The 54,986-nt window shown below is 63.9% G+C and carries 62 protein-coding genes and 2 tRNA genes (1 of these 64 only partly in view); 39 read left to right on the top strand and 25 right to left on the bottom strand.

Annotation, left to right across the window (positions count from 1 at the left end):
* Positions 1–160: 160 nt before the first annotated feature.
* A complete protein-coding gene (locus G9465_RS12670; protein WP_166970526.1) occupies positions 161–973 on the bottom strand; it encodes a winged helix-turn-helix domain-containing protein in 813 nt (270 codons plus the stop codon).
* A gap of 159 nt (positions 974–1,132) precedes the next feature.
* Between G9465_RS12670 and G9465_RS12665 the strand changes: the two genes are divergently transcribed.
* Together G9465_RS12665 and G9465_RS12660 are read left to right on the top strand one after the other, a co-directional pair.
* Positions 1,133–3,880, top strand: a complete 2,748-nt coding sequence (locus G9465_RS12665) for an ATP-dependent helicase (protein WP_166970524.1) — start codon at positions 1,133–1,135, stop codon at positions 3,878–3,880.
* Between the two features lie 70 nt (positions 3,881–3,950).
* Complete coding sequence (locus G9465_RS12660) at positions 3,951–4,577, top strand: carbonic anhydrase (RefSeq protein ID WP_166970522.1); 627 nt, start codon at positions 3,951–3,953, stop codon at positions 4,575–4,577.
* A gap of 52 nt (positions 4,578–4,629) precedes the next feature.
* On the opposite strand, the gene G9465_RS12655 is transcribed toward G9465_RS12660, so the two are convergent.
* Positions 4,630–5,508, bottom strand: a complete 879-nt coding sequence (locus G9465_RS12655; protein ID WP_166970520.1) for a hypothetical protein — start codon at positions 5,506–5,508, stop codon at positions 4,630–4,632.
* A 320-nt stretch (positions 5,509–5,828) separates the two neighbouring features.
* Here G9465_RS12655 and G9465_RS12650 point away from each other — a divergent pair, with 320 nt between their 5' ends.
* Together G9465_RS12650 and G9465_RS12645 are read left to right on the top strand one after the other, a co-directional pair.
* Positions 5,829–6,290, top strand: a complete 462-nt coding sequence (locus G9465_RS12650; protein ID WP_166970518.1) for a PH domain-containing protein — start codon at positions 5,829–5,831, stop codon at positions 6,288–6,290.
* Positions 6,287–7,855 (top strand): PH domain-containing protein, encoded by a 1,569-nt coding sequence (locus G9465_RS12645; protein ID WP_166970516.1) that lies wholly within the window; start codon positions 6,287–6,289, stop codon positions 7,853–7,855. The genes G9465_RS12650 and G9465_RS12645 overlap by 4 nt, the downstream gene beginning before the upstream one ends.
* Before the next feature lie 237 nt (positions 7,856–8,092).
* On the opposite strand, the gene G9465_RS12640 is transcribed toward G9465_RS12645, so the two are convergent.
* Positions 8,093–10,915, bottom strand: coding sequence for an AAA domain-containing protein (locus G9465_RS12640; RefSeq protein WP_166970514.1), 2,823 nt, complete (start codon positions 10,913–10,915; stop codon positions 8,093–8,095).
* A gap of 264 nt (positions 10,916–11,179) precedes the next feature.
* On the opposite strand from G9465_RS12640, the gene G9465_RS12635 reads away from it, so the two are divergent.
* Positions 11,180–11,353 (top strand): hypothetical protein, encoded by a 174-nt coding sequence (locus tag G9465_RS12635; protein WP_166970512.1) that lies wholly within the window; start codon positions 11,180–11,182, stop codon positions 11,351–11,353.
* Between the two features lie 8 nt (positions 11,354–11,361).
* Here G9465_RS12635 and G9465_RS12630 read toward each other — a convergent pair whose 3' ends face one another.
* Positions 11,362–11,742, bottom strand: coding sequence for a DUF2237 family protein (locus G9465_RS12630; RefSeq protein ID WP_166970509.1), 381 nt, complete (start codon positions 11,740–11,742; stop codon positions 11,362–11,364).
* Between the two features lie 117 nt (positions 11,743–11,859).
* On the opposite strand from G9465_RS12630, the gene G9465_RS12625 reads away from it, so the two are divergent.
* Both G9465_RS12625 and G9465_RS12620 read left to right on the top strand, forming a co-directional pair.
* A complete protein-coding gene (locus tag G9465_RS12625; RefSeq protein WP_166970507.1) occupies positions 11,860–12,405 on the top strand; it encodes a hypothetical protein in 546 nt (181 codons plus the stop codon).
* 40 nt (positions 12,406–12,445) lie between these two features.
* Entirely contained in the window at positions 12,446–12,784 is a 339-nt protein-coding gene (locus tag G9465_RS12620) for a hypothetical protein (protein ID WP_166970505.1), read from the top strand.
* Positions 12,785–12,789: 5 nt separating this feature from the next.
* Here G9465_RS12620 and G9465_RS12615 read toward each other — a convergent pair whose 3' ends face one another.
* The 3 genes from G9465_RS12615 to G9465_RS12605 form a co-directional block, all read right to left on the bottom strand.
* The gene (locus G9465_RS12615; protein ID WP_166970503.1) at positions 12,790–13,884 is read right to left on the bottom strand and encodes a GNAT family N-acetyltransferase; all 1,095 of its coding nucleotides are present in this window, start codon (positions 13,882–13,884) and stop codon (positions 12,790–12,792) included.
* A gap of 102 nt (positions 13,885–13,986) precedes the next feature.
* Positions 13,987–14,937, bottom strand: coding sequence for a zinc-dependent metalloprotease (locus G9465_RS12610; protein ID WP_166970496.1), 951 nt, complete (start codon positions 14,935–14,937; stop codon positions 13,987–13,989).
* 61 nt (positions 14,938–14,998) lie between these two features.
* Positions 14,999–15,250 (bottom strand): hypothetical protein, encoded by a 252-nt coding sequence (locus G9465_RS12605; RefSeq protein WP_166970494.1) that lies wholly within the window; start codon positions 15,248–15,250, stop codon positions 14,999–15,001.
* 77 nt (positions 15,251–15,327) lie between these two features.
* On the opposite strand from G9465_RS12605, the gene G9465_RS12600 reads away from it, so the two are divergent.
* From G9465_RS12600 to purF, 5 genes are all read left to right on the top strand, one after another.
* Complete coding sequence (locus tag G9465_RS12600) at positions 15,328–16,386, top strand: M42 family metallopeptidase (protein ID WP_166970492.1); 1,059 nt, start codon at positions 15,328–15,330, stop codon at positions 16,384–16,386.
* A gap of 229 nt (positions 16,387–16,615) precedes the next feature.
* Positions 16,616–17,767 carry an AI-2E family transporter gene (locus tag G9465_RS12595; RefSeq protein ID WP_166970490.1) on the top strand — a complete coding sequence of 384 codons (1,152 nt, stop codon included), beginning with the start codon at positions 16,616–16,618 and terminating at the stop codon, positions 17,765–17,767.
* Positions 17,768–17,865: 98 nt separating this feature from the next.
* Positions 17,866–18,048: an LSM domain-containing protein gene (locus G9465_RS12590; protein WP_166970488.1), complete on the top strand. Its 183-nt coding sequence runs from the start codon at positions 17,866–17,868 to the stop codon at positions 18,046–18,048.
* Entirely contained in the window at positions 18,045–18,218 is a 174-nt protein-coding gene (locus G9465_RS12585; protein WP_004517916.1) for a 50S ribosomal protein L37e, read from the top strand. Before G9465_RS12590 ends, G9465_RS12585 begins: the two co-directional genes overlap by 4 nt.
* A 12-nt stretch (positions 18,219–18,230) precedes the next feature.
* Positions 18,231–19,673, top strand: coding sequence for an amidophosphoribosyltransferase (purF, locus tag G9465_RS12580; RefSeq protein ID WP_166970486.1), 1,443 nt, complete (start codon positions 18,231–18,233; stop codon positions 19,671–19,673).
* A gap of 114 nt (positions 19,674–19,787) precedes the next feature.
* Here the strand turns inward: purF and G9465_RS12575 are convergent, their stop codons facing one another.
* Positions 19,788–20,345: a DUF420 domain-containing protein gene (locus tag G9465_RS12575; RefSeq protein WP_166970484.1), complete on the bottom strand. Its 558-nt coding sequence runs from the start codon at positions 20,343–20,345 to the stop codon at positions 19,788–19,790.
* A 222-nt stretch (positions 20,346–20,567) separates the two neighbouring features.
* Here G9465_RS12575 and G9465_RS12570 point away from each other — a divergent pair, with 222 nt between their 5' ends.
* Positions 20,568–21,488: an LTA synthase family protein gene (locus tag G9465_RS12570; RefSeq protein ID WP_166970482.1), complete on the top strand. Its 921-nt coding sequence runs from the start codon at positions 20,568–20,570 to the stop codon at positions 21,486–21,488.
* A 1-nt stretch (position 21,489) separates the two neighbouring features.
* Here G9465_RS12570 and coxB read toward each other — a convergent pair whose 3' ends face one another.
* Positions 21,490–22,263: a cytochrome c oxidase subunit II gene (gene coxB / locus G9465_RS12565; RefSeq protein WP_166970479.1), complete on the bottom strand. Its 774-nt coding sequence runs from the start codon at positions 22,261–22,263 to the stop codon at positions 21,490–21,492.
* A 168-nt stretch (positions 22,264–22,431) separates the two neighbouring features.
* Between coxB and G9465_RS12560 the strand changes: the two genes are divergently transcribed.
* Entirely contained in the window at positions 22,432–24,705 is a 2,274-nt protein-coding gene (locus G9465_RS12560) for a DUF6789 family protein (RefSeq protein ID WP_166970477.1), read from the top strand.
* Between the two features lie 3 nt (positions 24,706–24,708).
* Positions 24,709–25,221, top strand: a complete 513-nt coding sequence (locus tag G9465_RS12555) for a hypothetical protein (RefSeq protein ID WP_166970475.1) — start codon at positions 24,709–24,711, stop codon at positions 25,219–25,221.
* Here G9465_RS12555 and G9465_RS12550 read toward each other — a convergent pair.
* The 3 genes from G9465_RS12550 to G9465_RS12540 all read right to left on the bottom strand — a co-directional run bounded on the left by G9465_RS12550 (position 25,218) and on the right by G9465_RS12540 (position 28,663).
* Positions 25,218–26,051, bottom strand: coding sequence for a heme-copper oxidase subunit III (locus tag G9465_RS12550; protein ID WP_166970473.1), 834 nt, complete (start codon positions 26,049–26,051; stop codon positions 25,218–25,220). The genes G9465_RS12555 and G9465_RS12550 overlap by 4 nt on opposite strands.
* Before the next feature lie 96 nt (positions 26,052–26,147).
* Positions 26,148–28,415 (bottom strand): CDC48 family AAA ATPase, encoded by a 2,268-nt coding sequence (locus tag G9465_RS12545; protein WP_166970471.1) that lies wholly within the window; start codon positions 28,413–28,415, stop codon positions 26,148–26,150.
* On the bottom strand, positions 28,415–28,663 hold the full coding sequence (locus G9465_RS12540) for a hypothetical protein (protein ID WP_166970469.1): 249 nt from the start codon (positions 28,661–28,663) through the stop codon (positions 28,415–28,417). Before G9465_RS12540 ends, G9465_RS12545 begins: the two co-directional genes overlap by 1 nt.
* Before the next feature lie 149 nt (positions 28,664–28,812).
* Here G9465_RS12540 and G9465_RS12535 point away from each other — a divergent pair, with 149 nt between their 5' ends.
* A complete protein-coding gene (locus G9465_RS12535; RefSeq protein WP_166970467.1) occupies positions 28,813–29,601 on the top strand; it encodes an alpha/beta fold hydrolase in 789 nt (262 codons plus the stop codon).
* A gap of 2 nt (positions 29,602–29,603) precedes the next feature.
* Here G9465_RS12535 and G9465_RS12530 read toward each other — a convergent pair whose 3' ends face one another.
* A complete protein-coding gene (locus G9465_RS12530; protein WP_166970465.1) occupies positions 29,604–30,290 on the bottom strand; it encodes a protein sorting system archaetidylserine synthase in 687 nt (228 codons plus the stop codon).
* A gap of 46 nt (positions 30,291–30,336) precedes the next feature.
* Positions 30,337–31,011: a hypothetical protein gene (locus G9465_RS12525; RefSeq protein ID WP_166970463.1), complete on the bottom strand. Its 675-nt coding sequence runs from the start codon at positions 31,009–31,011 to the stop codon at positions 30,337–30,339.
* 155 nt (positions 31,012–31,166) lie between these two features.
* On the opposite strand from G9465_RS12525, the gene G9465_RS12520 reads away from it, so the two are divergent.
* Together G9465_RS12520 and G9465_RS12515 are read left to right on the top strand one after the other, a co-directional pair.
* On the top strand, positions 31,167–31,706 hold the full coding sequence (locus tag G9465_RS12520; RefSeq protein ID WP_166970461.1) for a hypothetical protein: 540 nt from the start codon (positions 31,167–31,169) through the stop codon (positions 31,704–31,706).
* 163 nt (positions 31,707–31,869) lie between these two features.
* Positions 31,870–32,019 (top strand): hypothetical protein, encoded by a 150-nt coding sequence (locus G9465_RS12515; protein ID WP_166970459.1) that lies wholly within the window; start codon positions 31,870–31,872, stop codon positions 32,017–32,019.
* A gap of 45 nt (positions 32,020–32,064) precedes the next feature.
* Here G9465_RS12515 and G9465_RS12510 read toward each other — a convergent pair whose 3' ends face one another.
* Positions 32,065–32,412 (bottom strand): co-chaperone YbbN, encoded by a 348-nt coding sequence (locus tag G9465_RS12510; RefSeq protein ID WP_166970457.1) that lies wholly within the window; start codon positions 32,410–32,412, stop codon positions 32,065–32,067.
* A 67-nt stretch (positions 32,413–32,479) separates the two neighbouring features.
* A complete protein-coding gene (locus G9465_RS12505; protein ID WP_166970455.1) occupies positions 32,480–32,911 on the bottom strand; it encodes an SRPBCC domain-containing protein in 432 nt (143 codons plus the stop codon).
* Positions 32,912–33,126: 215 nt separating this feature from the next.
* Here G9465_RS12505 and G9465_RS12500 point away from each other — a divergent pair, with 215 nt between their 5' ends.
* On the top strand, positions 33,127–33,438 hold the full coding sequence (locus G9465_RS12500) for a PRC-barrel domain-containing protein (RefSeq protein ID WP_166970453.1): 312 nt from the start codon (positions 33,127–33,129) through the stop codon (positions 33,436–33,438).
* On the opposite strand, the gene G9465_RS12495 is transcribed toward G9465_RS12500, so the two are convergent.
* Positions 33,435–34,895, bottom strand: coding sequence for a DHH family phosphoesterase (locus tag G9465_RS12495; RefSeq protein WP_166970451.1), 1,461 nt, complete (start codon positions 34,893–34,895; stop codon positions 33,435–33,437). The genes G9465_RS12500 and G9465_RS12495 overlap by 4 nt on opposite strands.
* A 172-nt stretch (positions 34,896–35,067) precedes the next feature.
* Between G9465_RS12495 and G9465_RS12490 the strand changes: the two genes are divergently transcribed.
* Positions 35,068–35,141, top strand: a tRNA-Lys gene (locus tag G9465_RS12490).
* Between the two features lie 113 nt (positions 35,142–35,254).
* Positions 35,255–35,491 (top strand): hypothetical protein, encoded by a 237-nt coding sequence (locus tag G9465_RS12485; protein WP_166970449.1) that lies wholly within the window; start codon positions 35,255–35,257, stop codon positions 35,489–35,491.
* A gap of 17 nt (positions 35,492–35,508) precedes the next feature.
* Here G9465_RS12485 and G9465_RS12480 read toward each other — a convergent pair whose 3' ends face one another.
* Positions 35,509–35,946: a GNAT family N-acetyltransferase gene (locus G9465_RS12480; protein WP_166970447.1), complete on the bottom strand. Its 438-nt coding sequence runs from the start codon at positions 35,944–35,946 to the stop codon at positions 35,509–35,511.
* 101 nt (positions 35,947–36,047) lie between these two features.
* Between G9465_RS12480 and G9465_RS12475 the strand changes: the two genes are divergently transcribed.
* Positions 36,048–36,272 carry a hypothetical protein gene (locus G9465_RS12475; RefSeq protein WP_166970445.1) on the top strand — a complete coding sequence of 75 codons (225 nt, stop codon included), beginning with the start codon at positions 36,048–36,050 and terminating at the stop codon, positions 36,270–36,272.
* 87 nt (positions 36,273–36,359) lie between these two features.
* Here G9465_RS12475 and guaB read toward each other — a convergent pair whose 3' ends face one another.
* Positions 36,360–37,844 (bottom strand): IMP dehydrogenase, encoded by a 1,485-nt coding sequence (gene guaB, locus G9465_RS12470; RefSeq protein WP_166970443.1) that lies wholly within the window; start codon positions 37,842–37,844, stop codon positions 36,360–36,362.
* 197 nt (positions 37,845–38,041) lie between these two features.
* On the opposite strand from guaB, the gene G9465_RS12465 reads away from it, so the two are divergent.
* The 17 genes from G9465_RS12465 (at position 38,042) to G9465_RS12390 (ending at position 50,406) form a co-directional block, all read left to right on the top strand.
* Positions 38,042–38,209, top strand: coding sequence for a hypothetical protein (locus G9465_RS12465; protein WP_166970441.1), 168 nt, complete (start codon positions 38,042–38,044; stop codon positions 38,207–38,209).
* Between the two features lie 6 nt (positions 38,210–38,215).
* Positions 38,216–39,103 (top strand): DUF5794 domain-containing protein, encoded by an 888-nt coding sequence (locus tag G9465_RS12460; RefSeq protein WP_166970439.1) that lies wholly within the window; start codon positions 38,216–38,218, stop codon positions 39,101–39,103.
* Between the two features lie 38 nt (positions 39,104–39,141).
* On the top strand, positions 39,142–39,369 hold the full coding sequence (locus tag G9465_RS12455; RefSeq protein WP_166970437.1) for a DUF5795 family protein: 228 nt from the start codon (positions 39,142–39,144) through the stop codon (positions 39,367–39,369).
* 54 nt (positions 39,370–39,423) lie between these two features.
* Positions 39,424–39,604 (top strand) — tRNA-Trp (locus G9465_RS12450).
* Positions 39,605–39,789: 185 nt separating this feature from the next.
* A complete protein-coding gene (locus G9465_RS12445; RefSeq protein ID WP_166970435.1) occupies positions 39,790–40,119 on the top strand; it encodes a hypothetical protein in 330 nt (109 codons plus the stop codon).
* A 1-nt stretch (position 40,120) separates the two neighbouring features.
* Positions 40,121–41,203, top strand: coding sequence for a hypothetical protein (locus G9465_RS12440; protein WP_166970433.1), 1,083 nt, complete (start codon positions 40,121–40,123; stop codon positions 41,201–41,203).
* On the top strand, positions 41,200–41,565 hold the full coding sequence (locus G9465_RS12435; protein WP_166970431.1) for a hypothetical protein: 366 nt from the start codon (positions 41,200–41,202) through the stop codon (positions 41,563–41,565). Before G9465_RS12440 ends, G9465_RS12435 begins: the two co-directional genes overlap by 4 nt.
* Positions 41,558–41,683, top strand: a complete 126-nt coding sequence (locus tag G9465_RS26100; RefSeq protein ID WP_255491944.1) for a hypothetical protein — start codon at positions 41,558–41,560, stop codon at positions 41,681–41,683. Before G9465_RS12435 ends, G9465_RS26100 begins: the two co-directional genes overlap by 8 nt.
* Positions 41,680–42,201, top strand: a complete 522-nt coding sequence (locus G9465_RS12430) for a hypothetical protein (protein ID WP_166970429.1) — start codon at positions 41,680–41,682, stop codon at positions 42,199–42,201. Before G9465_RS26100 ends, G9465_RS12430 begins: the two co-directional genes overlap by 4 nt.
* A gap of 298 nt (positions 42,202–42,499) precedes the next feature.
* Positions 42,500–43,096, top strand: a complete 597-nt coding sequence (locus G9465_RS12425) for a hypothetical protein (protein ID WP_166970427.1) — start codon at positions 42,500–42,502, stop codon at positions 43,094–43,096.
* Positions 43,093–44,724 carry a DNA-binding protein gene (locus G9465_RS12420; protein ID WP_166970425.1) on the top strand — a complete coding sequence of 544 codons (1,632 nt, stop codon included), beginning with the start codon at positions 43,093–43,095 and terminating at the stop codon, positions 44,722–44,724. The genes G9465_RS12425 and G9465_RS12420 overlap by 4 nt, the downstream gene beginning before the upstream one ends.
* 459 nt (positions 44,725–45,183) lie before the next feature.
* Positions 45,184–45,453, top strand: a complete 270-nt coding sequence (locus G9465_RS12415) for a hypothetical protein (RefSeq protein ID WP_166970423.1) — start codon at positions 45,184–45,186, stop codon at positions 45,451–45,453.
* 122 nt (positions 45,454–45,575) lie between these two features.
* On the top strand, positions 45,576–46,448 hold the full coding sequence (locus tag G9465_RS12410) for a hypothetical protein (RefSeq protein WP_166970422.1): 873 nt from the start codon (positions 45,576–45,578) through the stop codon (positions 46,446–46,448).
* A 307-nt stretch (positions 46,449–46,755) separates the two neighbouring features.
* Positions 46,756–47,367 carry a DUF1326 domain-containing protein gene (locus tag G9465_RS12405; RefSeq protein ID WP_166970421.1) on the top strand — a complete coding sequence of 204 codons (612 nt, stop codon included), beginning with the start codon at positions 46,756–46,758 and terminating at the stop codon, positions 47,365–47,367.
* Between the two features lie 32 nt (positions 47,368–47,399).
* Positions 47,400–48,188: a DUF2182 domain-containing protein gene (locus tag G9465_RS12400; RefSeq protein WP_166970420.1), complete on the top strand. Its 789-nt coding sequence runs from the start codon at positions 47,400–47,402 to the stop codon at positions 48,186–48,188.
* 343 nt (positions 48,189–48,531) lie between these two features.
* Positions 48,532–49,665 (top strand): hypothetical protein, encoded by a 1,134-nt coding sequence (locus G9465_RS12395; RefSeq protein WP_166970419.1) that lies wholly within the window; start codon positions 48,532–48,534, stop codon positions 49,663–49,665.
* Positions 49,666–50,247: 582 nt separating this feature from the next.
* Positions 50,248–50,406: a DUF1682 domain-containing protein gene (locus tag G9465_RS12390; RefSeq protein ID WP_166970418.1), complete on the top strand. Its 159-nt coding sequence runs from the start codon at positions 50,248–50,250 to the stop codon at positions 50,404–50,406.
* A gap of 227 nt (positions 50,407–50,633) precedes the next feature.
* On the opposite strand, the gene G9465_RS12385 is transcribed toward G9465_RS12390, so the two are convergent.
* The 6 genes from G9465_RS12385 to G9465_RS12360 form a co-directional block, all read right to left on the bottom strand.
* Positions 50,634–50,849, bottom strand: coding sequence for a hypothetical protein (locus tag G9465_RS12385; RefSeq protein ID WP_166970412.1), 216 nt, complete (start codon positions 50,847–50,849; stop codon positions 50,634–50,636).
* Positions 50,846–51,145, bottom strand: coding sequence for a hypothetical protein (locus G9465_RS12380; protein ID WP_166970410.1), 300 nt, complete (start codon positions 51,143–51,145; stop codon positions 50,846–50,848). The genes G9465_RS12385 and G9465_RS12380 overlap by 4 nt, the downstream gene beginning before the upstream one ends.
* A complete protein-coding gene (locus G9465_RS12375) occupies positions 51,142–51,483 on the bottom strand; it encodes a hypothetical protein (protein WP_166970408.1) in 342 nt (113 codons plus the stop codon). The genes G9465_RS12380 and G9465_RS12375 overlap by 4 nt, the downstream gene beginning before the upstream one ends.
* Entirely contained in the window at positions 51,483–53,228 is a 1,746-nt protein-coding gene (locus G9465_RS12370; RefSeq protein ID WP_166970406.1) for a carboxypeptidase-like regulatory domain-containing protein, read from the bottom strand. The genes G9465_RS12375 and G9465_RS12370 overlap by 1 nt, the downstream gene beginning before the upstream one ends.
* Position 53,229: 1 nt before the next feature.
* Positions 53,230–53,526 carry a hypothetical protein gene (locus G9465_RS12365; protein WP_166970403.1) on the bottom strand — a complete coding sequence of 99 codons (297 nt, stop codon included), beginning with the start codon at positions 53,524–53,526 and terminating at the stop codon, positions 53,230–53,232.
* A 195-nt stretch (positions 53,527–53,721) separates the two neighbouring features.
* A protein-coding gene (locus G9465_RS12360; protein WP_166970401.1) for a hypothetical protein crosses the window boundary here: on the bottom strand, positions 53,722–54,986 show its 3' portion. Its footprint extends 133 nt past the window's final position; the window shows 1,265 of its 1,398 coding nt (coding positions 134–1,398); the start codon falls outside the window, past its right edge; it ends in the stop codon at positions 53,722–53,724.

The raw sequence follows: 54,986 nt of genomic DNA, 5'->3' as shown, positions 1-54,986 counted from the left end.
CCAACGGGGACCGGTGGGGCGGTGACAGGGGAGCGTGCCACCGGATCAGGGCGGAATCGGGTGAACCGGGTCGCCCCGCGACGGCGCAATTCAGGGTTGTACCGGGTATATAAAAAGTCCATCTGAGGCTCAAAACGAGTTTTGAGCGACCGGAACCCGGTCAGTAGTCGGCGTAGGCGAGCGTCACCGCGACGATAGCGACGACGAGGAGGCCGCCGAGAAAGAACGCCAGCCCCGGTTCGATCTCGAACCCACCGCCGGCCGCCGTCGTCGCCACCTCCGTCGCCATATCGAGGGCTCCAGATTCCTCTGTCGCCACCTCGGTGGGGGCCGGAGTCGGCGTCTGCGTCTCCGTCGCTTCGGCGATGCTGATACCGCCGCCGTCGCCGCCAGCGGTCGTCTCGACCTCCGTCTCTGTCGAGACAGCCGTTGGTGTCTCGGTCGCATTCCCTCCCTGTGAGGACACCGAGTAACCGCCGTCCGCCCCGCTTGACTCGGCACCGTCTCCCGAGGCGGCCGTCCCGAACGGGAACGGGACGTTGCCGAGCAGTATCTGGAGGACGAGACTGGCGGCGGTCAGGATACCGACGGCGGGCATCAGGCGCTTGACGAGCGACTTGAGCGACCGCTTCCGGTCCCGCGTGCCGACGAACAGCACGAGGGGGTCCTCGGGCGGTTCGTACACCTTCATCTCTTGGCCCTTCTCGGAGTACTGGGTCCCGGCGACGGCGATGAGTTCCTCGCGTTCGAGCTTTTCGAGGTGGTAGGAGACCTTCTGAATAGACATCCCCAGTCGGTCGGCGAGTTCGGAGGGCGTTCCCGGGTCGTCGTAGACGGCGTTGAGTATCTCGCGGGCCGTCTCAGAAGAGAGCGCGTCCAGGACAGCGGAGACGTCGTCGTCGACACCGACGATCTGGAGTTCCCCGTCCTGTGACGCGCTCGCGTCGGGACCACGCGAGGGCAGCAGGGACATGTACGACTCACTGAATCCCAGCGTAATGAATCTCGTGGAGACTCCGGTGTGGATTTGACTGTTCGGCCGGCGGGACTAATCCGATCTTAACCCCGGTGCCTAGCTATCGTGGCGGAACCCACTTCCCCCCGCAGTCCTACCGAATCACCAGAGCCGACAATGGGTGGACGAGAGCGCCTCGCAGCGACCGACCCCGACTTCGACCCGGATGCGGTCGCCATCGACGACGCGGACGTACTGGACTGTCTCGCGCCCGTCGTACAGGACTGGTGGGTCGAGCAGTTCGGCGAGTTCGTCCCCGGTAACGGCGGCTTCTTCACACCGCCACAGAAGGAGGCTATCCCGCTCATCCACGGTGGCGAGAACGCCCTCATCTGTGCGCCGACGGGGTCGGGTAAGACGCTCGCCTCCTTTACGGGCATCATCAACGAACTGTTCGCGAAGGCCCGCGAGGACGAACTGGACAACTCCGTCTACTGTCTGTACGTCTCACCGCTGAAGTCACTGGCCAACGACATCCACCGGAATCTGGAGGTGCCGCTAGCGGGCATCACCGAGAAACTCGACGAGAAGGGCGAGGACGTGGAGATTCGCCACGCCATCCGGCACGGCGATACGAGCGACAGCGAGCGACAGGCGATGCTTTCGACGACGCCCCACATCCTCAACACGACGCCGGAGACGCTCGCCATCCTGCTCAACTCCCCGAAGTTCAAGGCGAAACTGGAGACGGTCGAGTACGTCGTCGTCGACGAGATTCACAGCCTCGCCGAGAACAAGCGGGGGACCCACCTCTCCGTGTCGCTGGAACGGCTCGAAGCGATGGCCGAGGGGTCGCCGACCCGAATCGGCTGTTCGGCGACGGTCGAACCGCTCGACACGGTCGCGGAGTTCCTCGTCGGGCGCGAGGACCCCGGCGGCGAGTCCCGCCCGTACGAAATCGTCGACACCCGGTTCGCGCGGGACTTCGACGTGGAACTGACGACGCCGACGGACGACCTCATCGACACGCCCGGAGACGTCGTCACCGAGCGCTTCTACCGCGAACTCCACGAGCAGATTCAGGACCACACGAACACGCTCGTCTTTACGAACACGCGCTCCGGGGCCGAACGCGTCCTCCAGAACCTCCGCGAGAACTTCGGCGACTACGACGAGGACAACTCCGGGTGTCACCACGGGTCCCTGTCGAAGGAGAAACGACAGGGCATCGAGCAGGCGCTGAAAGACGGCGAACTGGACGTGGTGACCACCTCGACGAGTCTGGAACTGGGCATCGACATGCCGTACATCGACCTCGTCGTACAGGTAGGCTCACCCAAATCGGTGGCCTCGCTCCTCCAGCGAGTCGGCCGCGCGGGCCACCAACTCGGACAGACAGTCGAGGGCCGCGTGGTCGCGCTGGACCGGGACGAACTCATCGAGTGTGCGGTGATGCTACAGAAAGCCGAGGACGGCTTCGTCGACCGGGTGTTCATCCCCGAGAACGCACAGGACGTGGCGACACAGCACGTCTACGGGATGGCCATCAACCGGGTCCGGCCCGAGCAGGAGGTGAAAGGCATCCTCCGACGGGCCTACCCCTACCGGAACTACACGGACGAGTCGTGGGAACAGCTCTGTCGCTATCTCACTGCGGACTACCCCGGGATGGCGGACCGGAACGTCTATGCGAAGATTTGGCGGGACACGAACGACCCGCCGGACGGGGAGTACCACTACGAGGAATACGCCGTGGGCGAACCGCTCGTCGGCAAGCGCGGCCGTCTCGCCCGAGTCATCTACATGACCAACATCGGGACCATCCCCGATTCGTTCACCTGTGACGTCTTCGTCCGGGGCGGCGACGAGTGGGTGGGCCAGTTAGACGAGGCGTATCTGGACACACTGGAGCAAGGCGACGTGTTCGTCCTCGGCGGGTCGAACTACGAGTACCGCTATCGCCGCGGGTCGAAGGTGTACGTCGACCCGACGAGCGCGCGGCCGACGGTGCCCTCGTGGTTCTCCGAGCGCCTGCCGCTCTCGTATGACCTCGGCGGTGAGATACTCACCTTCCAGCGGGAGTTGCTCGGCAAACTCGAACGCGGCGGGATGTCCGAGGTGCGAAACTGGCTCCGGGACTTCCCCCTCGACGAGAACAGCGTCCGCGCCATCGCGCGGATGTTTCGCGAGCAGGTGGCCTACGCCGGGGCAGAGAGCGTCGCCACGGACGAGCGACTGGTGATAGAGGAGGCGATGGACCACGACGAGTACGAACGGCGCTACTACGTCCACTCGAACTACGGGCGGCGGTTCAACGACGGGCTCTCGCGCCTGCTCGCCTACCGCGTGGCACAAGCGGCCAACGCCAACGTGCAGGTGGCCGTCGCCGACAACGGCTTCACCCTCTCGATGCCGCTGAACCGCAAGGTCGACATCCAGCGCGTCCTCGAAGGCATCGACCCCGACGACGTGCGCGAGGACCTGCGAGCGAGTCTGGACGGCACCGACCTCCTCCAGCGGTACTTCCGCATCAACGCCACGCGCTCGCTGATGATTCTGAAGCGGTACAAGGGGTACGAGAAGTCCGCCAGCGAACAGCAGGTGTCCTCCGAGATGCTCCTCGGGTTCGCCGAAGACCTCGGCGACTTCGCCGTCGTCGAGGAGACGTATCGGGAGATTCTGGCGGACAAACTCAACGTCGCGGGCATCGAGGACGTGTTGACAGACGTCGAACGCGGTGCCGTCGACGTGGTCTCGACGCGGGTCGATTCGCCGTCGCCCCGCGCGTTCGGACTCGCGACGCTGATGGCCAGCGACGTCGTCCTCGCCGAAGACGAGTCAGCCGTCCTCGAAGAGTTCCACCGGCGCGTCCTCGAAGAGATAGAGGGCGACGACGCCGACCGGTCTGTCGCGACGGACGACTGAGCGTCGTAGATGCCGGTACTAGTTGCCCAAATGATAAGACGGGTGGCGTCAGCTACCGTAGTGCTGACTAATGCCACACCACACACACGGTGAGGACCGAGCGGAACCGGAACCCGGACACGTCCACGAGTCCGTCGACGCCGACGTCGACGCCCGCGACGACTGGGCGCGGCGTCGACGGAAAGGCATCCCGACGGACAAGCAACTGCTCGTCGTCGCCTGCATGGACGAGCGAATCCCAGTCGAGGAGGCCCTCGGACTCTCGCTCGGGGACGCACAGATATATCGGAACGCCGGCGGGAAGGTGACGGACGACGTCGTCCGGTCGGCGGCGCTGACGACGCAGTTCTTCGAGACGACCGAGATCATCGTCGTGAACCACACCGACTGCGGGATGATGAGCGCGAGCGACGAGGACGTGGTCGCGGGACTGGAAGCCGCCGCAGGCGGGGACCTAGACGACGTCGACGTGGACCCGTCGCTGCCGGACCTGAACCTCGGCGACCACTCGGTGGCGGAGTGGGTACGCATGACTGACGACATCGACGAAGCCTGTGCGGCACAGGTCGAGTACCTGCGGAACCACGAGTTGATTCCCGAGAACGTAACGGTGACGGGGTACGTCTACGAGGTGGAGAGCGGTCACCTGCGTCGCCCCGGCGAGCGGGTCGCCGAAGACGTCAACGAACGGGTGTGAGACGGGTCGGCCCCTCCGGTAGAGACGGAGTCGGTAGCCGACTGACTCCGACTCACTCGTCCGCGCCGTCGAACTCGGTGAACGCCTCGATAGAGACGTACAGGCCGTCGCGAGCTCCCGGTTGCATGACGTAGGTTGTCGGGTAGACATCCGCGACGGGGTACACCTCCGGCGTCTTCATCTGAACGACCTGTTCTTCGTCGAGACCGTCGATGAACTCTGTCGTCACCATCGGTTCGACGAAGGTCAACTGCCCGGTGCCGTCGCCGTCCGTGTCGTACGCGCCGTAGATGTTCGTGTGCGTGAACGACCCGTCGGGTTGGAACTCCGCCCCCGTCGTATCGATGAGGTGTTCGCCCATCTCTCCCTCGACGAGCGGCGTGTCGGGTTCGCCGTCGCCATCGGCATCTATCACCGGCAGGCGCTGGTAGTCCGTCGGAATCTGTGCGTCCGGAATGTCGAACGTCGCCGGACCGGTGACGATGGTCTCGACCATCTCTTCTGGAACCGTGTAGAAATGAAAGTCGTAGTGAGGGACGGTGTAGACGCCCGGCGGTGGATGACCTTCCGGATTGTAGTGGAACCCCACGAAAGTGAACTGATGCGTGTCCACCGACGCGGGGAGCGCAAGATGTGCGTCCAGTGCGTCCTCGTCGAACACCGCCAGTGCGTCGGCGTCCATGTAGACGCCGAGTGACGAGAGGTTCCCCTGTGGGTTCGTCGTCGCGTAGGACTGCACCATCCCGTCGAGGAAGTCGATATCGTCGCCCCACACCACCTCGTGGTTCTGTGGTTTCGGATGCGCTGCCGTCCGCGCTGAGAAGGCCCTCCCCCCGGCGATGACCCCTCCTGCGAGTACGGCACTCGTCGCTAGACCCCGCTTGAGCGCATCGCGCCGTGTCAATCCTGTCTCTGGCTGTTGGTCGGGCATCGGAATCTGGGCGACACGTGTCGCCCGAACGTGAAGACACGACGCTGTCACATAGTTATAGATATCGAAGATACCGGTAGCAAAGAGTACTCTCTGGCCCTGCAGGCGGTGTCGCGGTAATTGTCGAATACGTAGCATGGTCGTCACCGGTAGCGCTCCGGTGACTGGCGAGTGTTCTATCGCCCCGGTGAGACGTCGACGCCGTTCCGTAGCGAGGTGTCAGCCGCGGTACACCCCGGGCGTCGTCCTCTCCCAGACCTCAGCAGGTCGGTCCCTCCGTGGCCCCACACTTAATCCACGCCTCGCCCTACGGTGGCAGTATGGAGTCGTTGCACCCGCGAGTCAGACTGCTGTGGGCCGGCCGGACAGTCGTCTCCGCGTCCGTACTGCTGGGACTCGTGGTACTGATAGACCGGTTTTTCTTCTCGTTACCGCTGGAACTGGCGGCCGCCGGATGGGCGCTACTGGTCGTTCTCGGTACCGTGCACGCGGCGTTCGCACACCGAATCTGGCGCTTCGGGTTGCAGGACGACGCGCTGTTTCTCGTTCGCGGCGTGTTGACCCGCCGGGACACGTCGGTCCCCTACGTCAGGGTCCAGCACGTCGACACGACCCGCGGTCCGATAGAGCGGACGGCGGGCCTCGCCAGCGTCGTCGTCTACACCGCCGGGTCGCGCGGCGCGGACATCACCATCCCCGGTCTCCGCCCGGAACGAGCGACGGAACTACGAGAACGCCTCCGTGACCTCGCCAGCGAGAGCGAGGCCACCGACGCAGTATGAGACGACTGCATCCCCGAAGTGCGGTCCGGCGCGTCGGCCGTGCGGTGGTACAGGGCGCGGTCTTCGGCTTCTTCGTCGGGACGGCGCTGGCCGGGACGCTCGGCCTGCCGTCGTGGGTCGGCCCCGCGCTCGCTCCACTCGGCGCGACGGTCACGGGCGGGTTCGCGCTGGTTCGGTACTATCGGTTCCGCTATGCGATTACCGGCGGCACGCTGGCCGTCGAGTCTGGCGTGTTCGCCCGCCAGTCACGCGAGATACCGCTCGGGCGGATTCAGAACGTCGACCTCCGGCAGGGCGTCGTGAATCGATTGCTGGGGCTGACCGTCGTCGACTTCGAGACGGCCGGCGGGAGCACCACCGAGGCCTCGCTGGACGCCGTCGCCCCCGAGGAGGCCGACCGACTCCGCCGCCTCGTCCAGCGCTACGGCCGCGATAGCGACGAGCGAGACGCGGCGACGACCGAGACGTCGACGGACGAGCCCGTCGGTTCGGGGCCGACCGAGCAGGACGAGGTGACAGACCTGTTTGCCTTCTCGTGGCGCGACCTGCTGACCTACGCCGTCGTCTCTGTCCGACCGGCCGCGCCGGTGCTGACGCTCGCCGGCCTGCCGCTGGGTGGTGACCTCGTCGCCGCCGTTGTCCGGTTCAACCTCACGCTGGTCGGTGCCGAACCGGCGCTGACGCCGTCGGTGCTGGACGCGTTCGGACCGCCGAGACTGGTCGCCCTCGCCCTGCTGACGCTCGTCCAGTTCCTGCTGACGGCGCTGGTGGTCAGCGTCGTGCTCACCGTCGTCGAGTACTACGACTTCCGCCTGTTTCGGGAGGGCGACGACTTGCGGTATCAGCGTGGCCTGATTCGGCGGTACAGCGGCACCATCCCGCTGTCGAAGGTCCAGACAGTGACGGTCAAGGAGAACGTCCTGATGCGACGGTTCGGACTGGCCACCCTCGTCGTCGAGACAGCGGGCTACAGCGGCGGGAACCAGCAGTCCGCACAGGGCGTCGCGGTGCCGATGGCACCTCGCGAAGAGGTGTACGAACTCGCACGGGACATCGAACCGTTCGGGACCTTCGAGTTCGAGCGACCGCCGACCCGTGCACGTCGGCGGTACGCGTTCCGCTTCGCGTTCGTCACCGCCGTCCTCACCGGCGTCGGCTACGCCGTCGACACGTTCGGTCTGGGGACTGGCTTCTGGTGGGTCTTGCTCGGTCTGTTCGTCCTCGTCCCCCCGGCGGCCCACCTTCGGTGGCGCCATCGTGGGTTCGTGCTGGACGACGACGTTCTGGCCACGCGCTCGGGGTTCTGGTCACAGACGACGCGGATCGTGCCGTACTACCGTGTCCAGACGGTGTTCGTCGGTCGGTCGCCGTTCCAGCGTCGTCGTGACCTCGCGACGGTCACCGCGGATACCGCCAGCACGGCGAGCATCTTCGGCGGGTCCGCGACCGCCTACGACGTCGACGAGGCGACGGCAAGCGACCTCCGGGCCGAACTCCGGAGACGACTGTACACGGACTTGCTGGCCCGAAAGCACGCTCGTCTCACTGCCAGCGACAACGAGTAGGAGTCACGGAAACGGGCCGTCTCCGTGCCGCCGAACCGTACGGCTACGAACGGCCGAGCGCCTCGAACGCCGGCCTCACTCGATGTGTCGCGTGCCACACTGCTTGCAGGAGAACAGCGTCCCATCGGATAGGTCTTGTTCGGCCGCCAGCGGGAAGCCACAGTCGGGGCAGTCCGTCATACGTTATATTCGCGGCCGACGGGGTTTAAAACACGGCGCTACCTATGCAGGGTCGCACTAGTTCTCCGCCCACTCGACTAGCCGCCCGTACACCTCGTCCGTCCCGAGAGCGTCGGCGTCGCCCACGAGCACGAGGGCCTTTTTCGCCCGCGTCATCGCGACGTTGATGCGCCGGTAGTCCTCGAATATCGGCCCCTCCAGCGTCTCCGTCGCGACGAAGGAGACGACGATGACCTCTTTGCTCGACCCCTGGAAGCGGTCGACGGTGTCGACGGCCACGTCGGGCAGTCGGCGGTCGAGTTCGGCGACCTGCGCCCGGAACGGCGCGATGACGCCGACGTCCTCTGCAGGGACGCCGGCCTCGCGGTACGCCGCTACCACCTCGGCGACGGCGTCGGCCTCGACGGGGTTGGTGTTGCCCGTCTGGGTCCCTCCGGGGTCGACGAACGAGACTCTGTCTCGGAGGTGCTCGGGCAGGGCGTCCATCGAGACGCCCGGGAGGTCGTCGATTCGCTGGCCCGCGACCTCGCCGGTCGCCGGGCGCAACTGGCCGTCGTAGAACTCTCTAGAGGCGAAGGCCTGAATGTGCTGGGCCATCCGGTACTGCCGGTCCAGCATCACCCCGGCGTCGGGATGCGTCTCGATGAGACGCTGGAACAGCGACGTCGAGAGGGTGGCGTCCTCGGACTGGACGACGGGCGGGAGTTGCTGGTGGTCCCCGACGAGGGCGAACCGGTCGGCGAGCGTCGTCGCCGCCAGCGTCCCGGGTTCGGTCAACTGTCCGGCCTCGTCGACGACGGCCACGTCGAACGACTGGCTCTGCATGGCCGTCCCACCGCAGGTGGCCGTCGTCGCCGCGACCACCTGCGCGTTCTGGAGTGTCGCCGCACACTCGCCCGGGTCGCCGGACTGCTCTAGCCGGTAGTTCTGCATGTCCTCGCGCACGCCGCTCTCGGTACCGACGCGAACGATATCGGTGAATCCCTGTTCTTCGAGTGCCTCGATGGCGTTGTCGACGGCGCGGTTGGTAAAGGCCGACAGCAGGACCCGGTCGCCCCGGTCGACCAGTGCCCGGACCATCCGCGCGAGCGTGTAGGTCTTCCCGGTTCCCGGCGGGCCGTGGACCAGCGCGAAGTCCTCGGCACCGACCGCCAACTGGACGGCCTCGTTCTGGGCCTCGTTGTTGTCGATGAACGTCTCCTCGACCGTCTCGAACTCGGGGTCCCGTCGTCCGAACAGCACGTCCTTCTGCTCGGGGGGTTGCGTGAGCAGGGCGTCGTGGAGTGCGTTCTGGAGGCGGTCGGTGGTCAGTTCCGAGGGGTAGATGTCGAGACGGCGCAGGTCCAGCGGTTCGTCGGCGGTGACGACTATCTCCTCGCCGCTGCTCACGGTTTCACCGTTCGCGTCTTCCGAGGCGCTTCGCGCCTCGCCAATCCGTTCGACCCGCGCCAGTTCCGCGTCCCCGGTCACCGGGTCGCCGTCGCTGGCCATCACGAGGTCGCCTTCCCGAATCTTCGAGACGGCCCCGGTACCCCTCGCTCGGAGTTCCCAGCGACCGCTGTCGAGTTCCGTCCGTCCCACCGGTTCGAGGTCGACGAGCGCCCGGTCGTCAGCGGCGCGTTCCTCGGCGGTCTGCTCCCAGAGTTTCGCGTACTCGCGGTGGACCGCCCGCCGCTCGGCCTCGATGGCCGTATAGAACCGCTCGAAGTAGTCCCGCTCTGCTTCGGGGATGGCGACGCCGACCTGTCCGGCCTTCGACTCTTGGTCGAGACGGCCGGAGACGGCCATACAGGTGTCCTGCTCGAAGCAGTACTCGCACTTGGCGTTGGCCTCGTAGCCCGTCGGAACGCCGGTGTCGTGTTCCATCGCCGCGATGGCGTTTCGGGTCCGAATCACGTAGTTCAGCAGACCTGACCCGATGGAGAACTCCTTGGCCGGCGAGAGGTCGCCGCTCTCCTCGCTCCGGTCGACGGCGGCGTTTTTCGTATACAGGAGCGTCCCGGTGTCGGGGGCGGCTTCGATAGGCGTCGTCGTCCCGCCGTCACCGGCCATCACGGCGCTCGCGTCCAGCGAGTTCGCCGCCCGTTCGCCGAGCATCAGCGCGTACGCCGTCGCCTGAATCTTGTCCTGAAAGCGCGGCTCTCGCTTCGTGTTCTTCCCGGTCTTGAGTTCGACCGGCATCCCGCGGCGGACGGCGTCGGCCCGCCCTTTCATCCCGTAGCGCTCGGAGATGAGCGTCATCTCGGAGCGCCACTCGCTCTCCGCGGGACTGAAATCCCGCTCAGAGCTGTCAGCGGCTGTCGCCGCGCTGTCCTCGTCCGTGAGCGTCCCCTGCTGGAGCCACCCCTCGATGGCCTTCGCGTGGGCGCGCACGTCGCCGGCCACCTCGTCGGCCTCTCGGCCGAGCAAGCCGATGTCCAGCCCGGCGGCTTCGATTTGGTCCTCGATGGCCGCCTCGACGTCCCGGCTCCGGAGGAGGTCACCGAACACCTCGTGGACGACGGTCCCTTTCACGAGCGGATACGCGAGGTCGGCCCCGTCCAGTTTTCGGAGGTAGTACATCCGGGGGCACTGCACCCACGCTCGGATGTCCGTCACGTCGACGAGGAAGTCCGGTTCGACGACGACGGTGGCGTCGCTCCCGACGGAGTACTGCGTCTCACCCTGATACTGCCGTTCGTCGGGGTCGTAGACCGCCAGTTCCATCCCCGGTTCGAGGACGTCGGCCGTCTCGGTCCACTTCCCCCAGAGCGTGACCGTCGTCGGGTCGCCGGCCCCGCGGTCCGGACGGAGCGTCACCTCACAGAGGTCGCTCTCGCCGTACTGCGTGTTCACGGTCTTCGGGTCGCTCACCTCGACGACGGGGCCGCGAAGTTGCACGGCATGAGTCACGGCGGGGCACGGAAAAACGCTGTCGGTCACTCCGCTTTGCGACGACGGCGACCCGAGCGCTGACTCGTGAGTGTCGGGCGCGGTCCCCGCTGCCTCTCAGTCGAATCGGCGATACTGTCGTGCAGAGTGAACTTTTCATTTTGACGCAGATGACGGCAAGAAGTAGGCACTATCTGCGACAGCTCCACTCGAATGTCTTCTTATCAATTTAGTTTCGCCACATTCATTTATTCGGAGAGGGAACAACCAGATATGAGCGCGGAAACCGAGTCGGCCGAGAGTCGTCCCGTCGATACGCCACAGGTCGTCGCCGCCGTCGACGAGACGGACGGCCAGCGTCGCCTCGTCGTCGCCGACATCACGACCGACGAGGCGTGGCTGTCGGTTCCGACGAACGCCGCCGCGTCGCTCTCTGAGTGGCGATAGCTCGCGTTTCAGACCTCCGTCTCGTTCTCGTGACTGTAACTCCGAAGCGTCTCCAGTGAGACGTCTTCGAGGACGTCTTCGCTCGTGGCCGCCAGCACGACCGGCGGCGCGTAGCCGTCCTCGTGGGCCGCTATCCAGCGCGGGACGCAGATACACCATCGGTCGCCCGGTTCGAGGCCCGGGAAGTTCAGTTCGGGGCGCGGCGTGACGAGGTCGTTGCCGGCCGCCTTGCTGTACTCCAGAAACGCCTCGGTCATCACCGCACAGATTTCGTGCCGGCCGGGGTCACGTTGCAGCGGGTAGCAGTAACCGTCCCGCATGAACCCGGTCACCGGGTCCTGCGAACAGCCTTCGAGGTCGCCACCGAGGACGTTCGACTCGCTCTCCATACTGCTAGCTCCGGGTGTTTGCGTAAAGGGGTTCGGCTCTCCCGTCGGGCCGTGACCGACGGCGTATCGCGGAGACCGATGCCTTCATTCTGACGCGGGACCAACCACCGACCGACAATGCGCGTTCGTGACTGGCAGGACATCATCGAGGACGTGATGGACAGCAACGCCGACCCCGGCGGGTGGCGCGCCGTCGGCGGGGACCGCACGAACGGCATCGGCGAAGACCTGTACGTCGGCCACCCCTCCTCCGGGGTCTACCAGCTAAAGACGTACGCGAAGAACCCCTTCGAGGTGCAGGGCGTCGGGACGCGGGTCGCACGCCGCATCGACGAGGACATCGACCCCCTGTTCCCCGAGGACGGGACCGGGCTGTTCGGCGTCCAGCAAGCCCCCGAGGACGAGGACGACGCCGAGGAGAAGGCGAAGAACCTCGAAACCGTCCTCGAGACGCACGCCGACGCGCCGACGACGCCGCGCGCCATGCTCGAAGACGTCCTCGACGCCGTCGACTCGCCGGCCTACGGCCCGATGGAGTTCGACCAGTACGACCGCCCGGAGCGGATGGACTCGCTGACCGATACCTTCGAGGAAGCCGAGGAACTGCTCGACAAGGAGTTCGAGGACGTCATCGAGGAAGACGTCGAACGAGGATTCTACTGATGACACACCGAGACGAAAGCGACAGGAAACGGTGCCGCTGATGGTCGGTCCTTCGATTACCAGAACGGACCGCGAGAAGTTCCTCAAGCGACTGAAAATCGGCTTCGCGGTGCTGGTGGGCGGGTCGATGGCGCTGGTCACGCTCTGGGGTGGTGCGGAACTGCCGCTCGTCGTCGGCATCGCCGTCGGTACGACCGTCGTCGGACGTCTCCTTGCGGAGTTCACGTTCCCCGACAGCATCGCCGAGACTCCCTACGAGGACACGAACGACCGCGGGCCGAAACCCGGCGTCCGAACACAGCGACGGCGCTCCGAGTCGGACGAAGACGGCCTCACACGGGCGACGGACGGCAACGGACGGCGCTCGAACCGCGAGTAGCGACGTCATCCCACGTGTTTGAGGTACAGTGAACGACCGGCGGCGAAGACGTCCCAGACGGGACTGACACCGTGTTCCCAGACGAGCGTCGGAATCGCCTGTCCGCCGAACCCTTCCTTGTACCGGAACACGCCGTTCTCGTAGTCTGGTTTCGTCGTCCCGAGGTCGTAGGTGTCGTACCCGTTCGCGATGCCCCATCGGATGACGTAATCGTAGAGGCGCTCGGACGTGTGATGCTCGAAGTACCGCTCCGGAACGGCAGAGAGGTAGCCGTGGACCGACGACTGTTCCTCATCCAACATCTCCAGCAGTCCGCCCGCGTACTGCCCGTCGACGCGTGCGGTCACGAGGAGCAACCGGTCGTCCATGTCCAGCAACTCCTCGAAGAACCGGAACGGGAACGGGTCAGTGCCGATACGAGCCATCACCTGCTCGTAGGTCCGGTAGTATCGCTCGAGCGTGTCCCACGTCACCGGTTCTTCGACGACCTCCAGTCGGTCTGTTTCGCGTCCACGTTCGATCCCCCGGCGTCGTGACCGACTCATCCCCGCGAGGACGTCGTCGTACCCCCGTGTGAGGTGCAACAAGAAGCGACAGCGCCGCCGGTTCGGGACATAGTCGTGAGCCTGTAACACCGTGTTGTACCGGACGTAACTTGGGTCCAGCGCCCGTATCTCGTGGACGATGGTACGGGGCGACAGCATGTCGGGTACCGCGTCGAGCAGTTCCGAGAGTATGGCGTCCGTGTCGGTCGTCATGACGGGGCCGCCGAATCCGGGGTCGACCGAGGTCAGTCGGCGGAACGGTGGCCGGTCGGTCCCTTCCAGCGGGGCGACGAAGTTCGGAAAGAGGCCGACGAGGTTGCCGTCCTTCTCGACGACGAGGTGACGGGGCGTGCGGTCGAGGCCGGCCTCGACGGCGTCGAGCCACTCGTACCGGTGGAAGACGCTGCCGCGACTCGCGTGTTCGACGACGTGGTTCCACTCGTCGCGACACACTTCGCGAACCGAATCGACGATGTCGACGTCCAGTCGGGACCGGCCGCTCGTCAGCGAACCGTCTCTACCGATTCCGGACGCGAGACGACTGACGAGGCTCATCCGGGCCTCGCTTACTCGAAGTGGTGACTATGTAATGGTGGGATTTCGGGCGGTAAGCTGTGATATCGCGGTGGGACTCTCGCTCGTCGGCCTGTGGGACGCTTACGGGTCGACGCGCTCTATCCACAGCGACGGGGTCGCTATCTCGTCGTCGGTCGGGAGCGTCTCCGGGGAGTCCCACACCCGACCGGCGGCCGCGACGCCGCGTTCGTCGGCCACGGCCTCGAAGAACGCCTTCCCGCGTTCGTACTGCTGTCGTTTCATCCCGAGGCCGAGGACGCGACGGACGAGTTCGGCGACCGGGCCGCGCCCCTGTCGTCGCTCGTCGACCTTCCGCCGAAGGTCGTCGTACTCGTCATCGAAGGCGCGGTCCATCAGCAACTCCGCGTACCCCTCGACGGCGGTCATCGTCGTGTCGAGTTCGCCCAGCGAATCGCGGTCCAGATTGCCGTCCGTGAGGCGGTCGATGGCCTCCTCCATCGTCTCCTCCATGTGGTCGGAGAGCCACGGCGCGGCCCCGAACTCGGCGGCGTGTGTCACCTCGTGGAACGCAATCCAGCGGCGGAACCGGTCGTGGTCCACGTCGAGTTGGTCGGCGACCTTCCGGATGTTCGGCCGGACGAAGTACAGGGCGTGGTCGTCGCCGTCGGCGAGCAAGAGGGGGTCGTACTGCCCGAGGACGTTGTTTCCGAGGAAGGAGAGCGCGAACGCCATCGACCCGGTGTTGACCACGCGGGCGACGCCGGGGATGAACTCCGCTTGCTGTTCGATAGGCGCCATCACTCGCTCGAAGGTGGCGACGTTGGCGTCTATCCAGTGGTGTCGGTGCTGAATCTCGACCGTTTCGGGGAGGTCGAAGTCGAGTTGCCCGACTTCCCGGACGCGATCCCGGGCGTCCCGGACGTCCGTCGCGTACCCCTGTCGCTCCGTGGCGGATACGTCGAGGTCGCCGGGGTCCGTCGCCGACTTCGCGGCCTCGGCGACGGCGGTCCAGTCTATCGGACCGTCACCAGAAGCGCCGGCGACGGCGCGAACGCTATGATATAATCCCATACCCGAAGGAGGGGACGGGGCGGCATAGTCCTTCTCCCCACCTGCGGGGGTGTCCTCGACCCTATTCGTCGTCCATATCGACGGACGGCAGGTCCTCGTCGTCGCTCCCGCCGAGCAGTTTCTTGCCGGCCGCGACCACGCCGACGAGGGCGAGGAGGACGACCAGTGCGAGGAGGCCGCCCCGACCACCGGAGTCGCTCGCCTCGCTTTCGTCGGCGGCCGTCTCGGCAGTCTCGTCGCTTCCGACACCGGGTGCGTTCGCGGTGAACTCGGCGCCGTCCAGATGCAGTTCGAGGAGGGTGAATTTCGCCATGCTGATACTTCGCCGGCCCGGCTCTTATCGGTTGTGGCGGCCCCGTAATTCTTCACAGATGGCGGCATAGGCCGGGTATGGACGACCGACGACGGACCTTCCTCGAATCGCTACTGACCATACCGGCCCCATCCGGCTACGAAGCCGACAGTCAGCGGGTGTGGGTAGAGTACGTACGCGAGTTCGCCGACGAGGTACGCACCGACGACTACGGGAACGCCGTCGCCACACTCCACGGCAACGACACGTCGGTCGCGCTGGCGGGTCACGGCGACGAGATCGGGTTCATCGTCCGCGACGTGACCGACGACGGGTTCCTCCGCATCGAGCGCATCGGCGGCTCCGACAAGACGGTCTCTCGCGGGCAACACGTCACGGTCCACACCGCCGACGGGCCACTGTCCGGCGTCGTGGGGCAGACGGCTATCCACCTCCGAGACCCCGACGACGAGAGCGTTCCCGAGGTGGCAGAGCAGCACATCGACGTGGGTGCCGAGGACGGCGACGAACTCGAAGAACTGGTCGACCGCGGGGACCCGGTGACGTTTCAGCAGACCCTCAGCGAACTCGAAAACGGTCGGCTGGCCGCTCGCGGGATGGACAACCGAATCGGAATCTGGGCCGCCGCGGAGGGCCTGCGCCGGGCCGCGGAGCGCGGCGTCGACGCCACCGTGCACGCCGTCTCGACGGTACAGGAGGAGGTCGGGCTACAGGGAGCGAAGATGGTGGGCTTCGACCTCGACCCGGACGCCGTCCTCGCCGTCGACGTTACCCACGCGACGGACGCCCCGGACTCGCCCGGGAAGCGCTCGAACGGCATCGAACTCGGCGGCGGGCCGGTGGTCGCTCGCGGGAGCGCTAACCACCCCGTCGTCGTCGAGGCGCTTCGCGAGGCCGGTGCCGACGAGGAGTTAGCCGTCCAGTTGCAGGCCGCGGGCATCAGGACGGGCACGGACGCCGACGCGTTCTTCACCGCCCGGGGCGGTATCCCGGCGGCCAACGTCGGCCTGCCGAACCGATACATGCACACGCCCGTCGAAGTCATCGACCCCGAGGACTTAGACGGCGTCGCGGACCTGCTCGCTGGATTCGCGGTCCGCGCCGACGACCACGCACCGTTCAGCGTCGAGGTCTGATACTGCCGGCTGTACCAGTTCGAACGGATTCGCCACCCCGGATGACGACCATCGTCACGAACGTACGGCCGACAGTATAACTGGCCCCTACCCCGGTGAAAGACCAGTATCCGGGCTATAACGAACCGCTGGCCTCGGCGATATCGACGTATGACCGGCGCCGCTTCCTGTCGCCCCGTCCGTTCGCCAGCGACGCGTCTCCCGACGGCGAGGAGGTCCGAACCATAGCATGGACGTGCCGCTCTCGCGGAGCCGGGCGGCGTGGTGGGTCGCCGGGTTCGTCGCGGCCGCCGTCGTGGCGTGGGTGCTCGCAAGTTACGTCGGCACGTTCGTTCTCGGCGTGTTCCTCTACTACGTGGCACGGCCGGCCTACCGACGCTTGCAGCCACGACTCCGTTCCACGGTCGCCGCGGCGACGGCCCTCTGTGTGCTCGCCGTGCCAGTGGTTCTCCTCGTGGGCTACACTCTCGCCGTCGCCGCACAGGAACTTGGCCGTCTCGCACAGACGGTCGATTTGGGACCGCTAGCTGAACGTATCGACCCCTATCTTGACGTTTCGGCGGTCGTACAGGACCCGGAGATGTTGCTCCGGAACCCGGACGTGATCGACGCCGGACAGTTGCTCGCCGAGGGCGTACTGGAGTACCTCCCGCTGGTCGGGACGGCGCTCATCAACCTGTTTCTGGCGCTCGCCGTCGCGTTCTACCTCCTCCGTGACGGGCCGCGACTCGGCCGGTGGCTTCGGGGTACGTTCGGGAACGGCACAGGCACCTTCGACGCGTACGTCCGCGCCGTCGACGAAGACCTCGGGAGCGTCTACTTCGGGAACATCCTCAACGCGTTCATCGTCGCCATCGTCGCCGTCGTCGTCTACACGGTGCTGAACGCCTTCGCGCCGGCGACCGGTATCCCGTACCCGGCGCTCATAGGCGTCCTCGCCGGCGCTGCGAGTCTGATTCCGGTCGTCGGCATGAAACTCGTGTACGCCCCCGTCGCCGTCGGCCTGTTCGCGCGCGCCGTCGTCGCGGACGAACCGCTCTGGTTCCCGACGGCGTTCGTCGTCCTGACCGTCGTGCTCGTCGATATCATCCCGGACCTCCTCCTCCGACCGTACGTCTCGGGCCGGAACCTCCACGTCGGACTCGTGATGATCGCTTACATCCTCGGCCCACTGCTCTTTGGATGGTACGGTCTCTTCCTCGGTCCGTTGGTGCTCGTCTTGGTCTTTCACTTCGCCCGTCTGGTACTGCCGATCCTCGTCGCCGGCGAGCGGACGGCAACGACGACGGCGATCCCGGGCGACCGACCCGACCACGAACCCGTCGAGGCGGACACGGCCGGGGAACCCCCGAACGACTCGCCGGAAAGTGACCTCGCGTAGACAGGTCTGTCCGCTATCGCCCGCTTCTGTCTAGCGTGTGTCCCGTTTGGGGCCGCGCAAGCGGTACGTTTAAGCGGCAGTCACTATCCCAACCGAACATGAGTGGACGACCGCTTGACGTTCTCGAAGCCTCGCTCGGCGAGGAGGTCACTGTACAACTCAAGGGCGGCGAGATATTCGAGGGGACGCTGACTGGGTACGACCAGCACATGAACCTCGTCATCGAAGACGAAGACACAACGATTATACGCGGGGATAACGTCGTCTCGATTAACCCATGACTGGTGCAGGAACCCCGAGCCAGGGTAAGAAGAACACCACGACACACACGAAGTGTCGTCGGTGTGGCGAGAAGTCGTATCACACCAAAAAGAAGGTCTGTTCGTCGTGCGGATTCGGTAAATCCGCCAAGCGACGAGACTACGAGTGGCAGTCGAAAGCCGGCGAATAACCCTCAACTACAATGCACGAGAAGTGCGGCGTCGTCGGCATCTCTCTCGAGGACCGTGACGCCGCCCGCCCCCTCTACTACTCCCTGTACGCCCTCCAGCACCGCGGCCAGGAGTCGGCCGGCATCGTCACCCACGACGGCTTCCAGCAACACAGCCACGTCGAGATGGGACTCGTCGGCGACGCCTTCGGCCCCGGAGACCTCGAATCGCTCAACGGATCGAACGGTATCGGCCACGTTCGCTACCCGACGGCAGGCAGCGTCAACACCTGCTGTGCCCAACCGTTCTCCGTCTCGTTCAAGTCCGGGTCGCTGGGCCTCTCTCACAACGGGAACCTCGTCAACGCCGACGAGATAGGCGACGAACTGGCCGACCTCGGCCACGCCTTCACGAGCGACGGCGACACCGAGGTCATCGCCCACGACCTCGCGCGCAACCTCTTAGAGGAGGACCTCGTCCGCGCGGTCAAGCGGACGATGGAGCGCATCCACGGGTCGTACTCGCTGACCATCATGCACGACGAGACGGTGCTCGGCGTCCGTGACCCGCAGGGCAATCGACCGCTCTGTATCGGTAAACTGGACGATGGGTACGTCCTCACCTCGGAGTCGGCAGCTATCGACACGCTGGACGGCGAACTCATCCGGGACGTCAAACCGGGCGAACTGGTCGTCCTCCACCCCGACGGCACCGGCTACGACACGTACCAACTCGTCGAACAGGCGAACACGGCCCACTGCTTCTTCGAACACGTCTACTTCGCGCGCCCGGACTCGACCATCGACGGCAGTCTGGTGTACGAAGTCCGGCGTGAACTGGGCCGCAAACTCTGGGAAGAGTCCGGCGTCGAGTCCGACGTCGTCCTCCCGGTACCCGACTCCGGGCGCGCGTTCGCCTCCGGGTACGCCGAGGCCGCACAGGACGACGGCTCGGACATCGAGTTCGCCGAGGGCCTGATGAAGAACCGTTACGTCGGCCGCACGTTCATCATGCCGACACAGGACGAGCGAGAGCGGGCCGTCCGCCTGAAACTCAACCCCATCAAGTCGACCATCGAGGGCAAGAAGGTCACCATCATCGACGACTCCATCGTCCGTGGGACCACCTCGACCCAACTTATCCAGTTGCTGAAAGACGCCGGCGCCGAGGAGGTCAACGTCCGCATCGGCGCGCCGCCCATCGTCGCACCGTGTTACATGGGCATCGACATGGCCTCCCGCGAGGAACTCATCGCCGGCGACCAGTCCGTCGAGGAGATCTGCGACGAAATCGAAGCCGACTCGCTGTCGTATCTCTCTATCGACGCTATCGCCGAGACCCTGCAGACGAGCAAAGCCGACCTCTGTCTGGGCTGTGTGACCGGCGAGTACCCCTACGACATCGAGGGGGAAGAGACCGACCGAGAGGTCACTCGTCCCGACATCGGCGAAGAACCGACGGTCGCGGACGACTGACGAAGAAAGCGACCGGCGCCCCGGTCTCCGATTTTGCGAACGGTGAGTGCGATACTGCTAGGGCGGCGTCCCGAGCGGTAACGCGTCGTTCGCTAGATGTCGACGAGTGTTCACTCACCACACGAGATACAGCATCGCGTAGACGACGATACCGAGCGAGAAGGAGACCAGCCACAGGCCGGCGGCCAGTTTGCCGGCCCGCGGGTGATTCGTCCGGCCGAGTTCCGACACCGGATAGCTCGCGGCCAGCAAGAGGACGTAGTAGACGGCCGGGATAGCGACGATAGCGAGCAGGATGTGGATAGCCAGCACCGGGAAGTAGACGTACGACTCGACGACGGCCGGACCAGTGAAGTCCGTCGGCCCCTCCAGCGTAATCCGGTACAGATAGAGGACGAGGAACGTGACGAACAACCCGAACGTCGAGAGCATCAGCCGGCGGTGTTGACGGACCCGTCCGTTCCGAATCGCACTGATTCCCGCGAGGATGGTGACGATGGCCGTCGCACTGACGACCGCGTTGACGTGGGGGATGGCTGCGAGGATCGCGTCGGGCGCGCGCGGGAGGACCGTCTGCGGAATCGCGCCGAGGACCGCACCGAACACGAGGGCCAGCGAGACGACGGTCAACAGCCCGGTCAATGCAGGGACACGCTCACGAACAGCTATCATGTGACGACGTAGGTGACTCGCGATAATGTGGGTTGTGACACGTCTCGGGGATGGGTACGCGGATGGCTTGCTGGTGGTCTTATAGATACCTTACGACGCGAGAGCCCGGGGATACCGTTCACCACGGCACGGAATTGCCTTCGAGAGAATGTGAGTCGATAAGTTCAGCTTAGGTGAGAATTTCTGTGATTTACAATGCTCCGCCTGTGCGGAGTTCGCCGTGTGCCATCACCACTCAAATGGGCCTATTACCAGTACGTCGGGGCCGCCATGTCGGTCCTGTCCCGATACCCCGTCGGGACGAACATCTACGAACGGGACTGGGACGCGCTCGTCATCCTCGATACGTGTCGGGTAGACGCGCTCCGTGAGGTGGCCCCGGAGTACGACTTCGTCGAGGACGTCGACGCCATCTGGTCGGTGGGGTCGGCCTCTGCGGAGTGGATCGCCCAGACGTTCACCGAGCGCTACCGTTCGGACGTCGAGCAGACGGCGCTCGTCTCGGCGAACGCGTTCACCGAACGCGTCCTGCGGAACCGGGAGTTTCCCGAGACCGGCCGTGGCATCTCGTTTACGAACTGGCAGACGCTACGTCCGGAGGACTTCGACTACGTCGACCAGCCCTGGAAGTACGCCGACCCGCCGCCGGTCGGACTGACGCTCCCCCGACCGGTGACGGAACGCGCCATCAGTGTCGGACGAGAGCGAGACCCTGAACGCCTCGTCGTCCACTACGAACAGCCACACCACCCGTTCACCGCACGGGCTATCGAGGAGGGTCGCGAGACGCTCGAACCGTGGGAGGGCGAACCATTCGAGTACCTCAAGAACGGCGGCGACTACGAGAGGGTCTGGGACGCGTACCTCGACAACCTCCGCTGGGTGCTCGACGAGGTCGAACTGTTGCTAGAGAACCTAGACGCCAACCGGGTGGTGCTGAGCGCCGACCACGGCAACGCATACGGCGAGTGGGGGATGTACATGCACCGCTATGCCGTGCCCGTCCCGGAAGTCAGGCGCGTGCCGTGGGCGGAGACGACGGCCGTAGACGAGCGGACGTTCGAACCGACGCTTGTACCGCCGGAACGCGAAGCCGAGACGGACACCGACGAACACCTCCGACAACTGGGCTATCTGCAGTGACTCAGGGGCGGGCGGCGACGCGTGCGGTCTGGTTATCCGTGCCGCTCACCGATGCCGTGGCGTTGCCAGAGCGACGGTCGGCCACCCACTCGTCGTACTCGGACTGGTTCAACACGAGGACGGTGGCGTGCATCCGACTGTGGCCGGAGCCACACAGTTCTGCGCAGTAGAGCCGGTAGGCTCCGGTCCGTGTCGCGTTCGTCCGCGCGACCGTCGCCTGTCCGGGGAAGATGTCCTGTTTGATACCGAGGTCCGGGACGTAAAACGAGTGGATGACGTCGGCCGACCTGAGCGTGAACCGCACGTCCGTGTCCTTCGGGATGACGAGACGGGACTGCGTGGTGACGTTCGAGTCGGGGTAGTGAAACTCCCAGCCCCACTGGTAGGCGAGTACTTCTACTTCCATGTCGTTCTGGAGGTCGCCGCCCGGTTCGGTCGTATCGGCGGCCGCGGGCGTGATGTAGGGGTTCGACAGCACGAAGAACGCGGAGAGACCGACGAAGACGAGAATCGCACCCGTCGCCGCCGTCCACGTTATCTCCAGTGCGGGGTCGTCGATGGTCGGCTTCGGGGTGTCGTTGTTCCGGAACCGGTAGATAGCGTACACCAGCGTCAGTTCGACGAACAGCGTCAGCGGTAAGGCGACGTACAGCAGTTGCTCGTTCAAGTCGTCGATAGCCGCCCGGTTCAGCGACTGTGCGGCCGCGGGGGCCGTGAACAGGAGGGCGCCGGCGACGAGGACACAGAGCCACGTCGCCACGCGACTGAGACGCATTAGCAAGTCCTTCCGCCGGGCATCACAAATAGCTTGGCCAGTGGGGGTATCGGGTCCGTCGACTACCCCGTCGTCGGGTAGTTTTATCAGCGTGGGGCTGGCAGTGTGTCTCAATGTCGCGCTGGACTGTTCGCCCCCGACTGCCGGCGGCTTCTCGGACGGACGAGGATGAACCGGGCCGTCGTCGAGGGGTCTGCCCTCGCGGTTCTCGCACTGGGGATACTGACACTCTGGTTCAAGGCCCGCCACAGCGCACGCCCAGAGAGCGACGGCGGGTACACCACGCGCGAGGAGATACAGTTCGAGATCGGCCGTCTCCGGTCACAGGTGTACCGCTGGCTGACCACGACGAACCACCGAGACATCGGCCTCCTCTACATCGCCTTTGGCACCGTCGCGGGCCTGTGGGGCGGGGTCGACGCGATGATGCTGCGGACTGAACTGCTCACCCCGCCCGCGGACATCTGGACGCCCGAGACGTACAACGCGCTGTTTACGACGCACGGCCTGACGATGCTGATATTCTTCGTCCTGCCGGTGTTCTTCGGCATCGGGAACTACGTCCTCCCGCTGCTCATCGGCGCCGACGACATGGCGTTCCCGCGCGTAAACGCCATCGGGTTCTGGCTGTTACCGCCGGCTCTCTTGCTGGTGCGGATGGGGCTACTCGTACAGGTCGGCGGGCAGTTTCTCAGTCTGTTCCTCCCCGAGGACACTATCGCCTTCTTCCTCGCGGTCCGCGAGGTGAGCGTCGGGTGGACGCTGTATGCCCCGCTGTCGGTCCAGCAACCGAACCCGCAGATAGACATGCTGTTGCTCGGCCTCCACCTCTCGGGCATCGCGACGACGGTGGGCGCCATCAACTTCATCTCTACTATCGTCTACGAACGGGCCGACGACGTGACGTGGGCGAATCTGGACATCTTCTCGTGGAATATGCTCGTGACCAGTGGCCTCGCCCTGTTTGCGTTCCCGCTCCTCGGGAGCGCGCTGGTGATGCTCCTGCTGGACCGGAACCTCGGAACGGCGTTCTTCGCGACGGAAGGCGGCGGCCCCATCCTCTGGCAACACCTGTTCTGGTTCTGGGGCCACCCAGAGGTGTACATCCTCTTTCTCCCGGCCTCTGGGTTGATGAGTACGCTCCTCCCGAAGTTCGTCGGCCGAAAACTGTTCGGCTACAAGTTCGTCGTCTACTCGACGCTGGGACTCGGGGTCCTCTCCTTTGGCGTCTGGGCACACCACATGTTCGTCTCGGGCGTCGACCCCCGACTCAAGGCGTCGTTCATGGCCATCTCCATCGCTATCGCCGTTCCCAGCGCCATCAAGGTGTTCAACTGGATAACCACGATGTGGGACGGTGAGATAGCACTGACGGCCCCGTTCATCCTCTGTGCGGGCGGCATCTCGACGTTCATCGTCGGCGGGGTCACCGGCGTCTTCCTCGCAGTCGTCCCCATCGACGTCCTGTATCACGGCACCTACTACGTCGTCGGCCACTTCCATCTCATCGTCGTCGGCATCATCCCCTTCCTGATGATCGCGGCGAGTTACTACTGGTACCCCCTCATCACCGGCCGGTGGTACGACACGCGTCTCGCGAAGTTCCAGGCGATACTCCTCGTCTTTGGCGCGTTCGTGACGTTCATGACGCTGCTGGTCATCGGCGGAGTGGGTCTGCCCCGTCGGCAGGCAATCTATCCGCCGGAGTACCAACTCGCCCAGCAGATAGCGACCGTCGGTGCCTACGTCGTCGGCCTCAGCGCGCTCATGTGGCTCTACAACATGCTGGTGTCCTATTGGCAGGGGGACGTGGTCCAGACGACTGACCCGTGGGAACTGAAAGCCACCAACCAGTTCACGCGCGAGTGGCAGTGGTTCGAGGAGCGCATGGTCGAGAAGTACGACCTCGAACCGGCCCAACCGACGACCACGCGGCGCTCGTACGCGCCGGAGATGGAACCGCTCGGCCTCCTCGGCGGGGTCGGGACCGTCGCCGAGAACGTCTACCGGAACGCGTCGATGGCGGCCGCCGGTGGCTTCGTCGGCACCGTGCTGATGACCGGCGGTATCGGCACCGCCATCGTCATCGACGTCCTCGACCCCGTCTCCTTCGGTGAGATCGCCGAACTTGTCGGCCTGCCGGCGGACCCGGCGCTGGGGGCGGCGCTGTTCCTCGTCGGCGGCACCGTGACGTGGCCGCTACTGTTTCTCGCGTTTCAGGAGTACCTCCCCGGGCGACTGCTGTTCGAGACGGGGCTGGTGTTCGCGACGCTCATCTCGACCGGGTTCGCCATCGCCTTCTATACGGGCCAGCGGGGACTGGCGCTCGTCGGCTATCTGGGCTTCGTCCTCGTCGCACACTGGGCCTACGGGCTGGGACTGACCGTGACCTTCCAGTATCTCCGCTCGCGGCGACGTAAGTCACGGGAGATGGGGGGCTGACCGATGAGCGACCAACCGGAGTCGGTGCTGTTTACCTACCTCGCGCCGTTCGTCGGCGTCCTGCTGGTCGCCGTCGGCATCGGCGCCGCCGTGCCGGGTGGCTACGCACTCATCCAAGACGAGATCAGCACCTGCGGCGAACCCACGATAGCCGTCGAGGGGTCCGAGGCGACGGAGCGACGGTTCAACGAGACGACGCCGCAGGTGGCCCGGTTCGAGTTCGAGGAGCTCTCGACGGCCGAGCAGACGGCCTTTACCGAAGCCCTTTCGCACCCGCGGGGTGAGGCGCACGTCTCGGGTGACTTCCCGAACGCCGTCCAGTTCCGCAACGGGTCGATAGTCCGCTACGAGGGCCAGCGTCACTACGTCACCGTCGTCTCGGAGAACCCCTGTTTCGACGCCGCGCCGCTACAGTTCCCGCTCGGCGTGTTCGCCATCGCGTTCGGCGTCGTCGGGATACTGACGCCGCCGCTGTACCGAAAACTGGTCGCACTCGAAGAGTCCGCCGAGAGTTAGACCGTCGATCCGACGTAGAGGACGAGAACGAGCACTATCCAGACGGCGTCGACGAAGTGCCAGTACAGCGAGGTCGTCCGGATGGCCGTGTCTCGGTCCGGTGTGTAGTGGCCGCGGAGCGACCGCCCGAACGCGATACCGATGAGGAGGACACCGAGTGCCACGTGGAGGCCGTGGAGGCCCGTCAGACCGTAGAAGGCGCTCCCCAGAATCCCGCTGGAGAAGGTGAAGCTATCCTCGACGACGAGTTCGTAGTACTCGACGGCTTGCCCGACGAGGAAGACGACACCCAACAGCAGCGTCACGCCCAGCAACCCGAGGTAGCGCTGTCGGTTCCCTGCCTCGAGCGCCTCGTGTCCGTAGTGGAGCGTGACGCTACTGGCGACCAGCAACGCGGTGTTGACGAGGACGAGCGACCCCAGCAGCGGCGGGAGATGGTCGGGCGGCCACGCACCGACGCGGACGAACGCGTAGTAGACGAAGCCGGCCGAGAACGTCGCGACGTCGGAGGCGAGAAACAGCACCATCGTGGTGCTATAGAGGGCCGACTCGCCGCCGCGCGACTGCCGATAGTCCGCGATGAACGCCTCGTTGGCCCATCCGGCGAGGCCGACCACGAGCCCTACGGCACCCACGGGGGCGAGTACCGTCGGGAGAACCGACGGGACGAGGTCCCCGCCGACGAAGAAGAGACCGGCACCGAGATACAACGTCGCTGCGCCGACGGCCGCGACCAGCGGCCAGCGACTCCGGTGCTCGTGTTCGTGACCGTCCTCGTCCTCGTACCCGTCGGGAGCGTGCTCGGACGCGACGTCTGTCGACCCGGCCATTGCCAGAAGTGCGGCCGCGGTCGTTAAAAAACTGGTCCGGCGGCGCCACTCATCGTGGCGGCAGGTAAACGGAACGTACGAAAATCGGGGGTCGGACTACTGGAACGTCCGGCCGACCTTTTCCTCTTCGAGGTCGGGTTCGGCGGTGTCGAAGCGCTTCTCGATTTCGGCGTAGCGCTCGCGCGTCTCGTCGGTGACGCTCGGACCCACCTCGTCGAGCGCGTGCTCGAAGTGGTCCATCGTCACGCGGACGTTCCCGACCGAGTCGCCGATGTCTTCGGGGTCGACGCTGTTGATGAACTCCCGGGTCGCGGCCATCGACGCTTCGCGGCAGACGGCCTCGATGTCGGCGCCCACGTAACCCTCGGTCCGTCGGGCGAGACTGTCGAGGTCGACGCCGTCTGCGAGCGGTTTGTCGCGGGTGTGGACCGTGAAGATGGCCCGTCGGGCCTCTTCGTCGGGCACCGGCACGTGGACGTGTCGGTCCAGCCGACCGGGTCGCAACAGCGCGCTGTCGATGAGGTCCGGGCGGTTGGTCGTCGCGACGACCACGACGTCTTCCATGTCCTCGATGCCGTCGAGTTCGGTCAGCAGTTGCGAGACGACCCGTTCCCCGACGCCGGAGTCGGTCTGCCCGCCACCGCGTTCGGTCGCGATGGAGTCGATTTCGTCGAAGAACACCACGGTCGGGGCGTTCTCACGGGCCTTGCTGAACACTTCGCGGACGCCCTTCTCGGACTCCCCGACGAACTTGTTCAGCAGTTCGGGACCCTTCACCGAGATGAAGTTCGAGTCGGCCTCGTTGGCGACGGCCTTCGCCAGCAGCGTCTTCCCCGTGCCCGGCGGGCCGTAGAGCAGGACGCCCTTCGCGGCGTCCAGGTCCATCGACTCGAACACCTCGCCGTACTCCAGCGGCCACTGGATGGTCTCCCGGAGGCGTTCTTTAGTGTCTTCGAGGCCACCGACCGAGTCCCACGTGACTTCGGGCACCTCGACGAAGACTTCCCGTAGCGCCGAGGGCTCGATGCCCTTCATCGCGTCCTTGACGTCGTCGTCGCTGATCTCCAACTTCTCCAGGACCTCGGCGTCGATCTCCTCGGATTCGAGGTCGAGTTCCGGGCGGATGCGCCGGAGCGCGTTCATCGCGCTCTCTTTCGTCAGCGAGGCGAGGTCGGCGCCGACGAACCCGTGGGTGTTCTCGGCGTAGCTGTCGAGGTCGATCTCCTCGGAGAGGGGCATCCCGCGGGTGTGGACCTGCAGAATCTCCTTGCGGCCTTCCTTGTCCGGGACGCCGATTTCGATCTCGCGGTCGAAGCGGCCGCCACGGCGCAGGGCGGGGTCGATGGCGTCGACGCGGTTGGTCGCGCCGATGACGATGACCTGCCCGCGCTCTTCGAGGCCGTCCATCAGCGAGAGGAGCTGTGCGACGACGCGCCGTTCGACGTCGCCCTGAGTCTCGCCACGTTTGGGGGCGATGGAGTCGATTTCGTCGATGAAGACGATAGCAGGGGAGTTCTCCTCGGCCTCCTCGAAGACCTCACGGAGTTGCTCCTCGCTCTCGCCGTAGTACTTCGACATGATCTCCGGCCCGGAAATCGTCGTGAAGTACGCGTCTATCTCGTTGGCGACGGCCTTCGCCATCAGCGTCTTCCCGGTGCCGGGCGGACCGTGGAGGAGGACGCCTTTCGGCGGCTCGATGCCCAGCTGCTGGAACAGTTCGGGGTGGCGCATCGGGAGCTCTATCATCTCCCGGACCTGTTCGAGTTCGCTGTCGAGGCCGCCGATGTCCTCGTAGGTCACGTCGGGCGAGCCACGGTCGGCCGCTCCCTCTTCACCGCGAATCTGTTCGGCCGGCTTCTCGCTGACCTGAATCTCGGTGGAGTCGGTGACGACGACGGTCCCGGTGGGGTCGGTGTCGGCTATCTTCAGCGGAATCTTCTGGCCGGACATCGACGAGAGCGGCCCGAGGCCGAAGCTCACGGGTACTGTCTGGCCCTGCGTGACGGCCTGTCCGCTGAGGTTGTTCCGAATCATCGGGCCGACGTTGCCTCGGACCCGGAGGTTCTGGGGAAGCGCGACCGTGACGTTGGTAGCGGGCTTGACGTCGGCCTTTTCGACGGTGACGCCGTCGTCGATACCGACGCCGGCCTCCTGGCGCAACTGCCCGTCGATGCGGACGATGCCCTGTGCCTCGTCCTCGGGGTAGCCCGGCCAGACGCGCGCGACGGCGCGGTTGCCCTGCTTGCCTTCGAGGACGATGTAATCGCCGTTCTCGAGGTCCATCTCGTCCATCGCGGCCCTGTCGATGGCTGCGAGTCCACGGCCGGCGTCTTTCTGTTTGAGCGGTTTGACAGTAAGTTTCATCAGTAGTCTCCCTCTCCTTCTGACAGTTCGATAGTGAGGACCCCGTTGTTGATAAACGCTCGTCCGTCGGCGGCCTCCGGAACGTCTTGTTCGTACTGCTCGTCACCCGCGACGACAATGACCGTGCCGTCGACGACGTCCACGCTGGCATCGTCTAAGGCACCCACGTCCGCCGCGAGCACGACGCTGTCGTCGTACTCGAATCGGCGGAGCGGCGTCTCGTCGAACAACTGTTGTTCTGAACTCATCCTAACTACGAGTAAGTGAGACAAGTATTTATATATTTCGCCAAAATGCGCCATACGGCGGCTACATCGAGAAAGTTGACTGTTTGCGGTTCACACCGTTTCGGTCGTCGTCGGATGGCTTTATTCTCCCGCCGCTCGTCCGTGCACACATGGATACAGTCGCCCACCACGGGCGGACAACGGCGTACCGAGTGACCAGCGGCGACGGCGACGGGCCGGTCGCACTGTACGTTCACGGGAGCGGTGCGACCCATCGCGTGTGGGCGAACCAGTACGCGCCGAGTGGTCCCACACGGCCTGCGGTGGCCCTCGACTTGAGCGGCCACGGGGAATCCGACGATATCGACTCCCCGCCGGGACCCGAGACGCTCGCGGCCTACGCGGCCGACGTCGTCGCCGTCGCCCGCGCCGTCGACGCCGACGTCCTCGTCGGGAACTCACTCGGTGGCGCCGTCGCACAGTGGGTCACGCTGGAGACGGACTGGCGACCCGAGGCGCTCGTACTGGTGGGGACTGGCCCGACGCTCCCGGTGTTCGACGGGTTGAGGGACTGGTTGGAGACGGACTTCGACCGCGCGGTCGCGTTCCTGCACGGCCGTGACCGTCTCTTTCACGACGCCGACGGGGAACTGGCGGCCCGGTCCCGCGAGGAGATGCGCGAGACGGGACAGGCCGTCACCCGGCGGGACTTTCTGACCAGTCACCAGTTCGACGTCGCCAGCCGCCTCGGAGACGTCGACGTGCCGACCCTCGCGGTGTGCGGGGAACACGACACGCTCACGCCCCGGTCCTACCACGAGCGACTGGCCAGCGAGATACCCGACGGCGAGTTCGCCGTGATCCCCGACGCCGCACACCTCGCGATGCTCGAACAGCCTGCCGTCTTCAACGAGACGGTGCAGGACTTTCTCGCTGCACGGCTGTCCGAGGGGGAGTGAACTCAGTCGAGCCAGTAGTATCGCGGTCCCAGCGCGAAAAAGAGGAGCGCGATGGCGAGCATGAGTCTCGGAGCGGCCCGACCGAAGGCCGTCGGTGCGACGACGGAGCCAAACAGCACCACACCCATCGGTCCGACGGTCTTCACGCCCGGTTTGGGGTAGTCGAACGGCGCGACCTGTGCGACGGCGAGGAGGGCCACGCCGGCGGCGACGACGACGGGGTCCGTGACGTCGGCCAGATACGCCGTCGCGAGGACGATTGCACCGAGCGAGTTGGGCATCCCCGGCCGCTCGTCGGGCGCGTCGAAGTACGTCGAGTAGAACGCGGTCCGGACCACCGAGAGGACGGCGTACAGCGACGCCACGAGGACGAGGCCGACGAAGACGAGGGGCGTTCCGGCCTCGATACCGCCGAAGGCGTCGGTCAGCAGGACGTAGACGAACAGACTCGGCGTGACGCCGAAAGAGACCACGTCGGTTATCGAGTCGAGTAGCGGGCCGACCTCCGAACTGTCGCTACTGCGGGCGACGATGCCGTCGAGGGCGTCGACGATGACCGACAGGAGGAGAAGACGGGCGGCCAGATGGAGGTCGGCGAAGGCGACGGCCCCGGCGGCGAACCCGACGACGGCGTTGACCAGCGTGACGGCGTCGGCGACACTGAGTCGGCGATGCACCTCGAATCCCATGCCTGCCCGGTGGGCCACCGCCTACATGAAAGAGTCGAAACGGGCGTCACTCCTCGGGGAGGTCGTACCCGAAGACGAAGCGGGCCGCGGTCGCGAGCGTCCCCGTGACGAGGAGGTACAGTTGCCAGCCACCGCGAGCGACCGGGAAGATCCGGTCGACGTTCTCCGGTTCGCGCTGGCCCGGCGTCGGGTCGACGCCGGTGTCCATCTGGACGGTGCTCGTGTTACCGATAGACTGGAGTGACGGGCCGCCGCCCCCGTCGTTGGCGCCTCCACCGGTGTTCCAGTCGACGAACGTCTGGACGATGCCCCGCTGACTCGACAGTTCGAGTTTCCCCCTGAAGACGTAGAACTCGTCGTGGATGGGCCACAGGAGGTTGGCACCGCCGGTGACGGCGTCGAACAGCACGTGTCCGACCGCGTAGACGACGACGCAGAACCACGCGACCCGAACGCCGTAGGCGCCCCAGCGACTGCGGACGTACGACTCCTCGCGGACGTAGCAGTCGATAGCTAGCACGCCCGCCAGTATCGCCGGGATGACGAGGTTCGTCGTCGCGGTCCGGTGGCCGAACTGCGAGAACAGCGCGACGAACGCGTCGACGTCGGGAATCGTGACGACGACGAGCGAGAGCAACAGCGAGCGTCTGTCGAAGGCCGCACCGAGCACGGTCGCCGCGAGTAGCCCTACAAACGCGTAGTGGACGACCAGCGATGGCATACGTTCACTCACGACACGACCGAGATGAGTGTTGCGGTGAGCCGTGCAGAACGTATTTATACGACCATGGAGATTTAAGTTGCAAGGTGGGGTTGAATGTGTTCGAGCGTGGTGCTGGGGGACGTGCCAGTACCAGATGAAAGCGGGAGACATCAGTGAGCAGCAACAGGGACACCACCGGTGTCCGCGAGTTACGACTCGACCCGGGGGCACAGGCGCTCCTGTCGCTCGATACGATGCAGTCCCCATTCAGGGAACTGCCGCCGAGTGCCTACGCGAACCTCCTCGTGGTGTCTTCGACGGCACCGGACGACGTCGCCAGCGTCCTCGACGACGCCGGTGCGGACCTGAGTCGTGTCGGACAGATTCCGATAACGGGGTCGGAAGTGGACTACGACGGGCCGATGTGGACCAGTGACCCGGTAGTCCCGGACGACTTGACGGGACTCAGTATGCGACTCTCGCGCGTGGTGAACTCCCTCGGGGCTGGCCGCGGGTGGCTAGTGTTCGACAACCTGAACGTATTCCTGCTGTACGCGAGGGAGGAACGCGTGCTTCGGTTCTTCGACCACGTGGCTACACTCGCGCGCAACCACGAGATTTACGGCGTCTATACGCTCGTCAGGGACGCTATCGACGACCAGACGTACGAACGGATTCGCCGTTCGTTCGACGTCGAAGTCGACCGTCGGTGAACTCGTCGCCCGTCACGGGCGCTTCTGTCCCGGACTGGACAGAGGCGCTGCTCTGTCCGACCAGTAGCGCGGCAGGAACCGATGCGAGACCCCTCGGACGACGGGGCCGGTACGCGACGCCGGTGTCCAAGAGTAGCCCGGCGACGAACTCGGACGCACCGAAATGCCCCGCGTACACTGGGCGTATCGGGGCGACGATGCCCCAGCACAACAGGTCTACCACGACGGGAGCGACCGCGAGGTCAGTCGGTTACTCGATGTCCGCCGTATCCGGCACGACAACCTCGTCTCATGTGACCGTTTCCGGGAGTAACCCTCACGAGTCCGGAACTGAAACCGCGGTGTGGGTCTTCTGACACTACCGGCCGTGTTCGTCGATGAGGGTTCTGAGCGTCGTCTCGTCTTCGAGGCCGACCCGTCGCTCGACCGGATCACCGTTGGCAAGCAACAGCAGGGTCGGCACGCCGCGGACGTCGAACTCGCGAGCGAGCGCCGGTGCTTCGTCGACGTCGATTTTTGCGACGCCTGCCGACGTGTCCGCGGCGACGGTCTCTATCGCCGGTTCGAGTAGCCTGCAGGGACCACACCAGTCCGCGTAGAAGTCGACGAGGAGGACCGACGTGTTCGCCACCAGTTCGTCGAGGTGCGCCTCGCTCTCGACGTGTATCGGCGTGTCGGTGGACTCTGTCTCGCTCGCGTCCGCCATGCCGCGTGTTACGCAATCACGATGCTTAACGGCTCTGTCGGTGTGTTGGTGGCGTACACGACCGCACTCACCGCTCCGTGAGTTCCGTGGCACGTCGGCGCAACCCGACATTCATCTGCTCGAATCCGCGACGCATCCGGCGACCGAGGCGGTCGACGATGCGACCGGCGAACGGTCCGTCGATAGTCTCGTGTTGGACGAACCGGGTAGTCCCGTCGTTCTGCGGTACGAGCAGGAAACTGTGTTCGGCGTCGTACCCGAAGAGACGTGACCGCCAGCGTAGCTCACGTGCTGGCTCGATGACCGTAATCTCCGGGCTGAACGATACTGTCGGCAGTCCGGGCACTGAGAGTCGCGCCGAGACGGCCTTCCCGACGGCGAACTCGCCGTCGACCGCCAGCAGCGTGTTCCACTGCGGGTAGGCGTCGACGTCGGTCAACACTCTCCAGACGACGCTCGGCGGTGCTGGGACGTCGATACTGGCGGATACCTCCGGCATCGTGGCTCCGTTAGGTTCGTCTCCTGAAAAGCTTCCCGAGTGTCTCCGCTTCGTCTGTCCGGCCGCTGTAGGACCGTCCCAGAACCGCTCTCCTCTGAGAGCGGACACGGCGGCGTTCGACGCGTCGGGGAAGTCACAGCCTGCGCCACCTCGGTCGCAGACGAGCGTCTGACGCGCAATGAAAGTTTAAGACCCGTCCGGCCCAGCAGGTGAGTATGGACCACAAGAGCGCTCCACAGGAGATTACGACGCTCGTCGGCAGAGAGGTGTACTCGAAGAACGGTGTGTTCGTCGGCGAGGTCGAGGACATCCGTCTGGACCTCGACCACGAGGCGGTCACGGGTCTCGCCCTCCACCAACTCAACAACGAACTGTTCGGTGCCGACGCACGCTCGTCTCGCGGCGCCATCGTCCCGTACCGCTGGGTACAGGCCGTCGGCGACGTCGTCATCGTCAACGACATCGTAGAGCGTCTGCGACAACCGGACGCCGAGGGGGACGAAGACGAAGAAGAGGTTCCCGCCTAGTTCCCGTTCGAGCTTTCGCCGCTCGAACTATCGACGCCCATCGCTTCGAACAGTTTTCGCTTGACGGCTTCTTCGGTCAGTTCCAGCAGGGTATCGCGGTTGTCGTCGCTCGTGTCCAGTCCGGTGAAGATACCGAGCGGAATCTCGACGCTCGCGTCCGTCGAGTGCCCGGCCGTCTCGCCCATGTCGCCGAAGGCGTCCGAGAGCACTTTCCCGATGTTCATCCGGATGTCCTTCGACCGAGCGGCGAGGTAGATGGTGTCGTCGGCGATGGCGAACACCGCCGTCGTCGTGATCCCTTCGAGGTTGAGGAGGTGCTGTGCGGCCTGTGAGAGGGCGTCCCGGTCGCGGATGAACCCCGCGTTAGAGACGAGGTGGCTCCCCTGTACTTCGCGGTTCCGGATGGCCTCGGCCAGCACGTCGAGCGTCTCCGGACTCATCGACGGCGACTCGACCTGTTCGAGCGTGTCGTGGTCTGCGAACGGGTAGAGGTACGCGGCAGCCGTCAGGTCGGCCGGCGTGGTGTCCCGTTTGAAGTCCAGTGTCTCGGCGCGGATGCCGTAGAGCAACGCCGTCGCGACGGTCTGGTCGAGCGTGAGGTCCAGTTCCTGGATGTACTTCGTGAGGATGGTCGAGGTGGCCGAGACGTTCGGCCGGATGTCGGAGAACGCGGCGTCGTACTCGTGGTCGTGTTCGTAGTGGTCGATAACGATGTCGACCGAACTGATGTCGGGTTCGCCGCCTTTCGCGACGTCGACCAGTGCGAACGTGTCGTAGTCGTCCAGCGAGACAGACCGTCTGGAATCGAGTTCGATGCCCAGCAGGTTCACGAACGCGCGGTTCTCCTGATGGCCGATCTCGCCTTCGTAGATGATGTCGGCCTCGACGTCACGGCTCGCGGCGATAGCACGCAGTGCGGCCGCGGAGGCGATGGAGTCCGGGTCCGGCGAGCGGTGGATGAGAATCGCCATCCGGTCCTCGGTGGCGTCGATGACGTCGCTCAACTGCGAGGCTTTGTACTCCAACTCGCCCGTCTCAAGTGCCCGAAGCGCCGAGTCGGCGATGACCGCCGACGGGTTGATGACCACGTCGGCCCCGAGTTCGGTGAGTTCGTCCGCCGAGACGGGGTCGTCCGCCCGGGCGACGATGAACTGGTCGCCGTCCGCCGCTCGGATGTTCTTGACCGCCTCGGCGTTGGCGTTTACGTCCGGGGACATGATGAGAACGACGTCGCGCTCTCGGACCGTCTCGACGACGCGTTGCTCGGCGATGTCCGCCTGCTGGGCGTTGAGGTCCTGGTCTCGCAGAGCTTCGACGCGTCCCTCGTCGGCATCGAGGATGAGGACGTCTTTTCCCTCGTCGACGAGTTCCTCCGCCACGGCGTGGCCCACGCTTCCACACCCCAAAATGGCGTATGTAGACATTGAGGCCATCGTGATGCCGCTGGCTGCACTCATTGCGTGTGAGTGTGGACGGCACGTACTTATATCACACCGTCTCGGTGAGAGCGCTGGTTCGCTGGTCCGCGTCTCGGATCTGTCGGCCGCGCCCTGCTTGCAGGCCGGTGACGTCCGCCGATTCGAAAGGAAACGTATTTACAAGGGCCTCCGCAACCAATGAGTGCAGACAGGGCCGGTAGCTCAGTCTGGCAGAGCGACGGCCTCTTAAGCCGTCGGTCGAGGGTTCAAATCCCTTCCGGCCCGCTTTCCTGTACCGAACCAAACGCGTGACCGGCAGGTGTCTCGTCCCTGCCGACCGAACCGTCCGGCTTCCCGGCACCCGAAAACATTTGTCGGTGTCCCGAGTCGAATCCCGTATGTCCCTCCCACTGTTGCAACTCCCCGGTGCGGTAGAGCTGCTCGTCGTCCTGTTCGTGTTCGTCATCGGACTCGTCATCCTCGTCGGTGCGAGTTACTGGGTCTACTCCGACGCGAAGGGGCGCGGGAACGACAACGCCGTCCTCTGGGCGGTTCTGACGGCACTGGGATTTTTCCTCGGACTCGTTCCGGGACTGCTGGTCCTCGTCGTCTACCTCGTTGTCGGCCGCAAGTAGAGTAGCACCGACCGTGCTCACTCCAGCGGCTTGACCATCTCGACGTGAGGAATCCCTGCCTCTTCGAACGTCTCTCCCTCGGCCTCGTAGCCGAGTTTCTCGTAGAACTCCTCGACGCGCGACTGCCCGTGCAGGAACGCCGACGTCGCGCCCTGTTCCCGGGCCGTGGTCTCGGCGGCGTCCATCACGCGGACCCCCAGTCCCTCACCACGGTAGGATTCGAGAACGGCGACCCGTTCGATCCGAGCGGTCGTCTCGTCGACGAACCGGAAGCGGGCGGTCGCGACTGGGTCGTCGCCGTCGGTGACGACGACGTGGGTCGCTTCGTCGTCCTTGTCGTCCATCTCCTCTGTCTCGTCGACGCCCTGTTCCTCGATGAAGACGGCACGGCGGACTGCGCGTGCCTGGTCACCCAACGCCGCGTCCCCACCGACGTAACACTCATAGGGGAGCATGGCCCCCAGTAACGAACCGACTGGGGAGTATGTTGCGTTCGACGTTACTCACTGGGTCTCGCCGCAAACATCTATGTCGTGGCTGGTGTATGGCACCGTGTATGTCCGAGGAGTATGCCAGCGACCACGAACACGAGGTGTCGGCCGAGTACCTCTATCCCGCCGACGCGGACGTACTCGACATCTACGAACGAGATGGCACACTGTACGTCGACGTCGCGACAGTGTGTCCAGAGTGTAGCGACACGCTGGCACTGTCCGCGTCGGTGGAGTCAGTACGCGGCGTCGACGTGGACCTACCGCTCGACGACGACTACTACGACTGAGTCACACCGTACTCGTACTCGTAACGGACCCCGCCGGCGAACAAACGGACCCGGTCTCGCTCGGTGGCTGAGCGCCGAGACGCCGAGTCAGTTGTCGGGACTGTAGTTCGGCGCTTCGTCCGTAATCATCACGTCGTGGGGGTGGCTCTCCTGCTGGCCGGCCGCAGAGACGCGGACGAACTCCGAGCGCTCTTTGAACTCCGGAATCGTCTCGGCACCGACGTAGCCCATCCCGGACTGCATCCCGCCGACGAGTTGGTGGAGTTCGGAGGCGAGCGACCCCTTGTACGGCGTCGCTGCCTCGACGCCCTCGGGGACGTACTCCTCGTTTTCGTCCTCTTCTTTGAGGTAGCGCTCGCCGCCGCCCTCGTTCATCGCGCCGACGCTGCCCATGCCCCGGTACTGCTTGTACTTCTTGCCGTTCATCGTGATGACCCGGCCCGGTGCCTCGTCGGTGCCGGCGAAGTACGACCCGAGCATCACGGCGTCCGCACCGGCCGCGATAGCCTTGATAGCGTCACCGGAGTAGCGAATCCCGCCGTCGGCGATGACCGGGACGTCGTGCTGGCTGGCGACGTCTGCGACCTGTGCGACGGCCGTAATCTGGGGCATTCCAGAGCCAGTGACCACGCGCGTCGTACAGATAGAGCCGGGGCCGATACCGACCTTCACGCCGTCGGCGAAGTCGACGACGGCCTCGGCGGCCTCTCGGGTGCCGATGTTGCCGACGACGACGTCGGCGCCGACCTCGGCCTTGATTTCGCGGGCGCTGTCGATGACGTTCGCGTTGTGCGCGTGAGCGCAGTCGATGAAGAGGATGTCCGCGCCAGCGTCGTCTGCGGTCTGTGCGCGGTCGACTTCGAACGGGCCGACGGCGGCGCCGACGCGGAGTTTTCCCTCGTCGTCGCGGGCGGCCTCGTCGTACTCGCGGCGCTGGAGGACGCCCTTCATCGTCACGAGGCCGACGAGGCGGTTCTCGTCGTCCACGATGGGGACGCGCTCTATCTTGTGGTCGTACATCAGTTCGAGCGCTTCCCGGGGGGTGACGTCCTCGGGGGCCGTGACGACTTCGTCGGTCATGGCCTCGGTGACGGCGTCGGACTCGCCGACTTCGAGGTACGGACGGATGTCCGTCCCGGAGATGATACCGAGCACTTCGCCGCTCTCGCCGTCGACGACGGGGGCGCCGGAGACGCCGTTCCGGTCCATCATCTCGTCGACTTCACTGACCGTCTGTTCGGGGCTCGCGGTGACGACGTCGCGGATGATGAGTTCGTCGGCGCGCTTGACACGTTCGATTTCGGCGGCCATCTGGTCGGCGTCCATGTTGCGGTGGAGGACGCCGAGACCACCCTGCCGAGCCATGGCGATTGCCATGTCGCTCTCCGTGACGGTGTCCATCGCGGCGGTCAGCACGGGGACGTTCAACTGGACGCTCTTCGAGACGCGTGTCGTCGTATCGGCCTCGTCGGGTTCGACGCGGGACTCTTTCGGTCGCAGCAGTACGTCGTCGAAGGTCAACGCCTCCGGAACGCGGAGTTTCTCGGAGAAAGGATCGGAATCGTTCGCCATGTAAGCCGTCCACGACGGCCGGGCAAAAACGTTGCGAGACTGGCCGAGACTGGGTCGGGGTGGCACACGGGAGCGTTCGGTCTTCGGCGTCGTCGCGGGACGACTGTCCAGTTGTGTGGGGCTGATTCGCACGTTTCACGAGGTGTGGGGTCGAATCTCACACAACGCTTATACTCTGGTGAAAGATAGTTATAGATATGCGTCTCACCGAATCCACCCCCGAGGCCAGCGGCCTGCAATCGACGTGCTCGACGGCGTCGAACACATTTTGGGTGGATTTCGGGAAGTCGAAGGGGTGGCAATCGACCGTCGGTCGGGTCGGCGCCGTAGACACCCATCGGGAACAGGGGCATCCCCGTCCGTAACACGCGATGAGTAGCTCCAGACATCCGGTCGCACTCGACATAGAGCGACGCGTCGGTCGTGGCGGTCGCCTGCTGGCGACGGTCATGGGACTCCCGCTCGTCGACGGCATCTTCCCCGTCCTCGTCCTCGCGGGCGCGCTTACGACGTGGACCGGGATGCTCGAAGTCGGCCTGCTCGTCTTCGGCGGGTCCGCGATGGTCGCCGTCGTCCTCGCAGAGATGGAGGGCGGCCCCCGCGAACAGGCCAAGACGGTCCTGCTAATCGGTGCGCTGTTGCTCCCCGTCGCCGTCCTCGAAGCGGCCATCGCACCGACTATCGCCGGAATCGTTCGTCTGGCCATCTTCGAGCGCTTTGCCGGCATCGTCATCATGGCCATCGCGGCCCAGACGGCGAGCGCCCGCATCGGCGAAGTGCTGCCCCGGCCCGCCATCATCGTGGGACTGGGTCTGCTTGCGAGCCTCGACCCCGCGGGCGCGTCGCTGGTCGTCGAGGCCGACGTGGCGACGATGGCCCGCGCCGCGGCGACGGCCGGCATCGGCGTCGGGTTCGCCCTCGTCGTCGCACTGGCGAGTCCGTGGCTCCGCAACGCCGTCGACATCGACCGTTTCCGCTTCGGGAGCGCCGTCGCACTGGGCGTCCTCGCACTCTCCGTGTTGGGACTGATGCCGACGACGGCACCGGTCGCACTCGCCGTCCTCGCCGTCACGGCGTTACTATCCTTCGACCCCGACAACGCCCGCGAGCGACACAGCGAGTACCGCCCCGACAGCATCGACCTCACGGCCGCGTTCGCCGACGGCGGGGCCTCTCAGGGCGTCGCGGCGGACGAGCGAACCGACGACGGCGCCGCCGTCGAGTACGATCCGGACCAAGAACGCGCGCCGTGGCTCTGAGGGGGAACGCTTAGGCGTCTCACGCTCTCCGTTCCGATATGGCCGACAATCGCGTGGTTCAGGGACGGATGCAGACCCCCGAGAGCCTCGCCGAACTCATCGAAGGCGAGAGCGTGATGGACGCAGAACCGATAGAAGACGCCGACCGCGACTGCCCGGACTGTGGCGAGAACGTGGTCTCCGTGGGCTATATGCCCTCGGCGCTGGAGTTCGTCACCGGGTACAAGTGCCAAGAGTGTGATTGGTCCGACACCGACCGGGACTGAACACCGGCGGGCAATCGAAATCCCTTTACGGTAACTCGGTAAACGACGGAGTGCGGGGTCGTGGCCTAGTCCGGGAAGGCGGCTGACTCCAGAGGCCACGTGCCTGGGACGAAACTCCAAGGGCTGATATACTGAGCGACCGACTGATCATCGGTTCGCGACGATGACCCTCTGGAGTTCCGAGGCACAGGACGGAGATATCAGCCGATCGGGGGTTCAAATCCCTCCGACCCCATTCCGTCTATCAATTTAACGGTGGGATTTATCAACCAGAAGCGGCCGCTCAGGAGGGGTCGCTGTGAGTATCTACCCGACCCACGAGTCGGGTGTCGATCCCGCTCACTGCGAGTTCTGCGGACAGGTTATCGACGCTGACCCGCAGGAGTGTCCAGCCACTGACAACGGTCGGAGGTGCCGGCCATGACCGTCACGCTGGAGACACCGTGTCTCACCGACGGCAACTGGGTCCGCCGATCGGCCGACTCTCGAGGCGTCGACGGGCACGATCTCTGCGACCAGTGTTTCCCTGACGGCTGGGACACGGTCGCCGAGAAAGACGTCGAGACGTTTCTGACGACCGGCCGAACGCGGTCGAAACTCCACCGGAGTATCGACACTGGCGACGACGCCGACACGAGCGAGTTCGGAAACCACGACTACCCCGACCGGACGCTCGCCTCGCGAGTCCTCAACGGCGACGTGACGGTCGATCACGAGTTCGAGTGGGACCGCGCGGGAGGTGACGCGTAGGATGGTCTCGCACGACGACGTGTGCGAGTCCTGCGGTGCCGTCGGCCGAACGACCGTGACCCGCTTCGCGGACGGCTCGCGCTACGAGATGTGCGAGCCGTGTACCCGCGATTGGCTCCTCATCTGGCGGCACTTCTGCGAGATTCAGCCCCAGCAGGCCAACCGCGTCCGGGCGCAGGCGAACCGCGATACCCTCGCTCGTAGCGACGGCGGCCGGCCGGTGACTGACGGCGGGTCTGACGAGTCGGTCGACACCGAGGCGTGGATCCTCGACGAAATCCGGACGCGAACCGGGCCGAATCCCGAGAGCCGGCAGAACGTGGAAGGTGACTTGTGGACGTCGAAAAAGCGGGTTGCTAAGCACGCAGGGAAGTTCTCGACACCCGTCTCAGAACCCGAGGTCCGAGCGGTGATTCGGCGGCTTCGCAGCGAGGACCGCCTCTTATACTGGCACGGTTTGGTGACGCTGGCGACCGAGGAGTATCTTCGCGCCATCATCCAGAGCGAACTGAACGCTGACGTTACCCGGAACATCCTCATCGGGAAGTGTAACCGGCGATTGCAGGATGGTAGCCGAGAGGTGGTCACCGACGGCGGTCGTCGCGAAACCCATCTCGTCGAGCGTGGCCTGTTCATTCCCGACGATCTCCGCGAGTTCAGCGGACAGGTCGTGTTCCGCACGCCACGGTCTACGATTCAGCACTTCGGGAGTGAGCCACTGAACGCCTACTACGGCCTCATCGACGCGAGTCACTTCGGCGAGATCGAATCGTTCGACACTTGCGATCCGAAAAACCCGGACCTCGCCCCCGACGGACTGCGTATCAAGCCGCAGGGCGAGGATCCGGTCGGGTTTGCCGTCGACGTTGAGCCTGCTGTTCGGTGTGACGGTGGGCAGCGAGTGTGTCAAACGGGGAGGAGCGATCTGACGGTGTCGTGGTGTCGAACACACAAAGCTCAGTTGCGGGAGTGGTCTCCTCCCCGTTTGCAATGTCTGTGTGGTGTGTTAATAAGCCCCACGATTTCGAGCTTACGTAACCACCTCGCAGCAGACACGGCCACTGACCGGGAGGGGTCGCAGTGACGCTGTACCCGTCGGGTGGCGAGGCAGCTACACTCGCCCTCGCCTACTGCCTGCTGTCGTGGTTCGTCGGCGGGCTGTACGGCGCCTACGCGTGGGAACGCACCCACCGCGACCGGCCGCTCCGAGAGATATGCGGGCTCGCCGATCAGGAGGTCGCCACCGACGGCGGCCGCGACACGTTCGAGTGTGACGGTTGCGGCGACGAGACGCCCGTCGGGAAGCGCTGGCGCTACCTCCGCCCGGACCAGCCCGACGAGGGGCCGCTCCAACACGACGACCTCTGTCCGACGTGTTCGACGCGGAAGGACTCGTCACGATTGTTCCGGTCGGCCGACGATATCGGAGGTGAGGACGGTGCGTAGCATCGCCCGCGAGCACCTCCTCGGCGCGACGGTGTGGGCCTACGGTGGCGGTACCGCCATCGTCAAGCCCTGGACCAGTCGTGACCACTTCTCGCGGTTCTGGAGGGTGGGCTCGTGAGTAGCGCCACAGACCTGGCCGACCCGAAGGCCATCGGTCTCGACGTCGAGACCCTCGTCGTCGGCGCGGTCGACGCACTGGCAGCCGCCGAGGATGACGACGCCCATCACGACGCCGTCGTGACCGAGCTACTCTGTCCGTCGCTCGTCGACGCCGACGTGCCGGTCGTCTTCTGTGGGACGCCGCTCGTGCCCGTCGGTGCCCGCGTCGAGATCAAGGCGGCGAAGCGCTGGACCAGCGACGGCGCTGGCCGGTCGCGTGGTCGGTGGGTGCTGAAGGGTCGCGACGACGGGCAGCACGCGGCGCTCCTGGACGGTGCGGACTACTACGGACTGGCCGTCTACGAGACGACGCCCAGCGACGAGCGGGTACTGGTCGCGGTCGCCGTGATCCCGGCGTCGCTCCTGGACGAGCATCTCCGTGGTCGGTGGCGCGAGACCGACCGGCGCGAGGGCACGCTCGCGAAACTCGGCTGGCCACACGTCCTCGGCGACGTTCTCGGAGGTGAGTCAGCGTGAAGGGCGGTACTGCCCACAATCTGGATTCGAAACGCTGGCGATCATTCATTTGGGGAGCAGATGATATCGCTGATTTCGCAGTCGGGAGTACTCTCGTTCATACACTCCTGACAGAGATAGAAGACAACAGTAACACCACGCCAGAACCGCTTCTCCCGGCGATCAGCTCCTTCCTTACCACACCGGAAACACTCCATACAGAATCTACGATATGTGAGACATTAACACTCTCGTTGCAAAGCGATTGCAAGTGTGCGGTCGGCACGGTCATTGACCAGACCGGAGGTGACGGTGTCTAATGCCGTCGACGCACCAGGGCAGCGAGACCCGCGAGCGGTTGCGCTGTCCCGACCTCGCCGACCGTCTCGGCGAAGACCCGGCCCGTTGGCTGGATCAGGACCTCATGGCGCGGTCGGCGAAACGCCAGATCGACCACGAGGGGACCGGCCCCCAGCAAGTCCGGCTCGTCGAAGATCGCGACGTCACGACCGCGGCGAAGGTCGTCTTCTCGCTCATCGACGGCATCGACACGATCGAACGCGTCCGTATCTGGAAGGCGGTCGAGCGGCGGCTGGCGAACGACCGCTACGACTCTGCAGTCGACCTTGCCGAGCCCCGCGAAGCGGTGATGCGCCGACTGGACCAGCGCGAGGAGTGGCTTCGCCTCCACGGCGAGCGCCCTAATCGACTCCCGCACGGGCCACGGCGGCCGTGTGACTGTTGCGAGGGCGAGGACGGTGTCACCGCTGGCGACCTTCGGGAACGCGACGAGGCAGCCGCCGAGCGGCTCACCGAGGGCTACTCGCCTGACGGCATCGACACCAGCGAGACGAGTCCGAGTACGGAGGCCGCGACGCTCGGTGAGTACGCGACCGACGGAGGTGCGGCCGAATGACGCAAGTCGCGCCGCACAACCACGAAGCCGAGTGTTGGCTCTACTACGCCCCGACCGACGACGGGGAAAGCGAGCTGGTCGACTACGATGGTCTCGATCCGTACTGGGCGCTGTCGGACCTCCTCATCAACGAGTTCGATGGCTACCACGAGATGGACGCGGAGATCGACGGCGAACCCGTCACCATTCAGTTCAACTACTCGAAATCTGGGTTCACGCCACGACCGGCTGATGATGTCGGTGGCGATCGGCTCTACGAATTCGATATCAACGTCAAGGGCCGTGGTCGCCGGAAGGTCAACTACAACATCTCGCCGCGGTATCCGAACATGCTCGATTCCGACGGCGAGCCGACGACGACGGCGTTCGACCACACTGAACCGGATGAAGGTCTCTCGATCCACTGTCAGCCGTCGAACATGCGACTCGACGAGGTACCGCAGTATCTCGCTCGAGCAGTGTTCGAACTGGCCAACGACGCCGACGTGGGCATGTATCACGGGTACTTCGACGCACCGTTTGCCGGGCGAGTCACTGCACTGGAGCGGTACGTCCGCATCACGCGGTCGATGAACGAGAAGCTCATCGGCACCGGCGGTGTGATGGACCGACTGGCGATGCTGCTGTCGGACATCTCCGGAACGAAGGGGATGCACAAGTGGGACAACGAGGAGGAGCGCGGCCACCACGTCGTGGTTCGGCACGGGTCGACCAGCGCTAAGGAGTTGGCCTCACACCACTGCCTCGGTGGCCAACTCAAAAGCTATCTCCCCGAGCACCCCGATCACTTCGAGCCCGACGATCCGCTGTACCATCCGAAGGTCGGTGCGAAGTTCGTCGGTGGCCGGACCGACAGCGGTTCGGTTGACTGGGCCGACCGGCACGATATCGTCCGCGAACTCGACGAGCGGCTCCTGTCCGTCCTCTCGTGGGCTGACGTTCCCACTGACGCCGGCGGGACGACCTACGTCGCCGACGACCACTTCGACGCGAGCGAAGCCGATGACTCGGTCCCGCTGCACGCTGACCCGCTGCCACAACTCAAAGCCGACCAGGAACACCTACTGGTGACCTGCCTCCGGGATATGACGCCCGCCGACGAAGCGATCACGGAGACGCTCGCGACCGATGGCGGGATGCACGCCGAAAAGCTGGCCGATGCGACTGGCACATCGCTATCAACCGTGTATCGGGCGCTCCAGCGCTGTCCCGACGTGCTGGAGAGTGACAACGGTCACGTCCAGTTCGTGAGCGAGAAGCTCAGGCAGGAGGTTCGTGCGCTCGTCGACTCCGTCGAGTCTGCGATCGAGTCTGCCGGGAAGCGTGCGGCCCAGATCGTCGATATGGACGTCCGACAGTCGGCGTCGTCGGCCTTCGACCGGTGGCTCGCGAAGTATGGTGGCGAGTTTGAAGCGCCCAAGCACGAGGGGCAGCGCCCAGTCGTTCGGATCGACACGGTGCTCTCGGAACTGAAGTCGACGAATCAGCCGCTGGTCGGCGACGTCATCGGGGAGATGATCCGCGCCTGGAAGGCCGACGGTCGTGACCCGGCGACGCTGCTGGACGCCGTCGTCGAGGTCGCCATCGACGGCACGCAGTACAAGCGCCCGGCCAGAACCCTCCGGTAACGCCCGACAGCCGAGAGGCATCACTATCCAGCACTCTGGTTCTTTATAAGTAGTAGCGCGGCCGACCCCCGAAACCCCCGTTTCGGGTCGAGTCGATTCCCGGCTTATTTCGGTCTCATCGGCAGTTGGTCGTCGGTTGCGTGCCCGCCCGGCGGGACGCACCCCTTAGGCCGTGTGGCTAAGGCCACGCCCCTGCGGGGCGCAAAAATACACTCCGCCCCGCTGCCGCAGATTCCAATTGAACCACTCGAAACGAGGGTGTCCTTCGGGATCTACGTAATCACCGAACGGGTATCTTTACGGCGAGATAGACACGTCGAAAAGGTTGCCGTCAAACAATTCACAGGGGGTTGTTTCAGCCCGTATCTCGCTGAATCAACTGCTAAGTGGACTCTGCGTACCCATCATATCCGGTAGATCTATACCAAATCCTAAGTTCGACTGTGAGAAGTGACCAATATGAACCAAAACGAACTAGAGAAACAGCTTAGTGAGGAACTCGGGTGTAGTCAATCAAACGCGCGGATTGTCGCAGAGAAGGCCACCGCGCTGAAAGAACGAGTGGATTCTAATCCCGAAAGTTGGGATGGGCCTGAGATTGATTCAGAGTATATTATTAGTAGACTTGAGATGGCCCCTGAGCAACACTCCATCACTGGGAAGTGGAACTGGTGGACAGGCTCAATGGATTATTTTGGCGGTACACCGCGTGATTACAGGATTAAGTGAGTCTTCTACACAGCCCACACTGGTAGAGCAGTCAGCTATAGATAGTACGACACCAGTCGGGAAGGGAAACATGATGGACGCTTTTCTAGATATTTTTGGATAGAGACCTTGTAGTATAAACCATGACATTCCACCATATCGTTTTGACAGTTCTGTTCGGGCTCATGATTCTCTTTTTGTACATCGCATTCGCCTCCTTCAGAGGGTCTGCTTGGACGGCATTTTTGGATTTAATTGAGATTATAGCGGTGGTTGTGAGTTATCTACTCTCGTTTTTTGCTTCAATAGTGAGAATATTCGGGAAACTCTTTCCGTTTACCTTGTCATATGAGTGGCTCTTCAACAGATATCCCGGCTCCAATTTTGTTGAGGAACGGCGAGAAGAGTTCATTCAACGAGGGATAGCGCACCTTGAACAAGAGGAATACGAAATAGAGCAATCCCCTCATGAGCTCGTCCAAGAAATTCAATCGTCATCTGAGACTGCTGGTCGGCAACTATCAGATGGTGAAGCGTTATTTGGCTTTACACTTGCAGCGGTTGGTTATTTTTCAATCGGTCCAAAGGTGTTAGCTACGTTTCTTTCGTTTGGACTCGCCTTAGCAGTCGCAGCCCGCCTAACCGCGCTCAACACGGTTTTGTTCAAAACTCCCAGTCCCAATGAGAGCCCTAAACGGCTATTGGCCATGGATACATGGAACCGGGCTATGTCAAATGGTGTGAAAATCCTTTCAGCACTAACCATGTTCAGATTTATACGGAGACTAGACCAGAGATTCTATGAGTTGTATTTAGATAGAATATTGGATCGGTCTTTCAAAGACGATATTGGGAAATTAGAAGCAGGTCAGTCAATGTACCGACCATTTCTCGCTATTGTAGTGGCGAAAAATAAGGGCATCTCTTCTTCTGAGGCGAGTCAAGAGTTATTCTCCGAGAACGTTTTCGATACTACCCTTGAGGAAGGAGGGGTCGATGAAAAAAAGGGAATCTGACTGATGTTCCAGTCCTTCAGCCTCATGCACTCGTTCCTCAGTTCTATTGCAAAACATCTAGTCTTTCCGTGAAACCAAGGGCCAGAGGAGATCAAACCGAGCGAGATTGCACTAGAACACACGCTTCTCGGGCACTGAATTTCATGGTACTGCCCCTGGTCAGTACAGGACGCGTATCTCGCACAAACCGGGAAACAAGCGTGTTAATCGGTAACATTATACATATATGCTCGAAACATTATACTCCAACCTGCATTGAGGCCGGGTTGCTTCACACGGTGTAGATGGGTGGGTTGGGGAGAACACCATGACAGAAGACTGGACCATCACGGGCGACTACGTGGAAGCGTGCAACTGTGACGTTGCGTGTCAGTGTCTCTGGATGGAGCCCCCCGACGAGAACCGCTGTATATTCTCGAGTGCCTGGCATATCACGGACGGCCAGTACGGTGATATCGATTTGAGCGGACTCCACGCGGCGCTGATCGCCCGCGGCGAGGAGGGCGTCCTGTTAGATCCGGACACCGCGTGGCACGTGGTGCTCCTCATTGACGAGGAGGCCGACGACGACCAACAGGCCGCCCTCGAAGATATCTACCTCGGTCGGGCCGGCGGCATCTTCGCCGCTGCCGCCGATACGCACGTCGAAAGCGCCGAGGTCGCAACCGCCCCGTTCTCGTTCACCGGGGATGGCGCGGAGTTTTCGGTCGAAATCGGCGACAGCGTCTCCATGGATGTGGTCGGGAAACGCGGCTTCAACGAGGATCTCGGGACGGTCGCGCCGCATCCGTTCAATGAGAGCACGGAGATGAAGACTGGCAAGTCCACCACCGCCACCGTCTCCTACAACGACGAGTTCTCGTGGGACGTCTCGGAGAATAACGCGTTTCTCTGTGATTTCAAGCTAGCAAACGCCTGATAACGGTAGAGCAGATCTCCGTCCGATCGGTCATGTCCACCCGTGACTCGTTCCGAGACCGGTTCGACCTCCGCCGCCTCCCGACTGTCGCGCTTGTCACGTACGTGATTGCGCTGCTCGCCTGGGTGGCGATTATTAGCCGCTGGCTCCCGATAGCAGGAGGGACAAACGTGCGGATGTCCGATCCCGGGGTGCCGGAGGCGATGGCGCTCGCGAACGGGCTGACCGGTATTGGCCTCTATCTGATTATGTGGGGAGTAATGATGACCGCGATGATGTATCCGTCATCGGTGCCGTTCTTCCGGCTGTACTACAAGACACTCGACGGAACGACGAAGACGGGCAAAGCCACGCGGGTCGGAGCGGTTATGGGGACGTACGCACTCGTGTGGACGCTAGTGGGGGTCGTTCCACTCGTCGTCAACGCCGTGGTGCCGATCGCAGTCCTCGCGAACGCCCACGGCGGCCTCTTGGTGGGCGGGACGCTCCTGCTCTTGGCGGGCTACCAGCTTTCCCCGTATAAACACCGGTGTTTGCGGTATTGTCAATCGCCGATGGGCTTCCTCTTTAGCCACCATCGGCCGGGGGTTCGTGGGGCCATCCGGATGAGCTGGGAGTACAGCATTTTTTGCATCGGGTGCTGTTGGGCGCTGTTCGTGTTCATGGTTGTCGTGGGGTCGATGAACATCGTCTGGATGGCGCTCATCGCGGTGGTCCTGTCGCTCGAACGAACCGTCGCGTGGGGCCGGCAGCTCGCCCAGGCGGTCGGCATCCTCGCCGGCACCGCCGGGATTGCCATTATCGTGATAACGATAACCTAGACAGGACGCGTTGGATCAATAAGCAGATGTACCAAACGGTTGTTACAGTCCAGATAGCTTAGTATTAAACTACGGTCTGCACCAGAATGAGGGATTCTCGTGCATCAAAATGTCCTCCTGTACATAAGGGCACATCAGCGAAAAAACACCGCTACCGCATCCGCACAGCACACGAAACACTCGACGGAGTGGTAAATGCACCCCTGCGGGGCGCAAAAATACACCCCGCCCCGCTACCGCAGACTCCACTTGAAGCACTCGAAACGGAGGTGTTGGCAGATCTGTAAAAATTGTTCTCAAGTACCAGCGGTTGGATTAAATATCTGGACAGACTACGAGAGTTATGACCAGTCACACGGACTATCGACTTTCCGAGATTGATGGCGGCCCTTTGGAGAGGCTAGCCATCGACTTGCTCACCAGGACCGATCGATATCATGGCGTCGACCCACAAGGCGGCCGTGGGAAAGATGGAGGGAAGGACGGACTGCTTCTCAACGGAGCGAGCGGCACGAACACCATCGTCCACGTTAGCCGCGACAAGAAATGGCGAAAAAAGTTGAAGAAGGACCTCGGGAAAGCAGCCGACCACGATCGCGACTACGATACCTTTGTCTACGTCACGAACCACATCATCACGGGGAACCAGAAGCCGATTCCAGATGTAGCACAGCGCTTCGTCGATGAGTACGGTTGGGAGATAGATATCTGGGACGGCGAGCGGCTCCGATCGGAATTAGACAACAATCATCAGGACCTCCGGAAGAAGTACTTGCGAATCGCTCGCGACGAGGACCCCTCAGAGAAGGCGGCTCATCTCATCGGCGAACGACTCCGATTGGTTCGCCGACGAGTCGACGAACTCCCTCGGTCGGTTAAGAACGGTCCGGTCGCTGTTCTGCACCTCGTCCCTCACGAGGCAGTTGCCAGCGACACCGAGTTCAGTCACGACGAACTACCGACGCCTACGATTCCTGGGAGATATTGCGCCATCTCCTCCGAGAACACGTTGGACGGGAGAGTGACGTACGCTCCCGGTGGGGACATGCACGAGCCTGACTCAGCCTACATATACGTCGATGCCGAGGGGTGGGTCGAAGCGGTCGACGCGTTCATCGGGAACGAGGAGGAGAAGACCATCGGTGGGGTAAAATTCGAGAAACTTCTTGGCGATGCCTACGAATACGGTCGAGAAGCACTCAAAGAACTGGGGCTGGACGGACCGTATGAGGTCGGTCTGTCAGTCCTCTCCGTGAGAGGATACTCATTCGCCACGAAAAGAGACGGTGGCTTCAACAGGACCGGGCCGAAGGAGTTCCGGCAGGAGGATATCGAGGCAAAGCCGTACACCGTTGAGGACGTTGATGATGCGACTGGGAAAGTGATGAAACGCACGTTCGACCGTGTGTGGCGAGGTGCTCGCTGGTCGGATGGATCGCCGTATTACTCTGAAAACGGCTGGAATTTCGAGCGGTAACCTGGATTCTCTGGATGCCGCCGTAGTCAGAGCGGGTGGTACACGAGAATACATGACAAACAAAAGAACAACTCGAGATACGCTGCATGCGACACTGACCAGCAACCGTTTCTGAAAGAAGCATCAGCAGTCAGTACGCAGGCCTATTGAACACCCAATTCAATTGAAATACCATGAACCCATCTATTTGTGGGTGTTTCTATTCACCTGCTATAACTCGTCCAAAAGCTGCTCGTCTTTCTTGTCGCCGATACCGTTGACCCGCTGAAGGTCGTCGGCATCGAGAGATAGCATGCTCCGATTCTACCAACATTTCATAGAAACCAGTTCTCCATATGTGTCCAGAACTCGTCATTAAAATCTCCAGTTGAAATTGGGTTGACTAGGCGATTGTCGAATCTGCATTCGTCCATCAGGGTGACTAAAGCGCTGGTATTCCGGACTTTTCACTTTCACCGTGGTGGGCGAGGGTATTTATACTCACCACCGTTACTGTGTATAAGTCCTACAATGACACCGGACAAGAACGAACTGTTCCAAACCGGTGTTGCCGGTATTGCCGGGGGCAGGAGGTGAGAAGAGATGACGAACTACAAGGCCAAAGCACGACGGCTCCAACGTCGTGCAGAACGAGAAGCCAAACGAGAGGCACGGAAAGCGGAGCGCAAGGCTGAACGCGAGATGAAGCGTGAACAGCGCCGGCTTGAGCGAAAGCTTAAGCGGGAACTCCGCCGTCTCTGAGGGGCTTCTTGCCCTGAGTATTGTTCTTCAAACACTCTGCCCTAATGTGATGGGTGGAGTCAGTCAATATATCCTTTTCCACAACATCCGACGAGTGTTGCTTCAGAAAGACTAACCCAATCCGCTTTAGCTCTGAGGTCAGACTTTTCTACTCTTGTCTGAGATTTAGCGCCAGTCGAGATCGGCCGCGCATCGCACACACGCGACGAGCGGGATTTCGTAGGCGCTCACGCTGCCTCACCTCGTGCCCGCCACGCACCCATGAGCAACCCGGCGACGGCAGCAGCGAGGAGTCCCAGCGGGTAGTCTCGAATCATCCACCACTCGATGCACCGGCCGAAGCGGTCGGCGAAACAGCCGTAGACGGCGTACCGAGCCGTCAGCACGACGGCGAACACGCCGATCACGACTAGGACTGAGAGCGCGATGCGGCGAGCGTTCACTCGGCGGCCCTCCGTTCGGCCGGCGTCAGCCAGAGGCGTTCGGCGACTGGGAAACCGCCGTAGTGCATGCCGACGAACCCGACGGCGAGGCAGTAGGCGAGCCAGACGACGCGGGCAGCGGACACGCCGGTAGTTGGGACCGCCATCCCGAGTTCGGCCAGCACGACGACGGTGATCGCAACGGATGCGAGCGTCGCAATTGACCCGGTAACAGCCCCTGTGAGTAGCACGAGACCGAAACGCCACATCGGCGGATTTCGTTCGAGATCGCGGAGGAGATCCGCATCGTTGGTCATGGCACGTCGACCTCCCGAACACGCTGGGCGTAGGCGACGACCAGCACGACGAGGCCGGCGACGATCGTCTCGGCGGGCACCTCTGCCGGCAATAGCGGGACGTTCCCCGCTGCGACGGGTGCGATTATCAGCCCCACACCGAGGACCCACAGCAGTTTCCCCGGCGTCGGCGCGGCGACCGAATCCAGCACGATCATGCCGAGTCCGCCCACTGCGAGGGCGACGCCGATCACGACCGGCGCCAGCCCGTCCACGAGGAGATTTCCGACGAGTGCGACGGGTAGCGCCGCAACCAACATCGCGGTCGCGAGCTTCGCGAACACGGTGCCGTTCGCCATCAGCGGCCCCTCCCGACGAGGTTACTCACCGTCTGGCCGATGTTGCCCGACCCGAAGCGCCGGTACGCCAGCACAGCACCGCAGGCCAGCAGGCCCACGCCTGCGATGGTCGACGCCGTCCCGCCACCGCCGCCCGTGACGGTCGGGCCGCCGATGCCGCCGAACGAGTCGGAAAACGTCAGTTCCGACGTCCCGTTGAACGCCGTCCCGTTCGCGAACGTCCCGGAGTAGTCCAGCGTCGGATTTTCGAGGTCCGACGCGTTGTTCGTAACGTTATCCGAGAGTTGACCCTGCCAGTACCGCGTCGGTTCGTCGAACTCTCGCGTGCCGTTGTAGACCGCTGTTCCGTTCTCGTCACGAACGACGTACTCGACGCGTTCGACCGGTTCCGGTGACGAGACGGTCACGGCTGTCCCGTCGCCGCTTATCGACGATTCGAGTTCCTGAAACCGAACGTCCAGCCGCTCGTCCAGCGTCGGCGTCGTCTCGCCGTCGGTCGGCGTTCCGAGCGAACTTGTCTCGTCCCAGAGTTCCGAGTCCATCACAAGTGGAGCCTCCCGAATGTCCGAGACGGCGATGAACCCGTAGAAGTCCCACAATGCCGGATAGTCGCTCACGACGGTCAGATTGTAGGATTTGGAGTCAGCCATCCAGACGTAGGCTATCTCGTTGTGGTTGAACGACGTCGTCGTGAGTCTCCCGTCCGGCCGCTCGACGATGAGCCGCGGGTCCTCACCGCTGAACAGCGTCGCGTTCGTCCGGTCGTCAAGTGTAAACTGCATTTTGAACCCGAACCGGAAGTCTACCGTTTTGTCGCTCGTGAGGTTATCGAACGTCTGACTCTTTGAGTCGTACTCGCTCGACGTCGCCTTGACCGTGTAGTTCCCGTTCGGCACGATCACCGAGTACGTACCGCCAGACTCGACGCCCGTTTTCGCCACACTGCCGTTCGAGTCCATCACTTCGATGTTCGCCGCGCTGGTCGTCGACCCCGACGGGTCCGTGACGGTCCCCGAGACGGTGTTACACGAGATACCGACGTCGTCGACGAACGCCTCGCCGTTGATTGTGAACTTCGACTTGTCGTACCCGTTCGTCATATCGCCGTACATATCCAGCCCGGAACTGCTGCCGGACGTCGACGGCGTTTCCCACGAGAGCGTGAACGTGTTGTTGGCTGGGTCCATATCCGACGCAGTCACCGTCACCCACTCGCCAGCGCCGACTTCGCCAGTGACTTTGTTGCTGGTGAAACTACTGTCCGTGTAGTACAGCCCATCTTCTTGGAGTTCGACCGTGATGACGCGGTTCGACCCTTCGTCGAGAATGAACTTCGCTAACGACTCCTCACTATCTCCCGACAGATTCTCGACGCGATACGTCGCGGTGATTTCGTCAGATGTGTTCGACGAAAACGGCTGCTCAGATGGGACAATATGGATGTTGTTGCTCCCGCTGGACTCGACGCCGTGAAACGCTTGCGTCCCGCCGTTCCCGCTGGTTTCCGTCACTTCCAGCGTCGAGGCCGAGTACGTTGACCAGTTCCCCCAATTATCCGGGAGGCCGCTATCAGCAGCCTCGTAGTCGAACGTCTCGCAGAACTCCGGCCCAGACGCCGCTCTCGCCTCTCCGACGGGCGAGGTGTCGCCGACCGGCACTGTGACAGCACTCACCACTACGAGCGCCATCATCGCCACGCGGAGCAATCCGCGACTATGCCTCCGTATCCGATCCTTGTCTATCATTTCAGTGTAGCACCTCCGCAACTCGTTTGACGAACTGTCCAACCGCCGACCACGCACTTGCGAGGTCGACGGCGCCGCCCCACGTCCCGACGACCGCCAGCACCAGCACGACGAACCCGATGAGCGACGCCACTCGCGAGTACCGAGCGAGCACGACGAACGCGTCGGCGGCCTCCCGCAGGTACCACAGGCCGACGACGACCGCCGCCAGTCCGCCGATGGCGACGCCCTCGACGCCGACGTGACTCGCCAGCAGTTCGAGGAGGGCGCGAACGAGTTCGTAGACGACGGCGGCCATCACGCGAGCGCACCTCCGCAGTACTGTGTGCGCGTACCCCCGGGGGGCCGCTCGTGTCCTATCGGAGTAACGCGCGCGTGCGAAGCCGAAATCTCGGCCGGAGCGAGAGCCACTCTCGACCCCGATTTCGTTTTTCGACCCTTGCCCCCCGTTCGCTCAGATTTTTTAAAAATTTCTGAGCGGACAGCGATTTGCTCAAACACTGCCGACCGCCTCCTGCCAGTTCAAGAAGTCGATGCTGACCTCCGCGTCCAGCCGGGCATCGCCCTTCATGTTCGGCCACTTGAGCTTCGCGAAGTTCGGCGCCTTCCACGGCATCCCTTCGCCAGTGTCCATGTCCGAGGTCAGGTCCTCGTTCAGCGGACAGGAGCGGTCGCCGGGTAGCGTCCGGCCCAGTGGCGGCGAGTTGCCGTTCATCGTCAGCCGCCAGCGGATTTTCTGGCGAGCGAACCGATGGACTTCACTCAGTGCGTGCGCCTGGTAGGAGAACGAGAGACCCTTTTTCCGGGCGTCGGCGTACTTGTTCCTGAACCATTTGATCTTGTCATAGTGTTCGTGTGCGTCCTTCTCGGCGTCGGCGTCGAGGATGTTCCCCGCTTCGTCGAGGTTGACGAACGTCGGATGCACGAACACGTCGCCCGTGATCCGGTGGGCGACGAACGCGAACCACCAGTGATCCGCGTCGGTCGGTTTCGTCGGCCCGTCCTCGTCGACGGGCGTCGTCATCCGGTAGTCGAAGAAGTTGAACTTCGAGACGTCGCGACAGCCCCGGTGCAGCGGGTCGGGGAAGACGACGTAGAACTGGCCGGGCAGCAGCTGGCTCATCAAGTCCTGCACCGACTCGTAGCGGATGACGTCTCGTGCGATGTCCTCCGGCGTGACCTCGAACTCGTCGACGCCGTGGGCCTCGGGTACGATCCGGACGCGCGTGTTCATCCCCTCGGGAATGGCGAGCGTCGCGTACGGCGCGAGTGCCAGCCATTCGGTCCGTTCGTTCGTCCCCGACTCGTCGACGGACTCGGCCCAGATGCAGGTCTCGTTGTTGACCTGCATCCGCCACATCACCATCGAGAGCGCCAGCGTCGTCTTGCCGCCGCCGGGCTCGCCGTGGATGAACATGTCTGTCCCCTTCACCGCGCCGATCCGATTAACGCGACTCGGCTTGTCGGCGATCCACTCGAAGACTTTCGCCCGATACGGCGGGTAGCGCTCCAGTGCCTCGTGAGAGAGTCGGGAGTTGTCCGGGTGGTAGTCGACCTTCCCGGCCAGCGCCCGCAGGAGTTCGAGATCGCGTTCGTCCGTGTAGACGAGGGCGTCGACGAACGCCTCGGGATGCTGGGCGATGGACATGGGGACGCCCTCGGCGTCGTGGAGATAGCGGTGGAGCGGCTTTTTCCCGAACCGCTTGTGGATGTCCTCGCCGTCGTTGTGGTTCTGCGCCGACGGGTCGCCGAGCGCCT

It is taken from the genome of Haloarcula sp. JP-L23 (assembly GCF_011602445.1).
Lineage (GTDB): Archaea > Halobacteriota > Halobacteria > Halobacteriales > Haloarculaceae > Haloarcula > Haloarcula pellucida.
The sequence above is the reverse complement of the archived record's forward strand: the minus strand, read 5'-3'. Positions and strand labels throughout refer to the sequence as shown.

Coding starts and splice junctions, on each gene's coding strand:
- G9465_RS12545 (WP_166970471.1), bottom strand. CDS start 28,415: ATGAAACTTACTGTCAAACCGCTCAAACAGAAAGACGCCGGCCGTGGA.
- G9465_RS12500 (WP_166970453.1), top strand. CDS start 33,127: ATGGACCACAAGAGCGCTCCACAGGAGATTACGACGCTCGTCGGCAGA.
- G9465_RS12465 (WP_166970441.1), top strand. CDS start 38,042: ATGCGTCTCACCGAATCCACCCCCGAGGCCAGCGGCCTGCAATCGACG.
- G9465_RS12610 (WP_166970496.1), bottom strand. CDS start 14,937: ATGGGATTATATCATAGCGTTCGCGCCGTCGCCGGCGCTTCTGGTGAC.
- G9465_RS12410 (WP_166970422.1), top strand. CDS start 45,576: ATGACATTCCACCATATCGTTTTGACAGTTCTGTTCGGGCTCATGATT.
- G9465_RS12630 (WP_166970509.1), bottom strand. CDS start 11,742: ATGGAGAGCGAGTCGAACGTCCTCGGTGGCGACCTCGAAGGCTGTTCG.
- G9465_RS12535 (WP_166970467.1), top strand. CDS start 28,813: ATGGATACAGTCGCCCACCACGGGCGGACAACGGCGTACCGAGTGACC.
- G9465_RS12455 (WP_166970437.1), top strand. CDS start 39,142: ATGGCCGACAATCGCGTGGTTCAGGGACGGATGCAGACCCCCGAGAGC.
- G9465_RS12615 (WP_166970503.1), bottom strand. CDS start 13,884: ATGAGCCTCGTCAGTCGTCTCGCGTCCGGAATCGGTAGAGACGGTTCG.
- G9465_RS12525 (WP_166970463.1), bottom strand. CDS start 31,011: ATGCCATCGCTGGTCGTCCACTACGCGTTTGTAGGGCTACTCGCGGCG.
- G9465_RS12550 (WP_166970473.1), bottom strand. CDS start 26,051: ATGGCCGGGTCGACAGACGTCGCGTCCGAGCACGCTCCCGACGGGTAC.
- coxB (WP_166970479.1), bottom strand. CDS start 22,263: ATGCGTCTCAGTCGCGTGGCGACGTGGCTCTGTGTCCTCGTCGCCGGC.
- G9465_RS12660 (WP_166970522.1), top strand. CDS start 3,951: ATGCCACACCACACACACGGTGAGGACCGAGCGGAACCGGAACCCGGA.
- G9465_RS12420 (WP_166970425.1), top strand. CDS start 43,093: ATGACGCAAGTCGCGCCGCACAACCACGAAGCCGAGTGTTGGCTCTAC.
- G9465_RS12375 (WP_166970408.1), bottom strand. CDS start 51,483: ATGGCGAACGGCACCGTGTTCGCGAAGCTCGCGACCGCGATGTTGGTT.
- G9465_RS12555 (WP_166970475.1), top strand. CDS start 24,709: ATGAGCGACCAACCGGAGTCGGTGCTGTTTACCTACCTCGCGCCGTTC.
- G9465_RS12620 (WP_166970505.1), top strand. CDS start 12,446: ATGGTCGGTCCTTCGATTACCAGAACGGACCGCGAGAAGTTCCTCAAG.
- G9465_RS12405 (WP_166970421.1), top strand. CDS start 46,756: ATGACAGAAGACTGGACCATCACGGGCGACTACGTGGAAGCGTGCAAC.
- G9465_RS12515 (WP_166970459.1), top strand. CDS start 31,870: ATGCCCCGCGTACACTGGGCGTATCGGGGCGACGATGCCCCAGCACAA.
- G9465_RS12425 (WP_166970427.1), top strand. CDS start 42,500: ATGCCGTCGACGCACCAGGGCAGCGAGACCCGCGAGCGGTTGCGCTGT.
- G9465_RS12560 (WP_166970477.1), top strand. CDS start 22,432: ATGAACCGGGCCGTCGTCGAGGGGTCTGCCCTCGCGGTTCTCGCACTG.
- G9465_RS12495 (WP_166970451.1), bottom strand. CDS start 34,895: ATGAGTGCAGCCAGCGGCATCACGATGGCCTCAATGTCTACATACGCC.
- G9465_RS12645 (WP_166970516.1), top strand. CDS start 6,287: ATGAGACGACTGCATCCCCGAAGTGCGGTCCGGCGCGTCGGCCGTGCG.
- G9465_RS12665 (WP_166970524.1), top strand. CDS start 1,133: ATGGGTGGACGAGAGCGCCTCGCAGCGACCGACCCCGACTTCGACCCG.
- G9465_RS12460 (WP_166970439.1), top strand. CDS start 38,216: ATGAGTAGCTCCAGACATCCGGTCGCACTCGACATAGAGCGACGCGTC.
- G9465_RS12655 (WP_166970520.1), bottom strand. CDS start 5,508: ATGCCCGACCAACAGCCAGAGACAGGATTGACACGGCGCGATGCGCTC.
- G9465_RS12370 (WP_166970406.1), bottom strand. CDS start 53,228: ATGATAGACAAGGATCGGATACGGAGGCATAGTCGCGGATTGCTCCGC.
- G9465_RS12650 (WP_166970518.1), top strand. CDS start 5,829: ATGGAGTCGTTGCACCCGCGAGTCAGACTGCTGTGGGCCGGCCGGACA.
- G9465_RS12605 (WP_166970494.1), bottom strand. CDS start 15,250: ATGGCGAAATTCACCCTCCTCGAACTGCATCTGGACGGCGCCGAGTTC.
- G9465_RS12600 (WP_166970492.1), top strand. CDS start 15,328: ATGGACGACCGACGACGGACCTTCCTCGAATCGCTACTGACCATACCG.
- G9465_RS12390 (WP_166970418.1), top strand. CDS start 50,248: ATGACGAACTACAAGGCCAAAGCACGACGGCTCCAACGTCGTGCAGAA.
- G9465_RS12635 (WP_166970512.1), top strand. CDS start 11,180: ATGAGCGCGGAAACCGAGTCGGCCGAGAGTCGTCCCGTCGATACGCCA.
- G9465_RS12590 (WP_166970488.1), top strand. CDS start 17,866: ATGAGTGGACGACCGCTTGACGTTCTCGAAGCCTCGCTCGGCGAGGAG.
- G9465_RS12440 (WP_166970433.1), top strand. CDS start 40,121: ATGGTCTCGCACGACGACGTGTGCGAGTCCTGCGGTGCCGTCGGCCGA.
- G9465_RS12485 (WP_166970449.1), top strand. CDS start 35,255: ATGTCCCTCCCACTGTTGCAACTCCCCGGTGCGGTAGAGCTGCTCGTC.
- G9465_RS12445 (WP_166970435.1), top strand. CDS start 39,790: ATGACCGTCACGCTGGAGACACCGTGTCTCACCGACGGCAACTGGGTC.
- G9465_RS12540 (WP_166970469.1), bottom strand. CDS start 28,663: ATGAGTTCAGAACAACAGTTGTTCGACGAGACGCCGCTCCGCCGATTC.
- G9465_RS12530 (WP_166970465.1), bottom strand. CDS start 30,290: ATGGGATTCGAGGTGCATCGCCGACTCAGTGTCGCCGACGCCGTCACG.
- G9465_RS12475 (WP_166970445.1), top strand. CDS start 36,048: ATGTCCGAGGAGTATGCCAGCGACCACGAACACGAGGTGTCGGCCGAG.
- G9465_RS12585 (WP_004517916.1), top strand. CDS start 18,045: ATGACTGGTGCAGGAACCCCGAGCCAGGGTAAGAAGAACACCACGACA.
- G9465_RS12480 (WP_166970447.1), bottom strand. CDS start 35,946: ATGCTCCCCTATGAGTGTTACGTCGGTGGGGACGCGGCGTTGGGTGAC.
- G9465_RS12670 (WP_166970526.1), bottom strand. CDS start 973: ATGTCCCTGCTGCCCTCGCGTGGTCCCGACGCGAGCGCGTCACAGGAC.
- guaB (WP_166970443.1), bottom strand. CDS start 37,844: ATGGCGAACGATTCCGATCCTTTCTCCGAGAAACTCCGCGTTCCGGAG.
- purF (WP_166970486.1), top strand. CDS start 18,231: ATGCACGAGAAGTGCGGCGTCGTCGGCATCTCTCTCGAGGACCGTGAC.
- G9465_RS12575 (WP_166970484.1), bottom strand. CDS start 20,345: ATGATAGCTGTTCGTGAGCGTGTCCCTGCATTGACCGGGCTGTTGACC.
- G9465_RS12365 (WP_166970403.1), bottom strand. CDS start 53,526: ATGGCCGCCGTCGTCTACGAACTCGTTCGCGCCCTCCTCGAACTGCTG.
- G9465_RS12415 (WP_166970423.1), top strand. CDS start 45,184: ATGAACCAAAACGAACTAGAGAAACAGCTTAGTGAGGAACTCGGGTGT.
- G9465_RS12505 (WP_166970455.1), bottom strand. CDS start 32,911: ATGCCGGAGGTATCCGCCAGTATCGACGTCCCAGCACCGCCGAGCGTC.
- G9465_RS12395 (WP_166970419.1), top strand. CDS start 48,532: ATGACCAGTCACACGGACTATCGACTTTCCGAGATTGATGGCGGCCCT.
- G9465_RS12400 (WP_166970420.1), top strand. CDS start 47,400: ATGTCCACCCGTGACTCGTTCCGAGACCGGTTCGACCTCCGCCGCCTC.
- G9465_RS12380 (WP_166970410.1), bottom strand. CDS start 51,145: ATGACCAACGATGCGGATCTCCTCCGCGATCTCGAACGAAATCCGCCG.
- G9465_RS12625 (WP_166970507.1), top strand. CDS start 11,860: ATGCGCGTTCGTGACTGGCAGGACATCATCGAGGACGTGATGGACAGC.
- G9465_RS12595 (WP_166970490.1), top strand. CDS start 16,616: ATGGACGTGCCGCTCTCGCGGAGCCGGGCGGCGTGGTGGGTCGCCGGG.
- G9465_RS12510 (WP_166970457.1), bottom strand. CDS start 32,412: ATGGCGGACGCGAGCGAGACAGAGTCCACCGACACGCCGATACACGTC.